At 61.7% G+C, this 56,050-nt stretch carries 56 protein-coding genes (1 of these 56 running past the window's edge); 24 read left to right on the top strand and 32 right to left on the bottom strand.

Translation table 11 applies throughout. From position 1 onward, the window contains the following. Nucleotides 1–68: 68 nt before the first annotated feature. From AC1Q67_RS11375 to olsB, 6 genes are all read left to right on the top strand, one after another. Entirely contained in the window at nucleotides 69–902 is an 834-nt protein-coding gene (locus tag AC1Q67_RS11375) for a hypothetical protein (RefSeq protein WP_492234047.1), read from the top strand. 150 nt (nucleotides 903–1,052) lie between these two features. After that, nucleotides 1,053–2,033: an MBL fold metallo-hydrolase gene (locus AC1Q67_RS11370; protein WP_492234048.1), complete on the top strand. Its 981-nt coding sequence runs from the start codon at nucleotides 1,053–1,055 to the stop codon at nucleotides 2,031–2,033. 113 nt (nucleotides 2,034–2,146) lie between these two features. Continuing rightward, complete coding sequence (locus tag AC1Q67_RS11365; RefSeq protein WP_492234049.1) at nucleotides 2,147–3,685, top strand: YifB family Mg chelatase-like AAA ATPase; 1,539 nt, start codon at nucleotides 2,147–2,149, stop codon at nucleotides 3,683–3,685. 113 nt (nucleotides 3,686–3,798) lie between these two features. After that, a complete protein-coding gene (locus AC1Q67_RS11360; RefSeq protein WP_492234050.1) occupies nucleotides 3,799–4,263 on the top strand; it encodes a hypothetical protein in 465 nt (154 codons plus the stop codon). Nucleotides 4,264–4,416: 153 nt separating this feature from the next. Continuing rightward, nucleotides 4,417–6,669: an ATP-binding protein gene (locus tag AC1Q67_RS11355; RefSeq protein WP_492234051.1), complete on the top strand. Its 2,253-nt coding sequence runs from the start codon at nucleotides 4,417–4,419 to the stop codon at nucleotides 6,667–6,669. 109 nt (nucleotides 6,670–6,778) lie between these two features. Then, a complete protein-coding gene (olsB, locus tag AC1Q67_RS11350; protein WP_492234052.1) occupies nucleotides 6,779–7,807 on the top strand; it encodes a l-ornithine N(alpha)-acyltransferase in 1,029 nt (342 codons plus the stop codon). 101 nt (nucleotides 7,808–7,908) lie between these two features. On the opposite strand, the gene coaA is transcribed toward olsB, so the two are convergent. The 7 genes from coaA to hisB form a co-directional block, all read right to left on the bottom strand. After that, nucleotides 7,909–8,865 carry a type I pantothenate kinase gene (coaA, locus tag AC1Q67_RS11345; protein ID WP_492234053.1) on the bottom strand — a complete coding sequence of 319 codons (957 nt, stop codon included), beginning with the start codon at nucleotides 8,863–8,865 and terminating at the stop codon, nucleotides 7,909–7,911. A 53-nt stretch (nucleotides 8,866–8,918) separates the two neighbouring features. Continuing rightward, nucleotides 8,919–9,242, bottom strand: coding sequence for a phosphoribosyl-ATP diphosphatase (locus AC1Q67_RS11340; protein WP_492234054.1), 324 nt, complete (start codon nucleotides 9,240–9,242; stop codon nucleotides 8,919–8,921). A gap of 99 nt (nucleotides 9,243–9,341) precedes the next feature. Continuing rightward, a complete protein-coding gene (gene hisF / locus AC1Q67_RS11335; protein WP_492234055.1) occupies nucleotides 9,342–10,106 on the bottom strand; it encodes an imidazole glycerol phosphate synthase subunit HisF in 765 nt (254 codons plus the stop codon). Nucleotides 10,107–10,118: 12 nt separating this feature from the next. Further along, entirely contained in the window at nucleotides 10,119–10,859 is a 741-nt protein-coding gene (hisA, locus tag AC1Q67_RS11330) for a 1-(5-phosphoribosyl)-5-[(5-phosphoribosylamino)methylideneamino]imidazole-4-carboxamide isomerase (RefSeq protein ID WP_492234056.1), read from the bottom strand. Continuing rightward, on the bottom strand, nucleotides 10,856–11,506 hold the full coding sequence (gene hisH, locus AC1Q67_RS11325) for an imidazole glycerol phosphate synthase subunit HisH (protein WP_492234057.1): 651 nt from the start codon (nucleotides 11,504–11,506) through the stop codon (nucleotides 10,856–10,858). Before hisH ends, hisA begins: the two co-directional genes overlap by 4 nt. Next, complete coding sequence (locus AC1Q67_RS11320; RefSeq protein ID WP_492234058.1) at nucleotides 11,503–12,003, bottom strand: DUF2628 domain-containing protein; 501 nt, start codon at nucleotides 12,001–12,003, stop codon at nucleotides 11,503–11,505. The genes hisH and AC1Q67_RS11320 overlap by 4 nt, the downstream gene beginning before the upstream one ends. Before the next feature lie 106 nt (nucleotides 12,004–12,109). After that, complete coding sequence (hisB, locus tag AC1Q67_RS11315) at nucleotides 12,110–12,703, bottom strand: imidazoleglycerol-phosphate dehydratase HisB (protein ID WP_492234059.1); 594 nt, start codon at nucleotides 12,701–12,703, stop codon at nucleotides 12,110–12,112. Nucleotides 12,704–12,885: 182 nt separating this feature from the next. Between hisB and hslV the strand changes: the two genes are divergently transcribed. Genes hslV through hslU form a run of 3 tightly spaced genes read left to right on the top strand, consistent with a single transcriptional unit; the run spans nucleotide 12,886 to nucleotide 15,395 of the window. Continuing rightward, nucleotides 12,886–13,437, top strand: a complete 552-nt coding sequence (gene hslV / locus AC1Q67_RS11310; RefSeq protein ID WP_492234060.1) for an ATP-dependent protease subunit HslV — start codon at nucleotides 12,886–12,888, stop codon at nucleotides 13,435–13,437. Further along, complete coding sequence (locus AC1Q67_RS11305) at nucleotides 13,434–14,045, top strand: DUF2585 domain-containing protein (RefSeq protein ID WP_492234061.1); 612 nt, start codon at nucleotides 13,434–13,436, stop codon at nucleotides 14,043–14,045. The genes hslV and AC1Q67_RS11305 overlap by 4 nt, the downstream gene beginning before the upstream one ends. A 48-nt stretch (nucleotides 14,046–14,093) precedes the next feature. Beyond that, a complete protein-coding gene (gene hslU / locus AC1Q67_RS11300; protein ID WP_492234062.1) occupies nucleotides 14,094–15,395 on the top strand; it encodes an ATP-dependent protease ATPase subunit HslU in 1,302 nt (433 codons plus the stop codon). 5 nt (nucleotides 15,396–15,400) lie between these two features. Here the strand turns inward: hslU and AC1Q67_RS11295 are convergent, their stop codons facing one another. Genes AC1Q67_RS11295 through AC1Q67_RS11285 form a run of 3 tightly spaced genes read right to left on the bottom strand, consistent with a single transcriptional unit; the run spans nucleotide 15,401 to nucleotide 18,364 of the window. Then, on the bottom strand, nucleotides 15,401–15,985 hold the full coding sequence (locus tag AC1Q67_RS11295) for a Smr/MutS family protein (RefSeq protein WP_492234063.1): 585 nt from the start codon (nucleotides 15,983–15,985) through the stop codon (nucleotides 15,401–15,403). Continuing rightward, nucleotides 15,982–17,688 carry a murein transglycosylase A gene (gene mltA, locus AC1Q67_RS11290; RefSeq protein ID WP_492234064.1) on the bottom strand — a complete coding sequence of 569 codons (1,707 nt, stop codon included), beginning with the start codon at nucleotides 17,686–17,688 and terminating at the stop codon, nucleotides 15,982–15,984. Before mltA ends, AC1Q67_RS11295 begins: the two co-directional genes overlap by 4 nt. Further along, complete coding sequence (locus AC1Q67_RS11285; RefSeq protein ID WP_024576784.1) at nucleotides 17,666–18,364, bottom strand: Tim44/TimA family putative adaptor protein; 699 nt, start codon at nucleotides 18,362–18,364, stop codon at nucleotides 17,666–17,668. The genes mltA and AC1Q67_RS11285 overlap by 23 nt, the downstream gene beginning before the upstream one ends. A 393-nt stretch (nucleotides 18,365–18,757) precedes the next feature. Here AC1Q67_RS11285 and secB point away from each other — a divergent pair, with 393 nt between their 5' ends. Further along, nucleotides 18,758–19,243 carry a protein-export chaperone SecB gene (gene secB, locus AC1Q67_RS11280; RefSeq protein ID WP_024576785.1) on the top strand — a complete coding sequence of 162 codons (486 nt, stop codon included), beginning with the start codon at nucleotides 18,758–18,760 and terminating at the stop codon, nucleotides 19,241–19,243. Between the two features lie 44 nt (nucleotides 19,244–19,287). Here the strand turns inward: secB and dnaQ are convergent, their stop codons facing one another. The 4 genes from dnaQ to AC1Q67_RS11260 are packed head-to-tail and all read right to left on the bottom strand — an operon-like array spanning nucleotide 19,288 to nucleotide 22,069. Then, nucleotides 19,288–19,983 (bottom strand): DNA polymerase III subunit epsilon, encoded by a 696-nt coding sequence (gene dnaQ / locus AC1Q67_RS11275; protein ID WP_492234065.1) that lies wholly within the window; start codon nucleotides 19,981–19,983, stop codon nucleotides 19,288–19,290. Between the two features lie 24 nt (nucleotides 19,984–20,007). Beyond that, entirely contained in the window at nucleotides 20,008–20,607 is a 600-nt protein-coding gene (coaE, locus tag AC1Q67_RS11270; RefSeq protein WP_492235663.1) for a dephospho-CoA kinase, read from the bottom strand. A 14-nt stretch (nucleotides 20,608–20,621) separates the two neighbouring features. After that, a complete protein-coding gene (locus tag AC1Q67_RS11265; protein WP_492234066.1) occupies nucleotides 20,622–21,230 on the bottom strand; it encodes a Maf family protein in 609 nt (202 codons plus the stop codon). Then, nucleotides 21,227–22,069 (bottom strand): pyruvate, water dikinase regulatory protein, encoded by an 843-nt coding sequence (locus AC1Q67_RS11260; RefSeq protein WP_006023305.1) that lies wholly within the window; start codon nucleotides 22,067–22,069, stop codon nucleotides 21,227–21,229. The genes AC1Q67_RS11265 and AC1Q67_RS11260 overlap by 4 nt, the downstream gene beginning before the upstream one ends. Nucleotides 22,070–22,591: 522 nt before the next feature. Here AC1Q67_RS11260 and hemJ point away from each other — a divergent pair. The 8 genes from hemJ to AC1Q67_RS11220 all read left to right on the top strand — a co-directional run bounded on the left by hemJ (nucleotide 22,592) and on the right by AC1Q67_RS11220 (nucleotide 31,481). After that, entirely contained in the window at nucleotides 22,592–23,014 is a 423-nt protein-coding gene (gene hemJ, locus AC1Q67_RS11255) for a protoporphyrinogen oxidase HemJ (RefSeq protein ID WP_492235664.1), read from the top strand. A gap of 277 nt (nucleotides 23,015–23,291) precedes the next feature. Continuing rightward, nucleotides 23,292–24,557: a transcription termination factor Rho gene (gene rho / locus AC1Q67_RS11250; RefSeq protein WP_024576790.1), complete on the top strand. Its 1,266-nt coding sequence runs from the start codon at nucleotides 23,292–23,294 to the stop codon at nucleotides 24,555–24,557. 167 nt (nucleotides 24,558–24,724) lie between these two features. Continuing rightward, complete coding sequence (locus AC1Q67_RS11245) at nucleotides 24,725–25,432, top strand: GNAT family N-acetyltransferase (RefSeq protein WP_492234067.1); 708 nt, start codon at nucleotides 24,725–24,727, stop codon at nucleotides 25,430–25,432. Between the two features lie 131 nt (nucleotides 25,433–25,563). After that, nucleotides 25,564–26,898: a tRNA uridine-5-carboxymethylaminomethyl(34) synthesis GTPase MnmE gene (mnmE, locus tag AC1Q67_RS11240; protein WP_492234068.1), complete on the top strand. Its 1,335-nt coding sequence runs from the start codon at nucleotides 25,564–25,566 to the stop codon at nucleotides 26,896–26,898. Nucleotides 26,899–27,074: 176 nt separating this feature from the next. After that, nucleotides 27,075–28,943, top strand: a complete 1,869-nt coding sequence (gene mnmG / locus AC1Q67_RS11235; protein ID WP_492234069.1) for a tRNA uridine-5-carboxymethylaminomethyl(34) synthesis enzyme MnmG — start codon at nucleotides 27,075–27,077, stop codon at nucleotides 28,941–28,943. Nucleotides 28,944–28,951: 8 nt separating this feature from the next. Next, entirely contained in the window at nucleotides 28,952–29,608 is a 657-nt protein-coding gene (gene rsmG / locus AC1Q67_RS11230; protein ID WP_492234070.1) for a 16S rRNA (guanine(527)-N(7))-methyltransferase RsmG, read from the top strand. A 36-nt stretch (nucleotides 29,609–29,644) separates the two neighbouring features. After that, a complete protein-coding gene (locus tag AC1Q67_RS11225) occupies nucleotides 29,645–30,502 on the top strand; it encodes a ParA family protein (protein WP_492234071.1) in 858 nt (285 codons plus the stop codon). A gap of 91 nt (nucleotides 30,503–30,593) precedes the next feature. Further along, nucleotides 30,594–31,481, top strand: coding sequence for a ParB/RepB/Spo0J family partition protein (locus tag AC1Q67_RS11220; protein WP_024576796.1), 888 nt, complete (start codon nucleotides 30,594–30,596; stop codon nucleotides 31,479–31,481). A gap of 189 nt (nucleotides 31,482–31,670) precedes the next feature. Here the strand turns inward: AC1Q67_RS11220 and holA are convergent, their stop codons facing one another. The 4 genes from holA to AC1Q67_RS11200 all read right to left on the bottom strand — a co-directional run bounded on the left by holA (nucleotide 31,671) and on the right by AC1Q67_RS11200 (nucleotide 37,689). After that, nucleotides 31,671–32,699 carry a DNA polymerase III subunit delta gene (gene holA / locus AC1Q67_RS11215; RefSeq protein ID WP_492234072.1) on the bottom strand — a complete coding sequence of 343 codons (1,029 nt, stop codon included), beginning with the start codon at nucleotides 32,697–32,699 and terminating at the stop codon, nucleotides 31,671–31,673. Nucleotides 32,700–32,723: 24 nt separating this feature from the next. Then, a complete protein-coding gene (locus AC1Q67_RS11210) occupies nucleotides 32,724–33,278 on the bottom strand; it encodes an LPS assembly lipoprotein LptE (RefSeq protein WP_024576798.1) in 555 nt (184 codons plus the stop codon). Then, complete coding sequence (gene leuS, locus AC1Q67_RS11205; RefSeq protein ID WP_492234073.1) at nucleotides 33,265–35,895, bottom strand: leucine--tRNA ligase; 2,631 nt, start codon at nucleotides 35,893–35,895, stop codon at nucleotides 33,265–33,267. The genes AC1Q67_RS11210 and leuS overlap by 14 nt, the downstream gene beginning before the upstream one ends. 102 nt (nucleotides 35,896–35,997) lie before the next feature. Next, nucleotides 35,998–37,689: a GGDEF domain-containing protein gene (locus AC1Q67_RS11200; protein ID WP_492234074.1), complete on the bottom strand. Its 1,692-nt coding sequence runs from the start codon at nucleotides 37,687–37,689 to the stop codon at nucleotides 35,998–36,000. 106 nt (nucleotides 37,690–37,795) lie between these two features. On the opposite strand from AC1Q67_RS11200, the gene AC1Q67_RS11195 reads away from it, so the two are divergent. Continuing rightward, a complete protein-coding gene (locus AC1Q67_RS11195) occupies nucleotides 37,796–38,485 on the top strand; it encodes a YggS family pyridoxal phosphate-dependent enzyme (RefSeq protein ID WP_492234075.1) in 690 nt (229 codons plus the stop codon). A 65-nt stretch (nucleotides 38,486–38,550) separates the two neighbouring features. On the opposite strand, the gene AC1Q67_RS11190 is transcribed toward AC1Q67_RS11195, so the two are convergent. Next, a complete protein-coding gene (locus tag AC1Q67_RS11190; protein WP_492234076.1) occupies nucleotides 38,551–39,168 on the bottom strand; it encodes a L,D-transpeptidase family protein in 618 nt (205 codons plus the stop codon). Between the two features lie 130 nt (nucleotides 39,169–39,298). On the opposite strand from AC1Q67_RS11190, the gene AC1Q67_RS11185 reads away from it, so the two are divergent. Together AC1Q67_RS11185 and AC1Q67_RS11180 are read left to right on the top strand one after the other, a co-directional pair. After that, nucleotides 39,299–39,985, top strand: coding sequence for a response regulator transcription factor (locus tag AC1Q67_RS11185; protein ID WP_006023290.1), 687 nt, complete (start codon nucleotides 39,299–39,301; stop codon nucleotides 39,983–39,985). Between the two features lie 33 nt (nucleotides 39,986–40,018). After that, a complete protein-coding gene (locus AC1Q67_RS11180) occupies nucleotides 40,019–40,459 on the top strand; it encodes a Crp/Fnr family transcriptional regulator (RefSeq protein WP_492234077.1) in 441 nt (146 codons plus the stop codon). A 24-nt stretch (nucleotides 40,460–40,483) separates the two neighbouring features. On the opposite strand, the gene AC1Q67_RS11175 is transcribed toward AC1Q67_RS11180, so the two are convergent. From AC1Q67_RS11175 to AC1Q67_RS11140, 8 genes are all read right to left on the bottom strand, one after another. Beyond that, nucleotides 40,484–41,299, bottom strand: a complete 816-nt coding sequence (locus tag AC1Q67_RS11175) for an exodeoxyribonuclease III (protein WP_492234078.1) — start codon at nucleotides 41,297–41,299, stop codon at nucleotides 40,484–40,486. A gap of 139 nt (nucleotides 41,300–41,438) precedes the next feature. Next, complete coding sequence (locus AC1Q67_RS11170) at nucleotides 41,439–42,275, bottom strand: outer membrane lipoprotein carrier protein LolA (RefSeq protein WP_492234079.1); 837 nt, start codon at nucleotides 42,273–42,275, stop codon at nucleotides 41,439–41,441. Nucleotides 42,276–42,360: 85 nt separating this feature from the next. Continuing rightward, nucleotides 42,361–44,811 (bottom strand): DNA translocase FtsK, encoded by a 2,451-nt coding sequence (locus tag AC1Q67_RS11165; protein WP_492234080.1) that lies wholly within the window; start codon nucleotides 44,809–44,811, stop codon nucleotides 42,361–42,363. 4 nt (nucleotides 44,812–44,815) lie between these two features. Then, nucleotides 44,816–46,048 (bottom strand): aminotransferase class I/II-fold pyridoxal phosphate-dependent enzyme, encoded by a 1,233-nt coding sequence (locus tag AC1Q67_RS11160; RefSeq protein WP_492234081.1) that lies wholly within the window; start codon nucleotides 46,046–46,048, stop codon nucleotides 44,816–44,818. A 334-nt stretch (nucleotides 46,049–46,382) separates the two neighbouring features. Continuing rightward, nucleotides 46,383–47,825 carry an ammonium transporter gene (locus AC1Q67_RS11155; protein WP_024576808.1) on the bottom strand — a complete coding sequence of 481 codons (1,443 nt, stop codon included), beginning with the start codon at nucleotides 47,823–47,825 and terminating at the stop codon, nucleotides 46,383–46,385. A 37-nt stretch (nucleotides 47,826–47,862) separates the two neighbouring features. Next, nucleotides 47,863–48,201, bottom strand: a complete 339-nt coding sequence (locus AC1Q67_RS11150; RefSeq protein WP_002713927.1) for a P-II family nitrogen regulator — start codon at nucleotides 48,199–48,201, stop codon at nucleotides 47,863–47,865. A gap of 327 nt (nucleotides 48,202–48,528) precedes the next feature. After that, complete coding sequence (locus tag AC1Q67_RS11145; protein WP_492234082.1) at nucleotides 48,529–49,839, bottom strand: ammonium transporter; 1,311 nt, start codon at nucleotides 49,837–49,839, stop codon at nucleotides 48,529–48,531. 86 nt (nucleotides 49,840–49,925) lie between these two features. After that, nucleotides 49,926–50,264 (bottom strand): P-II family nitrogen regulator, encoded by a 339-nt coding sequence (locus tag AC1Q67_RS11140; RefSeq protein ID WP_024576810.1) that lies wholly within the window; start codon nucleotides 50,262–50,264, stop codon nucleotides 49,926–49,928. A 248-nt stretch (nucleotides 50,265–50,512) separates the two neighbouring features. Between AC1Q67_RS11140 and AC1Q67_RS11135 the strand changes: the two genes are divergently transcribed. After that, nucleotides 50,513–51,388 (top strand): DUF4339 domain-containing protein, encoded by an 876-nt coding sequence (locus AC1Q67_RS11135; RefSeq protein WP_024576811.1) that lies wholly within the window; start codon nucleotides 50,513–50,515, stop codon nucleotides 51,386–51,388. Between the two features lie 88 nt (nucleotides 51,389–51,476). Here the strand turns inward: AC1Q67_RS11135 and tesB are convergent, their stop codons facing one another. Next, nucleotides 51,477–52,364 carry an acyl-CoA thioesterase II gene (tesB, locus tag AC1Q67_RS11130; RefSeq protein WP_492234083.1) on the bottom strand — a complete coding sequence of 296 codons (888 nt, stop codon included), beginning with the start codon at nucleotides 52,362–52,364 and terminating at the stop codon, nucleotides 51,477–51,479. A gap of 157 nt (nucleotides 52,365–52,521) precedes the next feature. Between tesB and AC1Q67_RS11125 the strand changes: the two genes are divergently transcribed. Continuing rightward, nucleotides 52,522–53,742 carry a ubiquinone biosynthesis hydroxylase gene (locus tag AC1Q67_RS11125; protein WP_492234084.1) on the top strand — a complete coding sequence of 407 codons (1,221 nt, stop codon included), beginning with the start codon at nucleotides 52,522–52,524 and terminating at the stop codon, nucleotides 53,740–53,742. A 94-nt stretch (nucleotides 53,743–53,836) separates the two neighbouring features. Here the strand turns inward: AC1Q67_RS11125 and AC1Q67_RS11120 are convergent, their stop codons facing one another. The 3 genes from AC1Q67_RS11120 to AC1Q67_RS11110 form a co-directional block, all read right to left on the bottom strand. Further along, the gene (locus tag AC1Q67_RS11120; RefSeq protein WP_492234085.1) at nucleotides 53,837–54,235 is read right to left on the bottom strand and encodes a nuclear transport factor 2 family protein; all 399 of its coding nucleotides are present in this window, start codon (nucleotides 54,233–54,235) and stop codon (nucleotides 53,837–53,839) included. Between the two features lie 68 nt (nucleotides 54,236–54,303). Continuing rightward, nucleotides 54,304–54,501, bottom strand: a complete 198-nt coding sequence (locus tag AC1Q67_RS11115) for a Trm112 family protein (RefSeq protein WP_019199222.1) — start codon at nucleotides 54,499–54,501, stop codon at nucleotides 54,304–54,306. 104 nt (nucleotides 54,502–54,605) lie between these two features. Then, entirely contained in the window at nucleotides 54,606–55,181 is a 576-nt protein-coding gene (locus tag AC1Q67_RS11110; protein ID WP_492234086.1) for a TetR/AcrR family transcriptional regulator, read from the bottom strand. Between the two features lie 86 nt (nucleotides 55,182–55,267). Between AC1Q67_RS11110 and AC1Q67_RS11105 the strand changes: the two genes are divergently transcribed. After that, on the top strand, nucleotides 55,268–55,630 hold the full coding sequence (locus AC1Q67_RS11105; RefSeq protein ID WP_492234087.1) for a hypothetical protein: 363 nt from the start codon (nucleotides 55,268–55,270) through the stop codon (nucleotides 55,628–55,630). Between the two features lie 10 nt (nucleotides 55,631–55,640). Here the strand turns inward: AC1Q67_RS11105 and AC1Q67_RS11100 are convergent, their stop codons facing one another. Then, nucleotides 55,641–56,050, bottom strand: the 3' portion of a protein-coding gene (locus AC1Q67_RS11100; RefSeq protein WP_024576818.1) for an LON peptidase substrate-binding domain-containing protein. The gene runs 265 nt beyond the window's last position; 410 of the gene's 675 nt are visible here — the last part of the coding sequence; the start codon falls outside the window, past its right edge; its stop codon occupies nucleotides 55,641–55,643.

The following is a 56,050-nucleotide window of genomic DNA, read 5'->3' as shown; positions in this document are numbered from 1 at the left end:
AATCTCGCGGCAGGGGGAGTGTGCCGCTACCGGATACGCGGTATGCGTGCACCGAAACGGGCTGGCCAATGGCAATTGAAGTCTTCAACGGCACATCGATTCCGCGCGAGTTGACCACCGCTGCGATGGAATTCCTGTGGGTTAAGTGGAAAACTCTAAACGATACCAATGACTTGACCCTGCAGCGGCTGACAGAAGAAAGCTCCTATCAGCTTCGCGCCAACTCCATTCATCTGCTCACGATCAATGACGACTTCGTCTACATGTACGTGGGCGAGGCGGTTCAGGCCAACGCCAGCGAACATCTGGCAGGCAGCCTGCTGTCGCAGCAGGTCAATCCGCTGAAGCGGGAATTCGCCGACGTCTATCGTCAGGTGGCCAAGCGCCTCACCCCCGCCTTCGTCCGCTTTACCGCAACCTGGTCGCAAACCGGCCAGCTGTGGCAGCGCCTGATTCTGCCGATCAAGGTCACCGACGGCGCCGTTATTCTTGTGGTCTATTCGGAGCTGATCAATCATCAGACCGAGATCTACGATCACCTGTTCCGCACCGCGCCAGATGCGATGATCATCGCCTGCCCCATCACCAACGATGCCGGTCACGCCATCGACGGCTGGGTGCTGATGATGAACGACCGCGCACGCCATCTGCTGAAATTCGACGGCACCATCGGCAACCTGCGCCTGACCCAGTTGCCGCAATTCGCCGGTGTCGATATCTGGGGCCGGCTCTACGCACCGAAATCCGCCGCCGCCGCAACGCCGGTGACCACCGCGGACTTCAATGTCGATATCATGCGTTTTCCGCATGTGTTCGGACTTCGCATCTCGCCGAAGGTCGACGACAGGGACGTCACGCTGGTTCCGCACAGCAGCGCCCACGCCGCAAATCAGCCCGCCTGATTTTTCGAGACATTCCAGTTCGCCAATTTTGAAGCCGGCTTGACACTGCGCATGCGTGCGCATGCCGGTCCTTGCCAGTGCATCGCAACGCGCCTCATAATCGCGACCGCGACCATAAGCGGCCAACAACAAAATTCAACGGAGGAACGCATGACGATTGATGTTTCGCGACGATCTCTCCTTGCCCTTGGTGCAGGACTCGGCGCAAGTCTTGGCGCAACCGTGATGAGCAACGGCGCGATGGCGCGTGCGCCCAAGCTTGGCACGCAGGCTCCCTACTTTCATCGCTTCACGCTCGGCGACGCCGAAGTCACGGTGGTTTCCGACGGGCCGCTGCCGCTCGGCGATCCATCCGGCACATTCCTCGGCGTGCCGAAGGAAGACGTGCAGAAGATGCTGAGCGATAACTTTCTCAGCCCCAGCAATGTCATTCTCGAACAGAACGCGCCGATCGTGAATTTCGGCGAACGCATTGTCCTGTTCGACACCGGCATGGGCACGTCGAAACTTTTTGGACCGACCACCGGGCGTTTGCAGAAGAGCATCACCGAGGCCGGTCTCAAGCCGGAGGATGTCGATGCGATCGTTTGCTCGCACGCGCATATCGATCATATCGGCGGCATTGTCGATGAAGGCGGCAAGCCGCTGTTTCCGAATGCGCAGGTCTATATCAGCCAGGCCGATCTCGAGTTCTGGACCGACGAAAAGAAACTGGACGGACCGCTCAAGGATTTCATCGCGCACGCCCGCAAGAACCTGATGCCGGTACGCGACCGCATCGTGTTCTTCAAGGACGGCCAGGAATTCCTGCCGGGCATCACCGCAATAGCCGCGCCCGGCCACACCTTCGGCCACCACATCTTCATGATCCAGTCGAATGGAAAGTCGTTCGCATTCCTCGGCGACCTCACCCACCATCAGGTGTTGCTGCTGGAGCGGCCGAAGATGGAGTTCGCCTACGACTCCGATCCGAAGATGGCCGCGGCCACCCGGGTCAAGCTGCTGGACACGATCGCGGCCAACAAGACGGCGGTGATGTCCTATCATTTCCCCTGGCCAGGCTACGGCCATGTGGTGAAGGCCGGCGAGGGCTTCCGCTACATCCCCGAGCCGATGATCATGAATCTCTGACTGCTGACCTGCGGCAGAAGGCACGTCCTCCTGCCGCAGGCCCCAGAGTGTTCCCTAAATGTTCTTGCGTCCGGAAAAGTTCCTGCTAGGGTTGTGGCGGGGGCGAGGGAGCAATGGTTCAGCGCGTTTCCACGGTGGCGTTTGAAGGCATCGAAGCCCGCGCGGTGGACGTGCAGGTTCAGGTCGCGCCTGGATTACCTGCTTTTTCAATCGTCGGCCTGCCGGACAAGGCGGTGTCGGAAGCACGCGAGCGGGTGCGCTCCGCCCTGATCGCCTCGGGCCTTGCGCTGCCGGCCCGGCGAATCACCGTCAATCTGGCGCCCGCCGACCTGCCCAAGGAAGGCAGTCACTACGATCTCCCCATTGCCCTCGGGCTGATGGCTGCCATCGGCGCAATCCCGCCCGATGCGCTGAGCGGATTTACGGTACTCGGTGAGCTGGGCCTCGATGGCTCGATCGCGCCGGTCGCCGGTGTCCTCCCAGCAGCGATTGGAGCCAATGCACGCGATGAGGGATTGATCTGCCCGGCGGCCTGCGGCGCGGAAGCGGCTTGGGCCAGCCCCGAGATTCAGATCGTTGCGGCAGCGTCGCTGATTCAGATCGCCAACCACTTCAAGGGCACACAGGTTCTGACGCGGCCCGAGCCGAAGATCACCGAACGCCAGATCGCATCGCTCGACCTGCGCGACATCAAGGGCCAGGAAAGCGCCAAGCGCGCGCTGGAGATCGCCGCCGCCGGCGGGCATCACTTGCTGATGATCGGATCACCTGGCGCGGGCAAGTCGATGCTCGCGGCGCGGCTGCCCTCGATCCTGCCCCCGCTGTCGCCGTCCGAACTGCTCGAGATTTCGATGATCGCATCTGTCGCGGGCGAAATCGAAGGCGGCGCGCTGACGGCGCGGCGGCCGTTCCGCGCGCCGCATCACTCCGCAAGCATGGCCGCGCTGACCGGCGGCGGCATGCGCGCAAAACCCGGTGAAATTTCGCTGGCGCATCACGGTGTGCTGTTTCTTGACGAACTGCCGGAGTTCGATGCACGCGTGCTGGATTCGCTGCGCCAGCCGCTGGAGAACGGCGAGGTCGCCGTGTCGCGGGCAAACCATCGCGTGACATACCCCGCGCGTTTCATGCTGGTTGCGGCGATGAATCCCTGCCGCTGCGGACATGCCTATGAGCCCGGCTATTCCTGCAAGCGCGGCCGCATCGACCGATGCACCGCAGATTATCAGGGCCGTATTTCCGGACCGCTGATGGATCGCATCGATCTGCGCATCGAAGTGCCGGCCGTGACCGCATCCGACCTGATTCTTCCGGCGCCTGCGGAAGGCTCCGCTGAAGTTGCGGCGCGTGTCGCCGCGGCCCGCGCCGTTCAGATCGCGCGCTACGCGGCCTTGGGCCTGCCGCACATCCGCACCAACGCGGAAGCCCCGGCCGCGGTGCTGGAAGAAATCGCGCAGCCCGATGCGCAGGGGCAAAAGCTGCTGCGCGACGCCGCAGAAACCATGCGGCTGTCGGCACGCGGCTATCACCGCGTGCTGCGGGTGGCGCGCACCCTCGCCGACCTCGATGGCGCGGACACCATCGGGCGGCTTCATCTCGCCGAGGCCCTGTCCTACCGCGCGCTGGCTGAAGATTTACGCCGCGCGGCGTAGCTCATATCCGCGCCCGCAAACCCTTCAGTAACGATCTCTCTTTACACTTCAAAAACCATAAACCGCCCTGTCGTGGCGGCTTTGGCGGTAACCCGTGTTGCGAGTAGCGTCCCATGTTGCGTGTCAAGATCCTGGCCTCGACCATTCCGCTCTTGCTGGCCGGCGTGGTCGCCGGCGGTGAACTGATCCCGAGCGCAAGTCCCTGCATCGCGCTGGGCCGGGCTTCGATGCAGATCGCAACCGGCCCATGGCAAAATCCGCTTCATGTCTCCTTCACCGACGATCCGGAAGTCGCCACCGTGCGGGTTCAGGTGGTCGACAACGCCGACATGGCGGACTTCGCCGTGATCGACGGCCTGCAGACCGCCGAGACAGATAGTTGCACGGTCTCCCGTCATACAACATTCGTCAGCATCGTCGATCACGCCTCAACATCCGATCCGGTGATCTATCTGTCCCAGGAAGCCGGCGCGGACTACCGGATCTTCGTGCAATCGCGGACGTTCAGCCCGCGCGACGCGGCCGCGCTCGTGGTCAGCGCCGGACACAACGTCCGCCTGGCCGAGCGGTCGATGTGACGCCGCCGCGATCGATCCCGGCGTTAACACGTCGTTAGCCACGTTTGTATCGCCGCCGACGATCCACAGGCGCTTCAAACTCTTCGAAACATCCCCAACACATTCTTGCGCGGGCTTTCCTCACGCACGATCCCAACCGCGGAGCGGACAATAATGCTGCGAGCCTTGCGCATCCGATCCCGGCTTCGCCGTTTCGCCCGCCGGCATCCCTGGATCAGCGCCACGATCCGCTCGGTGATGATTTTCTCCGCAGCTTTTGGCGGAGCCTACGGGTTCATTACCGGAAGCCGCAGCGAGACCTATGATCCGCACAGCTTCGCCCTCGGTGCGAGCTTCCTGTTCGCGCTGGCCTGTCTGGCGCTTGCCACGCTCAGCATGCGGATGCGCTGGCTGCGGAAGAAGATGCGCAAGATCGAACTGCACAATGAGGCGCTGGCCGACCGCAACTGGGAACTGAAGGGCGCCGAGGAACATGCCCGCAGCCTGTTCGAATCCCAGAGCGACCTGATCGTGCTGCGCGACAGCGACGGAATCATCACCTCAGTGAACGACGCTTACTGCGCCCTCGCACGCAAACCGCGCGAGGCTCTGATCGGGACACGGTTCACGCTTCCCGTGCTGGAACAGGGCGCCGTTGCGATCGAGCCGAACGGGACACGGGTTCACGACCAGAAGATCGACAGCGCAACGGGTCCGCGCTGGGTCGCCTGGCGCGAGGGACTGGTCCGCAGCGATGCCCATCAGCCCGCCGATCTGCAATGCGTCGGCCGAGATGTGACGGACCGCGCCGAGACCGAAAGGGCTCTTGCCGAAGCGCGCGACATCGCCAATTCCGCCAACCGGGCGAAATCGAAATTCCTCGCCATGGCGTCCCACGAGATCCGCACACCGCTGAACGGCATCATCGGCATGAGCAACCTGCTGCTCGACACAGCACTGACCGCAGAACAGGCGACCTATGCGAAGGCGGTGAAGGCATCCGGCGACGCCTTGATGGCGCTGATCGACGAGCTTCTCGATTTCTCGAAGATCGAAGCAGGCAAGATCGATCTCGAACACCGGCCGTTTGCACTCGCAGCAATGATCGAGGAGATCACCGAATTGCTCGCGCCCCGTGCGCAGGCGCGCAAGCTCGAGATTGCATCCTATGTCGACGAGCGGTTACCGGCTGAGGTGATTGGCGACGCGGCGCGGCTGCGGCAGGTCCTGCTCAATCTCGCCGGCAACGCCATCAAGTTCACGCCCGCCGGCGGCGTCGCCCTGATCGTCGAGCCCGGCATCTGGCCCGGTGAGATCTCCTTCCTTGTCCGCGACACGGGCATCGGCATCGCGCCGGAAGCGCAGCAGCGGATCTTCCGAGAGTTCGAACAGGCCTCCGAGGGTACGGCGCGCAATTACGGCGGGACGGGTCTGGGGCTCAGCATCAGCGAGCGTATCGTCCGGCGCATGGGCGGGCGGATCACGCTGGAAAGCACTGAGGGCAACGGTGCAACATTCGCGTTCTCGATTCCGCTCGCGCCGGCAGCGCACAGCGATGGCGTTGCGTCGTCCTTCCTCGCACCCGATCTGACAGACAGGTCGGTCCTGCTGGTCGGCCCGCAGTCGATCGAAGCCTCGCTGATTGCCCGGCGCCTGGGACGCTGGGGCGCGCAGACCTGCACGGTGGCGGACGCAGCCATCGCACACGCATTGCTGCCGGAGCGTTCGTGGTACGCAATCCTCGTCGATTGTACGAGCGGCGATGCGCAGTTGCAGGATTTCGCCGAGACCGCCTCCCGCCATGCCATGCATCGGATCGCGATGTTTACGCCGTCGGCGCGCCGCGATATCGCGCCCGGCATGATGGCTCTGTTCACGGGATATCTGGTGAAGCCGCTGCGCGCGACATCGCTGGCTGCACGTCTGTCGATGCCCGGCGCAGCGCTGGTGCCGGAACTTCCTGACGACACCGAAACTGCGATCGAATCCTCGACTATTGTCTCGCCGCAGATTGCGCAGCGCCCGCTCTCGATCCTTGTTGCGGAAGACAACGAGATCAACGCACTCCTGATCCGGTCGTTGCTGACGCGCATGGGCCACCGCGCGGTCATCACCACCGACGGCGAGCAGGCCCTTGAGTCATGGCTGGCCGCAGACGGCGCCGGCACGCCTTACGATGTGGTGCTGATGGACATCCAGATGCCGAAGCTGGACGGCATCGCGGCCACGAAACGAATTCGTGCGCTTGAGTCGGAGCGCAGCCCGCAACGAACGAGAATTCTTGCGCTAACGGCAAACACCCTGGTGGATGATCGCTATGCCTGCTTCGAAGCGGGCATGGATGGCTTTCTGGTCAAGCCGCTCGACCGCGACAAGCTGACGGATGCGCTGGCGGCAACTGCGTCATCACGCACGGTGACTGCCTGAACCCCACCATCGCTGCGCGGTGCGTTGTCATAAATCCGTATCACGACCATGATTATTGATGCCTCAGGGCTGCGCTTGACGAATCAATGCGCGCAGCCGCGAGGAAGCCATGAGCGGCAACAAACCGGCGCTGACGAAGCCGGATGCAAACTCTAAAACATTTCGACAGCAGGCCGTTCGAAGCCCGCTTGAAGTATTTCGCCAAAATCCGTTGGTGCAGATGCTCCGGCCCGCTCATGCAAAATCGGCCGCAACGACCGCCGCCACCTGGCTGATGCCAAACCTTCTGCACTCAAGCCTGCGCGGCGAGGCCGTGCCGGAGATGATACAACCCGCGCGCCTCGGCAAGATCGGCTCGCTGGAAGTCCGTCTTGCTCAATCCAAGAGCGACGTGAAGCGCGCGCAGAAGCTGCGCTACAAGGTGTTCTACAAGAATGGCTCCGCCATCGCCGACGCCGCGACCATGCTGGCACAGCGCGACAAGGATGCGTTCGACAAGATCTGCGATCACCTGCTCGTGGTGGATCATGCCGCCAAGCCGACAATGAGCGGCAAGCAGCCCGTGGTCGGCACCTATCGGCTGCTGCGCCAGGATGTCGCCGAAAAACACGGCGGTTTCTACACCGGTGACGAGTTCGACATTTCAGGTCTGATGCAGCGGCAGACAGGCCTGAAGTTCCTCGAGCTCGGCCGTTCGTGCGTATTGCCGCCCTATCGCACCAAGCGAACTGTTGAATTGCTGTGGCACGGCGTGTGGAGCTATGTGCGCCGGCATAATCTCGATGTGATGATCGGCTGCGCCAGCTTCGAGGGCACAGATCCCGACCGGCTCGCATTGCCGCTGTCGTTCCTGCACCACTTCGCAGCCGCGCCGGAAGGCTGGCGTGCCAGCGCTCATCCTTCGCGCCGGGTGGACATGAACCGTATCGCGAAAGAGGATATCGACACCAAGGCGGCGCTGCGGATGCTGCCGCCGCTGATCAAGGGTTATCTTCGGGTTGGCGCCTTCATTGGGGATGGCGCCGTAGTCGACCACCAGTTTGGCACCACGGATGTACTGGTTGTCATGCCGGTGTCGGCGATCTCCGGCCGTTATCTCGATCACTTCGGCGCCGACGCAACGCGTCACGCGGCATGATCCACCTGACTGTCATTGCGAGCGCAGCGAAGCAATCCACTTTTGGGAGAAGCTGGATTGCTTCGTCGCTCCGCTCCTCGCAATGACGAAGAAAACTCTGCCTACAGCCGCCGCAACTGAACGTCCTCGATGATGTGGTCGCTACCCTTCTTCAGGATCAGCGTCGCCCGCGGCCGGGTCGGCAGGATGTTCTCTTCCAGATTAACCAGGTTGATGGTGGTCCAGAGCTCAAGGGCCCTGTCGGTCGCTTCCTTGTCGGACAGCTTGGCGTAGCGATTGAAGTAGGACCGCGGATCGCGGAACGCCGTGTCGCGCAATGTGAGAAAGCGCTCGACATACCACTCGCGCAGGATCGGCTCCTCCGCATCGATATAGACCGAGAAGTCGAAGAAGTCCGACACATACGGAACGGCCTTGCCGTCGCGCGGCAGACGTCCGGTTTGCAGCACGTTGACGCCTTCAACGATCAGGATGTCGGGCCGGTCGATTTCGACGCCTTCGTTGGGAATGACGTCGTAGGTGAGATGCGAGTAGACCGGCGCGCGGACCGGCCGGCGTCCGGCCTTGATGTCGGATAGGAAGCTGAGCAGCGCCGGAAGGTCGTAGCTTTCGGGAAAGCCCTTCTTCTGCATCAGGCCTTCGCGCTCCAGAATCTCGTTCGGAAACAGAAAGCCGTCGGTGGTGACAAGATCCACCTTGGGCCGCGGCGACCAACGCGCGAGAAGCGCTTGCAGCACACGGGCCGTGGTCGACTTGCCCACCGCCACCGATCCGGCGACGCCAATAATGTAGGGCATCTTACGATCTTCGATGCCGAGGAAGTGTCGCTGCGCGACGAACAGGCGCTGGGCCGCCGCGACATAGAACGACAGCAGGCGCGACAGCGGCAGATAGATTTCCTCGACCTCCTTGATATCGAGGCGATCATGCATCGAGTGCATCCGCGCGATTTCCTCGGCGGTCAGCGTCATCGGCATGTCGTCGCGCAGGGCGGCCCACTGTGCGCGCGAGAAAACGCGGTAGGGATTGTACTGAACCTGGTCGGCTCTCACATCCATGAGCCATTCCCTCCTGCCCGGCACCCGCGTATGCCGCGTCTGCCGGAATTGAACTAATCGCGCTTGCGCGCAGCTTTCTCTTCAAGGCCCGACATCTGAGTGCGCTGCGCCAGCGCGTCTTCGACATCGGCAAGACTGATGCCGCGCGACTTCAGCAGCACCAGAAGATGGAAGACGAGATCGGCGCTCTCGGCGATCAGATGATCGCGGTTGTTCTCAACGGCGGCGATGACGGTTTCGACCGCTTCCTCGCCCAGCTTCTTGGCACAGTGATCGGCGCCCTTGTCCAGCAGCTTGCGGGTATAGGACGCATCTCCGCCCGACGCCGCGCGGGCATCGATGGTGGTTGCCAGATCGTGGATCGTAAAACGGCTCATAAAGCGCCTTCTATCACTTCCGTACCCCGGTAGGGAGCGCAAAGAATTGATCGGATTCAGGTATTTGGCATACGGCCAGTTGCCTTCCCATAACGAAGCTCATGGATCGAGCCGCATCGGCAATCCGGCGCGAACCATGTGGTCCTTCGCCTGGCGGATGGTGAACTCCCCGAAGTGGAAAATCGAAGCGGCCAGCACCGCGGTGGCGTGCCCCTCGCGGATGCCCGCGACCAGATGGTCGAGATTGCCGACACCGCCGGAGGCGATGACCGGAACCTTGACGCTGTCGGCGATGGCGCGGGTCAGGTGAATATCGAAACCCTGCCGCGTGCCGTCGCGGTCCATCGAGGTCAGCAGGATTTCTCCGGCGCCCAGCGAAACCACCTCCTGCGCGTATTCGATGGCGTCGATGCCGGTCGACTTGCGGCCGCCGTGGGTAAAAATCTCCCAGCGGTCGGAGCCGGTGCGCTTGGCGTCGATGGCGACAACGATGCACTGGTCGCCGAACTTCTCCGCGGCTTCCTTGACGAATTCACGCCGTGCAACCGCCGCCGAATTGATCGACACCTTGTCGGCGCCATACGTCAGGAGCGTGCGGATATCGTCCACGGTGCGCACGCCGCCGCCAACCGTCAGCGGCATGAAGCAGGCTTCCGCCGTCCGCCGCACCACATCGAGAATGGTGCCGCGGTTCTCGTGGGTTGCGGTGATGTCGAGAAAGCAAAGTTCGTCCGCGCCTGCTGCGTCATAGGCAATCGCAGCTTCGACCGGATCGCCCGCGTCACGCAGATCGACGAAGTTGACGCCCTTGACGACACGGCCGTCTTTCACGTCGAGACAGGGAATCACGCGAACCTTGAACATCGTTGCCTGCCCTTAAGCCGCCGCCCGCGCGTTGCGGATCAGCGTCAATGCCTCGGCCGGATCGAGGCGGCCGTCGTACAGCGCGCGGCCGGAGATCGCGCCTTCCAGCTTTTTGGCGCGAGGCTCAAGCAGCGCCTTCACATCCGCGATGGAGGCGAAACCGCCGGAGGCAATCACCGGAATTGAGATCGCGTCGGCCAGCGCGATTGTCGCGTCGAGGTTGAGACCCTTGAGCAGACCGTCGCGCGCAATGTCAGTGAAGATGATCGCAGCGACACCGGCGTCCTCAAAACGCTGCGCGATATCGAGTGCCGTTACAGTCGACGTCTCAGCCCAGCCTTCAACGGCGACCCTGCCGTCGCGCGCATCGAGACCCACCGCAACCCGGCCCGGAAATTTTTTCGCGGCCTCTTTCACCAGCGCGGGATCGCGCACCGCGGCAGTGCCTATGATGACCCGGCGAATGCCCTTGGCGAGCCACGCCTCGATGGTCGCGAGATCGCGAATGCCGCCGCCGAGCTGCACCGGAAATTTCACCACCTTGAGCATGGCTTCCACAGCCTGCGCATTCATCGGCTTGCCGGCAAACGCGCCGTCGAGATCGACAACGTGAAGATATTCGAACCCCTGCGTCTCGAAGGTTTTGGCCTGCGCGGCGGGATCGAGGTTGAACACGGTCGCGCGCGCCATGTCGCCCTGCTCGAGGCGCACGCACTCACCGTTCTTGAGATCGATCGCGGGAAAAAGAATCACGGTTTCCACTTCAGAAAATTTGAGATCAGGGCGAGACCAAAACGCTGGCTCTTCTCGGGGTGAAACTGCGTGCCGATCGCGGTGTCCCTGGCGACGATCGCCGTCACCGGCCCGCCGTAGTCGGCGCGCGCGACAACGTCGGCCTCATTCGCCGCATTCAGGTGATAGGAGTGCACGAAATAGGCATGGCGGCCTTTGTCACCGAGCGGCAGCCGCTCCAGCACCGGATGCTCACGCACCAGATCGAGCGTGTTCCAGCCCATGTGCGGAATTTTCAGATCTTCCTCGCGCGGCGTGATCTTCACGACGTCACCCGAAATCCAGTCGAGTCCCGGCGTTGTGACGTATTCCTTGCCCTGGGTCGCCATCAACTGCATGCCGACACAGATGCCGAAGAACGGCCGTGCCTTGTCGCGCACGGCCTCGGTCATCGCGTCGACCATACCGTCCAGTCCATCGAGGCCTTTGCGGCAGTCGGCGAAGGCGCCGACGCCGGGCAAGACAATGCGATCTGCACGGAACACCGTGTCGGGATCGCGGGTCACGACAATCTTCGCCGGCTGCTCCATGCTGCGCGCCGCACGCTCGAAAGCCTTTGCCGCCGAGTGCAGATTGCCAGAGCCGTAATCGATGATGGCAACGCTCAACGCGACGCTCCGGATTCAGGAAACAAGCCGATAATGCCTTGCGGCTGCGAAATGGATGCGCGCGGCAGCGGAGGCGGAGACGACGCTCCTGTGCGCTCACTGCCTTGCGCGACCTTTGCATTCCAGCGCTCGAAGAAGCGGCGCTCGGCATCTTCCTCAGAGTCCGCCACGACAACGTCGAGCTGACGCCATTTGCGGCCCGACAGCTTCCAGCGGCGCAGCGATCCGGCCTCAAGCCCGACCAGCACCGCGATGACAGCCATCACAAGCAACCGCGCGCCCGACCCGACGCCCGCGGCCGACATGGCGATTTCAGCCACGATCATCAGCGCGATGTAGCCGAGCAGCGCCAGCCACAGCCGGTGCCAGATCAGCCAGAAGATCGCAGCAACGAAAGCCCAGACATAAAACCCGTCGCGTACGAACACGAGCTTTTCCGGCGCCGTGCGGACATCGACGCCGTAGCTCGCCGGAGCGTGAACCGTATAAACCGCCATGATCGTTCTCCGGAACCTCGTTCGGCACGATCCGGCAAAGATCGTGCGTCACTCACTGGTCCAAAAGTGAATTCCAGCGCATGACCGGCATGCGCTTGCGCTCAAATCAGCCGCCTAGCGTGCCCTTGGTCGAGGGAATTTCGCCTGCGGCACGCGGATCGATGGCAACCGCTGCGCGGAGCGCGCGCGCCAGACCCTTGAAGCACGACTCGGCGATATGATGGTTGTTCTCGCCGTACAGCGTCTCGACATGCAGCGTCACGCCGGCGTTGATCGCGAAGGCGTTAAACCATTCGCGCACCAGTTCGGTGTCGAACTCGCCGATCTTGTCGCGCGGGAACTCGGCCTTGAACACCAGCACCGGTCGTCCCGAAATGTCGATCACGACACGCGACAGCGTTTCGTCCATCGGCATGTGGATATTGGCGTAACGGGTGATACCCTTCATGTCGCCGAGCGCCTGCTTCACAGCCTGCCCGAGCGCGATGCCGACATCTTCCGTGGTGTGGTGGTAATCGACATGGAGATCACCGTCGGCCTGCACGGTGATGTCGATGCGCGAATGCCGCGCCAGGAGATCCAGCATATGATCAAAGAATCCGATGCCGGTCGCGACATTGGATATGCCGGTCCCGTCCAGATTGACCGACACCATGATGTCGGTTTCCTTGGTTTTGCGCTTGATGGTAGCCGTGCGCATGAAAAGTGCTCTCCAGAAGCCGGAAGTCGCGCCCTTTTAACAGGCACATGACGCCTTCGCTACTGCGGGATGACGCGATTTTTGCCTGAGTTTTCAGATATGGTGACCGGAATTCGCCGCCCGGCGGGTCGATTGCAACCGGCGGCGCCAGTGCCTAGATGAGGGCCCTCAACGAGGTTTTTATGCAGGCATCACAAGCTGAAATCTGGCACGGCACGACGATTCTCACAGTCCGCAAGGGCGGCAAGGTGGTCATTGGCGGCGATGGGCAGGTCTCCATCGGCCAGACCGTCATCAAATCCAACGCCAAGAAGGTCCGAAAGCTCGGCAAGGGCGACGTCATCGGCGGCTTCGCCGGGGCCACTGCGGACGCCTTCACGCTGTTCGAGCGGCTCGAGGCCAAGCTGGAGCAGTATCCCGGCCAGCTCACCCGTGCGGCGGTCGAACTGGCGAAGGACTGGCGCACGGACCGCTATCTGCGCCGCCTTGAGGCCATGATGATCGTCGCCGACAAGGACGTGTCGCTGGTGCTGACCGGAACCGGCGACGTGCTCGAGCCGGAGCACGGCGTGATGGCGATCGGCTCCGGCGGCAACTATGCCCTCGCCGCGGCACGCGCGCTGGCCGATTCCGACCAGGACGCCGAGACCATCGTGCGCCGCTCGCTGGATATCGCGGCCGATATCTGCGTCTACACCAACCGCAACGTCACCATCGAAACGCTGACCACATGAGCGCGGCATCGGACCAGGCAGCCTTGTCTGCAAGGTCGGGGCTGTCGCCGCGTCAGGGATTCATCATCGCAGCCGCGCTGCTCGCGCTTCAGGCCGCGATCCTCTATGCCATGGGGCGCGTGCCGATCTGCACCTGCGGATATGTCAAGCTCTGGCATGGCGTGGTGCTCAGCTCGGAAAACTCGCAGCACATCGCCGACTGGTACACGTTCTCGCATATCATCCATGGCTTCCTGTTCTATGGCCTGACATGGCTGCTGCTGCCGCGCGTGTCGTGGATCGCGCGTCTTCTGATTGCGATGCTGATCGAGGGCGGCTGGGAACTCCTGGAAAATTCGCCGCTCATCATCGAGCGCTATCGCGCCGGCACCATCTCGCTGGATTATTACGGCGACAGCATCGTCAACTCGATATCCGACACGCTGGCGATGATCGCGGGCTTCATTGCCGCGCGGAAACTGCCGGTGATTGCGACGGTAATCATCGCCATTGTGTTCGAGATCGCCGTCGGTCTTCACATCCGCGACAACCTGACGCTGAACATCATCATGCTGATCCATCCGTTCGATGCGATACGGCAATGGCAAGGCGGGCCGCCGATTATCTAGTGATCCGCCACGCTTGCGATCCATCTCCTTCAACAATAGCTAAGAGCCATGACAGACTTCTCTCCCCGCGAAATCGTTTCCGAACTCGACCGCTTCATCGTCGGACAGGGCGACGCCAAGCGCGCGGTGTCCATCGCGCTGCGCAACCGCTGGCGGCGTCAGCAACTCACCGGTTCATTGCGCGAAGAGGTGCTGCCGAAAAACATTCTCATGATCGGGCCGACCGGCGTCGGCAAGACCGAGATAGCGCGGCGGCTCGCGCGGCTGGCCAATGCTCCGTTCATCAAGGTGGAGGCCACGAAGTTTACCGAAGTCGGCTATGTCGGCCGCGATGTTGAGCAGATTGTGCGCGACCTTGTCGAAGTCGGCATCCTGCAAACCCGCGAACGCAAGCGAAAGGACGTGCAGGCGCGCGCGCAGCAAGCCGCCGAAGAGCGCGTGCTCGATGCGCTGGTCGGCGCCAATGCCGGTGCCGCCACGCGCGATTCGTTCCGCAGGAAATTGCGCGCAGGCGAACTCAACGACAAGGAAATCGAAATCGAGACCCAGTCGTCCGGCGGCGCACCGATGTTCGAGATTCCCGGCATGCCGGGCGCACAGGTCGGCGCGATCTCGATCGGCGACATCTTCGGCAAGATGGGCGGCCGCACCAAAACGCGCCGGCTTAGCGTCGCGGACTCCCACGAAATTCTTGTCAACGAGGAAAGCGACAAGCTGCTCGATAACGAACAGGTGGTGCAGGAATCCATCCAGGCCGTCGAGAACAACGGCATCGTCTTCCTCGACGAGATAGACAAGATCTGCGTCCGCGATGGCGTACGCGCCGGCGATGTCTCCCGCGAAGGCGTGCAGCGCGACCTGCTGCCGCTGATCGAAGGCACCACCGTGTCCACCAAGCACGGCGCGGTGAAGACCGATCATATCCTGTTCATTGCGTCGGGAGCCTTCCACATCGCCAAACCGTCGGACCTGCTGCCAGAGTTGCAGGGCCGCCTGCCGATCCGCGTCGAGCTGCAGGCACTGACCCGGGACGACATGCGCCGTATTCTCACCGAGCCCGAAGCGTCGCTGCTCAAACAGTATGTCGCGCTGATGCAGACCGAAGGCGTGACCCTCGACATCACCGACGATGCGATCGACGCGCTTGCCGATATCGCCGTTGCGGTGAACTCAACCATAGAGAATATCGGTGCGCGGCGTTTGCAGACGGTGATGGAGCGCGTGCTCGACGAGACATCGTTCCACGCTCCGGACATGAACGGTCAGACCATCACGATCAACGCCGATTATGTGAAAAAGCATATCGGCGATCTGGCCAAGAACACCGATCTCAGCCGGTTCATCCTGTAATCGGCCTACCGCGCCCGGCGGACGCGCACATAAAGCGCGCCCTCGCCGCCGTGGCCGATGTGCGCTTCCTCAAAGCCGATCACGAAGCTGCGGAATTCCGGCAGCCCAAGCCAGTGCGGGACCTGACGGCGGAGCACGCCGCGCTCCGACTCCGGTCCCACCGTGCGGCCCTTGCCGGTGATGATCAGAACGAAGGCCATACCATTCTCGTGCGCGTGATGCAGGAAGTTCAACAGCACACGATGCGCTTTGCTCTGCGTCATCCCATGCAGGTCGAGCCGCGCGTCGATCTCCTTCCGACCGCGTGAAAGCTGCGAGCGCTCACGCCGCCCGAGCGGCGCAAGCGGCGGCGGCGCGGGCGGAGCGGCCGGAATCTTTCGATGCATCGCTGGCGATTTCGGTGCCGGTGCCAGCTTCGGAGCGACCGGTGATTCGTCCAGCGCTTCTGCGGAAACCTTCAGCGAACGCGGTCTCTTGCGCAGCGGCTTCGCCTGCTTCGCCACGCTTTCCCATAGTTCGACTTCTTCGCGGCTGAGCGCGCGCTTTCGTCGGGACACAGGCGGTGGATCGAGATTACGCGGACGTTTCATTGGCGATGACGAGTGCGCCGGTAGTGCCGCTTGCGGCGCGGCTGTTCAGGTTTCGCGGTCGCGGTTGATGCCACATCGGGCGCAGCTTTCGGGCGCGCCTCCGGCAGCGGCACAGCTTGCGCAACCGGCGCGGTTACCGCGGGTGCTGCCGGTGCGACGGCTGGCGTCTGGGCTGCCGCGGGCTGATCCTTGGACTGGCTTTTGGGTGATTCCTTTGATTGCTCTTTGGGCTGCTCTTTCGGCACGTCCTTGGCTGTTTCTTTTGGAGCTTCTTTCACAACTTCTTTCGGCGTCTCCTTGACCGGCTCCTTTGCGGGCTCCTTGGACAGATCTTTTTGCGGAAACAGCTTTGCGATCGTGGCCGACGGCCGGTCTTCCGGCAGCGGCATAGTCTTGCCGCGCTGCACCGGATCGAGACTGTTCGGCAGCAGCATGACGAAGCGCGCAGGATTTTTCAGGCGACCGGCGACGCGGCCTGCATCGGCCCCCGCGCCGAAGTAAATGTCCGCGCGCGCCGGACCGATGATCGCCGAGCCGGTGTCCTGCGCGATCATCAACCGGCGGAACGGCGTGTTCGATGTGTCTGACTCAATCGGCAGGTTGCCTTCGATAAAGAATGGCGTGCCATAGACGTGCAGCGACTTGTCGACAGCGATCGAGCGTCCCGCCGTCAGAGGCACGCCCTGCGCGCCGACCGCCTCGTCATCCGCCCCGAGCTTCACCTCGCGGAAGAACACATAGGAGCGATTCTGCCGGCGCAGTTCTTTCGCGGCATCCGGGCTCTGCTCCATGTACTCCCTGATCTTCTGCATCGACATCTGATCTTTGGGAATGATGTTGCGTTCGATCAGGATTCGGCCGACGGGCATATAGGGAAAGCCGTTATGTGCGTCGTAATTGATGCGAACGATCGAACCATCCTCAAGCTTGATTCGTGCCGAGCCTTGAATCTGGATGAACAGCAAATCGGTCTGGCTCTTGAGCCACACCACCTCCAACCCCCGTCCCGCAATCGCACCGTCCTCAATCTCGGCGCGGTCGTAATACGGCACCAGCTTGCGCCGCCCGATCTTGCGGAACACCTGGCCTTTGTTCGGCATGCTGGAATTGGCCTGCGAGTATCCGCGCACGAACAGGTTCGACGGCCGCCGATAGACCGGCACGTTATACACATCGGTCTGGACCCGCGAGCCGTCGACGATCGGCTCGTAATAGCCGGTGACAAAGCCGGCATCCTCACCGATTCGCGAAATCAGCAACGGCGTGAAATTCTTCTCGAAGAATTCGCGTGCCTTGGCGCTGTCGGAAATATCCTGGGCGCGCGCCGCGATGCAGGAATCATGCAGCGACGTGCCGAGCGCCTTGCTCTCGGCGAGCGGAGCCTTCTGCGCGGCAATCGGCTTGCAGCTTGCGCGAAACGTCTTGAACGCGGGGAGCGGATCGTCGTCGGTCCAACCGGCGACCTCGCTCCATTTCAGCGGCGCGTACTGAGCGCCGGGAAATTCCAGCGGCCAGACAACCGGTCGGCGCCTTTGATGTTCATGATGTTCGTGGGAGGTGTGGCGGCTCGCTCTCGCCTGGGCGTCCGCGATGACAAGGCCGGCGACACAAAGTCCGGCCGCTCCCGCTTTCAGCCACGCGCCACAACGCCCGGCTCGTGCACCGGGCGCAGCAACGTCGTTACTGTCCGCTTTCCGTCCCAACCAGCTTCCAGTTCGGATCGCGCGACGCGATGTCACGGGCGAATGTCCAGACATCTGTGACATCGGTGAGCTTTTCCGCATTGCCATCGACGACGGTGCCGGCCTTGTCGCGCGTGACCGAAATCATCTGGGAGACAAACCGGACGGTGATCTGGGCGGACCGATCGCGCGTTTCCGCGTTGACGATCTCCGCCTTGTCGATCGAAGCGAACCGGGTCTCGACCTTTTCGCCGCGCTGCTCGCGTTCCTTGATCGCAGCCTCGAAACCTTCATAGACCTCAGACGACAGCAGATCCTTCAAGGTCCGCCGGTCGCCATTGGCGAACGCGAGCACGATCATCTCATACGCGCTCTTGGCGCCGCTGATGAAATGCTGCGCGTCGAAGGACGGATCGGAAACGGCGATCTGATCGAGACCGCGCGCGAGCGCCGAACCAGATTCGGCAATTCCCTTCCACCGGTCAACCACGACCGCAGGTTCGGCCGATGGCGCCAGCGGGGCCTGATCGATGGTTTTGCCGGGCAACGGCACGACATTGTCGGACATGCGCGCATTGCCCCGCGCCGGCAGGTCGAACGGCGGACGTTCGTCACCGGTGCGCTGTCCCAATACGTTGCGCAGCCGCAGGAAGATGAAGACGGCCAGAGCCAGAAAAATGATAGTGTAAATATCCACGTCGCATTCACTTTCTGATCGGTGCTTCACGCAACCCGAAAAACAACCCGGATGGGCCACCCACGAATTTGCCTGTCACATGTAGGCACGAAACCCGATCCAGCCAACACCGCCATATGCCGCGCTTTGAAGTGCCCAAAAGACAGGGTTTGGGGCATTCACGGCGCCTGTTTCGCTTAATTCTACCCGATCCAGCGGTCAGAGCCAGCCGAAACGCAACAGAATGAGGCCTATCGTCCTTGTCGAATGAGGCAAGGCTATGATAGCCACTCGCCCCGACAAGGGCCCTTCCGGAGCGGATGTTTTGCCGCCAAGGCCTTTTTCGCAGGCAGTTCCCGGACCGGATTGCTCCCCTGGGCGATTCAGTTTCCACATTCTCGGAGAGATCTACTCATGACCAACGGCAACGGTGCACCTTCCGAGAACGCGGCCCCGCCCCAGTTCAACGTCCTGGCGCAGTACATCAAGGACTTCTCGTTCGAGAATCCGAACTCTCCGGCTTCGCTGGCGGCCCAGGACAAGCAGCCCACCATCAACATTCAGATCAATGTCACCGCGAACGCGGTTGCCGAGCACGACTTTGAGGTCGCGCTATCGATCGAGGGCAAGGCCGAGAACGACAATCTTGTGCTGTTCGCCTTTGAACTGATCTATGCCGGCGTGTTCCGCATTCAGAACGTTCCGCAGGACAGCATGCATCCGTTTATCATGATCGAATGCCCGAGGCTGCTGTTCCCCTTCGCCCGGGAAATCATTGCGACGTCGGTGCGCTCCGGCGGCTTCCCGCCGCTGATGCTCGACCCGGTGGACTTCGTCGGCCTCTACCGCCAGAACATGGCGCGCCAGGCGGAGCAGCAACAGCAGGTCAAGCCGAGCTAAGGCTTGAACCGGGCTAAGGCTCAGCGGCGTACATTCGCGCCGCTTCAGGTTTCCTTGGAAAATTCGTTCCAGACCGGCGTGCCGCCCAGGGTCGCGACAAAGGCTGTGTGCGCGGCGACATCCGCTTCGGTAATGCGCGGTGCAAGCGGCACCTCGCGCTGCCGGCGCGGTGCATCCGTCTGTCCCGTGCTGAACGACTGACGCGTCTCCGACAGAATAAGCTGAGACTGCCGCGCACCGATCAGATCTATGTAGACTTCCGCCAACAGTTCCGCGTCGAGCAACGCGCCGTGCTTGGTGCGGCGGGAATTATCGATGGCATAGCGCGAACACAGGTCGTCGAGCCGGTTCGACACACCGGGATGCTTGCGGCGCGCCAGCGTCAGCGTGTCGACCAGACGGTCGCGCGGAATCGCCGCGCGCGAGACCTTGGTCAGTTCGGCATTGATAAAGCCGATATCGAACGACGCATTGTGAATGACCAGCGGCGCGTCCCCGATGAAGGTCAGGAAATCCTCAGCCACCGCCGCGAACAACGGCTTGTCGGCGAGAAACTCGCTCGACAGCCCGTGCACCGCGAAGGCTTCCTGCGGCATGTCGCGCTCGGGATTGAGATAGACGTGAAACGTCTGCCCCGTCGGCATGCGGTTGATCATCTCGACACAGCCGATCTCGACCAGCCGATCGCCGCGCAGCGGATCGAGGCCTGTGGTTTCGGTATCGAGAACGATTTCGCGCATGAGAATGCCGGTTGGTTTAGCGAATCAGCTTCGCCGTCTCGGCATTTTAACGACTTCGCGGAGAATTTCACCGATCTGCTGCCGCACCGGGTCCAGGCCGTGGGATGTGTCCACCACAAAATCCGCTCGCTTGCGCTTTTCGGCATCGGGCAGCTGCCGCGCCAGAATGGCATCCAGCTTCTCGGGCGTCATGTTGTCCCGCGCCAGAATGCGTTCGCGCTGGATCTCCGGCGCGGTGGTGACAACCACCACCGCATCGACGCGGTTCTCGCCGCCGGTCTCATACAACAACGGCACATCGAGCACGGCCACCGGTGCGCCGGACTTTTCTGCATCGCTGAGGAATTTGAGCTGATGACTGCGCAGCATCGGGTGCACGATGGTCTCGAGCTTCTTCATGGCATCGGCGTTGTTCACAACCATGGCCGACAGTTTTTGCCGGTCGACCCTGCCGTTCACCGTACTCCCCGGAAACGCCGCTTCCACCGCCGGCGCAGCCTCGCCCTCATAGACCTTATGGACCGTGGCGTCGGCGTCATAGACCGGCACCCCGGCCTCCTCGAACAGTTTCGCGGTGGTCGATTTCCCCATCCCGATCGAACCGGTCAAACCCAGCAGCAGCATCGTCACTTCTTTCATCAAACGGCCAGCAGATTGCGGCTGCGCAGGAAACCAAGCAACGGCAGCAGCGGCAATCCCAGAATCGTAAAATGATCACCCTCGATGCGCTCGAACAGGTGCACGCCGGTGCGCTCCAACTGATAGGCGCCGACACTTGCGGTGACCGCGTCGCCAGCCTCATCGATATAAGCGGTAATCTCACGCTCAGTCAGAGCCCGCATCGTCATGCGCGCCACGCTGACATGGGAAAACAGCGGCGCACCGTCTTTTGTCACGCTGACCGCACTGTGCAATTCGTGGGTCTGTCCGGACAGCGTTGCGATCTGCGCCGAAGCCGCGGCCCGATTTGCGGGCTTGCTGAAAAGCCGTCCGCCCAGCGCCAGCGTCTGATCCGCCCCGACCACATACCGGCCCGGATGCCTGAGAGAAATAAACTTTGCCTTCTCACCGGCAAGCAGCGCCGCGATCTCACCCGGATTTTTCAGACCTGATTTGTCCTGGATGGCACGTTCATCAATGTCAGCCGGGATGGTCTCAACGGCGATACCCGCATTCGCAAGCAGACTTTTTCGCACAGCACTCTGCGACGCCAGAATCAACGGTTGCCGTTCACGCCAGACAGTCACGTTTGCGATGCCTTCTGGCGCTGGCGATCGGCAAAGAGCTTCATGATGGCCGCAGCGGTTTCCTCAATGGAGCGCCGTGTCACATCGAGAAGCGCCCAGTCGAACTTCGCGCTGAGTTTCCGGGCGAACGCAACTTCCTCGGTCACCGCCTGACGATCGATATAGGTATCGTCGCCGGTCTTGCCGATGCCGAGCAGGCGATTTTGCCGCACCTGTATCAATCGCTCCGGCGTTGCATGAAGGCTGACCACAAGCGGATTCTTCAGCGTTTCAAGCTGATGCGGGATTGGAATTCCCGGCACCAGCGGAACGTTGGCGGTGCGAACGCCGCGGTTGGCAAGGTAGATCGAGGTCGGGGTCTTCGATGTGCGGGAGACGCCGACAAGAACCACATCGGCCTCCTCCAGCCCTTCGACGTGCTGGCCGTCGTCATGCATCATCGTGTAGTTCAGCGCGTCGATCCGCTTGAAATACTCGGCGTTGAGGGTGTGCTGTGCACCGACCCGGCGCGAGGTTTCGGTGCCGAGATAGGCCTGAAACAACTGCATCACTGGACCGATGATCGACAAGCTCGGAATATTGATTTCCTGGCATTTGGCTTCCAGCCGCTCGACCAGATCCTTTTCCAGCAACGTGAACAGTACAATTCCCGGCGCTTCCTCGATCTCCGCAAGGACGCGATCGAGCTGCTTCTGACTGCGGACCAGGGGATAGACATGCTCCACCGGCGAGACGTTGGAGTACTGCGCAGCCACCGCACGCGCGACGGTGATCAGCGTTTCGCCGGTCGAATCGGAAATCATGTGGAGGTGAAAATAACTGCCGGTAGTAGGCGCCATGGCGTGTCGAACCCGTTTCCGCTCAATCCGGCGACTGTGAATCTCTGTGAATCCCTGTGGGCATATTGGCCTCGCTCTGGCGCCCGTCGGCACCAGCCGGGATAACTCGCCTATTCATTCACAGCGCTGATTTCGGGATGAAATCTAACCTTCACTTCGATGGTAGCGGGGTTGTGTGGATTTGTCTTGGGATAATGGCGGGCCAACAGCAGGCAAATACTTGAAACCATCGGCGTATTTTCCACGGCTCTCATAGAGACCAGCAGCGGGTACAAACCGGCGCCTTGTGGACGAACACTGGATAAACACTGGAGAGAAATGCGCGAGCGCTAATCACGGCTACACTTAATCAAACTTAAGAATCTAAAAGGATTCTTTAAGGAAGTGGTGCTTGCGGACAGACCCCTTCTCGCGTCATCTACCGATGCTGCTCAACCCACCGGGCAGAAATTGGTTCCTGCATATCGAAACTGGAAAGACCGGTTTCGATGCAGAAATAAGCTCAGCAGAGAAGAAGACGCGATGTACGAATGGATCAAGGCGCTGCATGTGATCGCCGTGATTTCCTGGATGGCAGGCATGCTCTATCTGCCGCGTCTGTTTGTTTATCACTGCGAAGCTGAAATCGGATCGAAACAGTCCGAAACTTTCAAGGTCATGGAGAGGCGGCTTCTCAGGGCGATCATCGATCCGGCGATGATCGTGACCTGGCTGGCCGGTTTATGGCTGGTCTGGCAGGGTGGCTGGTATGTTTCAGGCTGGTTTCACGCAAAATTCCTGCTGGTGCTGATCCTGTCGGGCGTTCATGGATTTTTCGCAGCCCGGGTGCGGGATTTCGCCAATGACCGGAATACCCGAAGTCAGAAATTCTACCGTATTATCAACGAAGTACCGACTGTCCTCATGATCGGAATCGTCATTCTGGTGATCGTCAAACCGTTTTAGGACAACGCGTTGCCGATTGAAGCGGCAACGACCTGCTTGCGAAGACCCGGACGATTTTCTATATTCTTGTCATCCCACCGAACGCAGGCGGATGTGGTTGAGTCCCGGTCTCATTGTTGGACCGGCCGCCACATCAGGTTCGAAGCCTCCCGGCACCTTCCTCGCTCAAGACCTGCGGACTTCTGATCGCGTTTGTAGTCCGTATGTCGTCAGCAGGCTGAAACCTTTCGCTCCCCTCCCCTCTCTTTTTCTCCACATGCTCCACAGGACAACCCCAATGCGGGAAATCAAACTACAGGACCTCAAAACCAAAACTCCGGCGGAGCTTGTCTCGTTCGCCGAAGAGCTTGGGGTCGAAAATGCCAGCACCATGCGCAAGCAGGAGCTGATGTTCGCCATTCTCAAACAGCTTGCGATCCAGGAGACCGACATCATCGGTGAAGGCGTCGTCGAAGTTCTCTCCGACGGCTTTGGATTCTTGCGCTCATGGGACGCCAACTACCTGCCCGGCCCCGATGACATCTATGTTTCGCCATCGCAGATCCGCCGCTTCGGATTGCGCACCGGCGACACCATCGAGGGCCATATCCGCAGCCCGAAGGAAGGTGAACGCTACTTCGCGCTGCTCAAGGTCAACACGTTGAACTTCGAGGACCCCGAGAAGTCCAAGCACAAGGTCAACTTCGATAACCTGACGCCGCTGTTTCCGGACGAGCGTTTCCGTCTCGAACTCGATGATCCGACACGCAAGGATCTTTCGGCCCGCGTCATCGACATCGTGGCTCCGATCGGCAAGGGCCAGCGCGCGCTGATCGTCGCGCCTCCCCGCACCGGCAAGACGGTGCTGATGCAGAACATCGCCCACTCAATCACAGCCAATCATCCGGAATGCTATCTGATCGTTCTTCTGATCGATGAGCGTCCGGAAGAAGTCACCGACATGCAGCGTTCGGTGAAGGGCGAGGTTGTGTCGTCGACCTTCGACGAACCGGCGGTGCGTCACGTGCAGGTCGCCGAGATGGTGATCGAGAAGGCCAAGCGCCTGGTCGAACATGGCCGCGATGTTGTCATTCTGCTCGACTCGATCACCCGCCTCGGCCGCGCCTATAACACCGTGGTGCCGTCATCCGGCAAGGTGCTGACCGGTGGTGTCGACGCAAATGCACTGCAGCGTCCCAAGCGTTTCTTCGGCGCCGCGCGTAATATCGAGGAAGGCGGTTCGCTGACGATCATCGCGACGGCGCTTGTCGATACCGGCAGCCGCATGGACGAAGTGATTTTCGAAGAGTTCAAGGGTACCGGTAACTCCGAACTCATTCTCGACCGCAAGGTTTCGGACAAGCGCACCTTCCCGGCGATCGACATCTCGCGCTCCGGTACGCGCAAGGAAGAGCTCATCACTGATCCGCAGCTGCTCAAGAAGATGTACGTCCTTCGCCGCATCCTCAATCCGATGGGCACCATGGACGCGATCGACTTCCTGCTCGACAAGCTCCGCAACACCAAGAACAACGCCGAGTTCTTCGACTCGATGAATACCTAAGAACTTCTGACCGCCAGCAGCGGTCAGCTTGTTTACGATGCCCGGCCCATCAGTGCGAAGCATGCCTTCGTATCGATGTGCCGGGCATTTGCATTTTCGGTATACCACGTCAGGATGATTGCGCTGCTCGCATCGGCACAAGCTGCGCCAGCAAGGGAGGTTGTGTCTTGTCGTCAAATCCCAGTCTTCCGCTCGGCGCTGCCCTGCCCGGCTGGACGCGCCGTGCGTTGCCGCAACCGGTCACGATCGATGGCCGCACCTGCCGTATCGAACCGCTCGATGTGGCGCGTCACGGTGACGACTTGCTCGCGGCATTCAGAGATACCGATGAAGCATCGTGGGTGTATCTGTTCATCGGTCCCTTTGCGGATGACGCCGTCATTCTGACCTGGCTGACCGAAGCTGCGAACAGCAAGGACTACATTTACAGCGCCATCATCGACCGCGCGTCGGGACGCGCCGGCGGTGTTTGTGCGTTCATGCGGCCTGATCCTGCCAACGGCGTCGTGGAAATCGGCAGCATCCACTACGCCGACACACTCAAGCGCACATCGGTGACCACCGAGGCGATGTATCTTTTGATGCGCTATGTATTCGATGAGCTCGGCTACCGGCGTTACGAATGGAAGTGCAACTCATTCAACGCGCCGTCGCGCCGCGCTGCGCTGCGGCTCGGATTTCGCTTTGAGGGAATTTTCCGCAATCACCTGGTGGTCAAGGGCCACAACCGGGACACCGCCTGGTTTTCGATTCTCGACAGCGAGTGGCCAGCGCTGAAAGGCGCTTACGAAAATTGGCTCGCGCCAGAAAATTTTGACCGCGGCGGACAGCAGCGCAGGTCGCTTTCGGAGATAATTACCGCTGCGCGAGGGTGATGTTGTTGTGCAGTGCAATATTAGATTTGCTGCATCTGTCCTTGCAACATATTGCGATGCAGCAATTATAACACCGGGCTCCTCCTTAGGGATTTTTCATTGCCTGTCGGCTGGTCATTCGACAAATAGGCATGCCTTCCCCCGATCAGACCATTTTCGCCTTGTCGACCGGCCGCGCGCCGTCGGCGATTGCCATCATCCGCGTATCGGGCCCGCAGGCCAGCGCGGCGGTGGAGCGGTTATGTGGAAAATTGCCCGCGCCTCGTCTGGCCCATGTTGCGACTTTGCGCGACCTCGACGGCAGCGCCATCGACGAATCAGTGGCGCTCTGGTTCCCGGGCCCGCACAGCGCGACCGGCGAAGACGTCGCAGAATTTCATGTCCATGGTGGACGCGCCGTCATTGCGGCGATTTTCGATGCGCTTGGATCTATCGACGGCTTGCGTCCCGCGGAGCCGGGCGAGTTCACGCGCCGCGCGTTCGAGAACGGCAAGCTTGATCTGACCGAAGCCGAAGGTCTCGACGATCTGATCCACGCCGACACCGATCGTCAGCGCCGTCAGGCTTTGCGGCACCTGAAAGGTTTGCTTGGCGCGAAGGCGGAGAGGTGGCGGCAGCAGATCATCGAAGCGTCGGCACTGATCGAAGCGGGAATCGATTTCTCGGACGAGGGCGATGTGTCAGCAGAGCTTGTCGCGCCGGCTTTGAAGAAAATCGCGGCGCTTAAATCCGAAATCGAAGAAACGCTTGCGGCATCGGCACAAAGTGAACGTCTGCGCGAAGGTCTCACAGTTGCAATCGCCGGTCCGCCGAACGCCGGAAAATCGACGCTGCTCAATCGTCTTGCGCGGCGCGAAGCTGCAATCGTTTCTCCACATGCCGGCACCACGCGCGATGTGATCGAGGTTCATCTCGATCTCGACGGCTATCCGGTGACGCTGATCGATACCGCGGGCGTCCGTGACACCCATGATCCGGTCGAGCAGGAGGGCGTGCGCCGCGCGCGCGATCGCGCCCGCACATCGGATCTGGTTCTGTGGCTTGTCGATGCGAATGACAAGACCGCGCCGTTGCCGCAGAACGAAGACGGCCATGCGCCGGTGTGGATCGTGCGCAACAAGGTTGATCTGATCGGCGGCAAAGGCGAGGGCGGGGCTGGGGCGCAGTTCGATATTTCCGCCGCGCAGGGCGATGGCGTCCCGGAGTTGATCGCGGCGCTGGTGGCCTACGCCCAGGATTACTTCGGGGCGGGCGAAATGGCTTTGGTCAGCCGCGCCCGGCACCGGACATTGCTGCGCGAGACTGTGGAGGCACTGGACCGGGCAGGGCGCTCGGCTGGCAGCGGCGACGAGCTTCTGGCGGAAGAGCTACGAATCGCGATTCATTCATTGGGCCGTTTGATCGGACGAGTGGATGTCGAGGACATCTTGGATGTGATCTTCCGGGAGTTCTGTATTGGCAAGTAGGCCAATGGCCGACTGGGGTTCCAGGTCGGCCATTGGGCCTGTTTCACGTGAAACAGGCGGAACCCCTTCACTGTTTCACGTGAAACACCCGTTGGAACCCTCCCTAGGTTTCACGTGAAACATCTCTGATCGATTCCGTCTTTCAGCTTTCGCACCAAAGCGATAGAAGTCTGCTCATGCAGATATTCGACGTCATTGTGATCGGTGGAGGCCACGCCGGCTGTGAGGCTGCGGCGGCATCCGCGCGCGCGGGCGCCAAAACCGCGCTTGTCACCCATCAGTTCGCGACGATTGGCGCGATGTCCTGCAATCCTGCCATCGGAGGCCTTGGAAAGGGCCATCTGGTCCGGGAAATCGACGCCTTGGATGGCCTGATGGGTCGCATGGCCGATCAGGGTGGCATCCAGTTCCGGGTTCTGAATCGCCGGAAAGGACCCGCTGTGCGTGGTCCCCGTGCCCAGATCGACCGTAAGCTTTATGCGACGGCGATGCAGGCGGAAATCCGGGGCACGCCCAACCTGACCGTGATTGAGGGCGAAGCCGACGAGCTTTTGCTGTCCGAGGGTCGAATCTCCGGGATTCGTCTGGGCGATGGCCGGGGATTTGCCGTTGGCGCGGTGGTCGTGACCACCGGGACCTTCCTGCGGGGTCTGATCCATCTCGGTGAGAGGAACTGGCCCGCCGGACGGGTCGGCGAAGCTCCGGCGATGGGTCTTTCCAAATCCTTTGAGCGAGCCGGATTTATCCTGGGCCGTCTCAAGACCGGAACGCCGCCGCGGCTCGACGGATCGACGATCAACTGGTCGGCGGTGGAAATGCAGCCCGGAGACGATCCGATCGAGCCGTTTTCGGTGCTGACCGACCGGATCATGACCCCGCAGATCGAATGCGGGATCACCCGGACCACCAACGCGACCCATGAGATCATCCGGGCCAATGTCCATCGCTCACCGATGTATTCCGGCCAGATCAAGAGCTCCGGGCCCCGCTACTGCCCCTCCATCGAGGACAAGATCGTCCGGTTCGGCGATCGCGACGGCCACCAGATCTTCCTGGAGCCGGAAGGGCTGGACGACACCACGGTTTATCCCAACGGCATCTCGACCTCGCTGCCGGAAGAGGTCCAGCAGGCAATTCTGGCGACCATTCCGGGCCTCGAGCACGTGAAAATGGTCCGGCCGGGCTATGCCATCGAATACGATCATGTCGATCCACGTGAACTCGATCCAACCCTCCAGACCAAGCGCGTGCCGGGCCTGTTCTTGGCCGGACAGATCAACGGCACCACCGGCTATGAAGAAGCCGGTGCGCAGGGTCTCGTGGCCGGATTGAATGCCGCCTTGCTGGCCGGTGGCGCTGAACCGGTCGTGTTCGACCGCGCCGACGGTTATCTCGGCGTGATGATCGATGACCTGACATCGCGCGGTATCACCGAGCCGTACCGGATGTTCACCTCCCGGGCCGAGTATCGCCTGACGCTGCGGGCGGACAACGCCGATCAGCGCCTGACCGATCGGGGCATTGCCCTGGGATGTGTCGGAAGCGAACGGGCAGGGCGTCACGCCGCCAAGATCGCTGCGCTTAACCTCGCGAAATCATTGGCGAAATCCCTTTCGGTGACCCCGAACGAAGCCGCAAAACACGGTCTCATGCTCAATCATGACGGCCAGCGCCGGACCGCATTCGAGCTGCTGGCTTATCCCGAGGTTGAGTGGACCACCGTCACGTCGATCTGGCCGCAACTCAATAGCATCGACCCGAAGATTGCCGTCCATCTTGAGATCGACGCCAAGTATGATGTCTATCTGGCTCGCCAGGCTGCTGATGTGCAGGCATTTCGCCGCGACGAAGGTCTGGTTCTGGCGGATATCGATTACAGCGCCGTTCCAGGACTCTCGAACGAAGCGCGGCAGAAGCTCGAGAAGGTTCGGCCTCGGACCATCGGGCAGGCGGGCCGGATCGAAGCCATGACTCCGGCAGCGCTGGCAATTCTCGCGGCCTATCTGCGCCGCGAGGCTCGCCGATCATCCGCCGCATCGGCCTGAGGCATCCCATGGCCAAGGCGGCCCCGATTTCCATCCCGGCTTCGGACAAGGCGGCGGCGTTGGCGCTCACGCCTGTTTCACGTGAAACAGAGGCGCGGCTCGATCGCTATGTCGGTTTGTTGGTGGCGTGGCAGGCCAAGACCAATCTCGTTGCACCGTCGACGTTGCCGCAGCTCTGGACCCGGCACATTTCCGATTCACTCCAGGTTCTGGATCTCGCGCCGTCGGCAAGACGTTGGCTCGACTTCGGCAGCGGCGGTGGTTTTCCCGGGGTGGTTCTGGCCTGCGCGATGGCGGAGCATGAAGGCGCGTCCGTCCAGCTTGTCGAACGAATCGCCAAGAAGGCGGCATTTCTGCGCGAAGCGCTGCGGGTCACCGGCGGGGCCGGCTCGGTTATCCTCGCCGACATCGGGGATTATGTGGATAGCTCAAAGGCGCCGATAGATTGCGTCACAGCGCGCGCGGTCGCTCCACTACATATGTTGCTGGGCTATGCAGAACCTTTGGTGAGCCGGGGCGCGAAAGCACTCTTTCTAAAGGGACAAGATGTAGAGTCTGAATTGACGGAAGCTACTAAATACTGGAATATCGAGCCCATTTTGCATCCCAGCCGCACAGGCGGACACGGCTGGATCGTCGAGCTCAACAAGATCGAGCGGCGATAATCGTCCGGCAGTAACAGGTACAAGGCGGCCAGGCACATGGTTGGCATCGGCGGAATTTTTGAGGACGAAAACGGCGCGGCGACGGGCGAACGGGGCCATCCCCGGATCCTGGCGCTGGCCAATCAGAAGGGCGGCGTCGGCAAGACCACGACCGCGATCAATCTCGGGACCGCGCTGGCTGCCATCGGCGAGCGGGTGCTGATCGTCGATCTCGATCCGCAGGGCAACGCCTCGACCGGTCTCGGCATCGACCGCCGCAACCGCAGCTGCTCGACCTACGACGTGCTGGTCGGCGAAGCCAAGCTGCGCGAGGCGATTATTCCGACTGCGGTGCCTCGCTTGCACATCGCGGCTTCGACCATGGATCTTTCGGGTCTCGAACTCGAACTCGGCACCACACGCGACCGCGCGTTCCGTCTGCGCGACGCCATTGCCGAGCTCAACGTCAATGTCGCGCCGGACACCGACTACACCTATGTGCTGGTTGATTGCCCGCCGTCACTCAACCTCATCACCGTCAATGCGATGGCGGCATCGCACGCCATTCTCGTTCCGTTGCAATGTGAGTTCTTCGCGCTCGAAGGTCTGTCGCAGTTGTTGCAGACGGTGGAGCAGGTGCGCTCGACGCTCAATCCGACGCTGTCGATCCACGGCATCGTGCTGACGATGTTCGACTCGCGCAACAACCTGTCGAACCAGGTCGTTGCCGATGTGCGCCAGTTCATGGGCAAGAAAGTTTACGACACCATGATCCCGCGCAACGTGCGCATCTCGGAAGCACCGTCCTACGGCAAGCCGGTTCTGGTCTACGATCTCAAGTGTGTCGGCAGCGAAGCGTATCTGAAACTCGCGACGGAAGTCATCCAGCGCGAGCGTGAGTTGCGCGCGCACTGATCCTGCGACGTTAAAGCTTGCGGCGATGATGCTCGCCGCTGTGAAAATTTGTGAAGCAGGAGTGCGTGAGTTGAGTGCGAGGGAAGCGGCAATGGCCGAAGAGCGTTCGCGACTGGGTCGCGGTCTTGCAAGTCTGATTGGCGATGTCGGCGGCGAGGCGGCGCATGTTGATCGTCCCGCGCGCACGCCGCGCCGCGTTCCCATCGAATTTCTCAAGGCCAACCCGCGCAATCCGCGGCGGACTTTTTCCGACGAAGAACTCAACGAGCTGTCGGCGTCGATCAAGCAGCATGGCGTGATTCAGCCGATCGTGGTGCGGCCGGTGAGGGGCGCGCAGGATCGTTTCGAAATCATCGCCGGCGAACGGCGCTGGCGTGCGTCGCAGCGCGCGGGTCTGCACGATGTGCCGATTGTCACCGTTGAGGTGAACGACAGCGATGCGCTCGAGATTGCGATCATCGAGAACGTGCAGCGCTCCGACCTGAACGCGATGGAAGAGGCGCAGGGCTATCACGCGCTCGCCGCGGAATTCAAACGCAGCCAGGAAGACATCGCCAAGATCGTCGGCAAGAGCCGCAGCCATGTCGCGAACATGATGCGCCTGACCAAGCTGCCCGATCAGGTTCAGGCCTATATAGCCGAAGGCAAACTGTCGGCCGGTCATGCGCGCGCGCTGATCGGCGTGCCCGACGCGGCAGCCGCGGCGAAGCGGATTGTCGAGGAAGGTCTGAACGTGCGTCAGACTGAAGCGCTGGCGCATGAAGAAGGCGTGCCGGAGCGCGGCGCCCAGAAGGCGCGCGGTGGCGGTTCTGCCAAAGTAAAAGATCCCGACACCATCGCACTCGAAAAGCGCGTCAGCGATGTACTCGGATTGAAGGTCAGTGTGGATCACCGCAATCCCGGTGGCACGGTGCAGATCAAGTACACCGATCTCGATCAGCTCGACGAGATCCTGCGGCGGCTGGAAGCAGGCAAGTAAGCCAGAAAGAGATCGCCGCTCTATCTTCCGGTCATCCCCGCGAAAGCGGGGATCCATAACCACTGAATGTTGTGGTGAAGGAAGAAAGCCAGTCCCAGCATATTCTATGAATCGAAAGTTCAGGGAGTATGGGTCCCCGCTTTCGCGGGGACGACATCGCATGTGACGCTAAGCCGCGTCTCGGATCGTCTAGCCCCGCCGCCGGGCATTCACCGCGATTGCAAGCAGCGCACGCTGTGCAATGACTTCCGCCAGCGACGACTGTTTGCGCATGTCGAATGCCGCATCCGCCAGTTGTGCCATGACACGCGCCATGCGCTCGGAACTGGTATTGCGCAACGCCGTTTCGACCAGCGTCTTGCGCGAAAAATGCAGCCGCGGAAATCCGCTGTCGAGCGCCTCGAGTTCGCTGCGCCCTTCTTCGATCGAGAGCCGCGCCTTGTGCAGCAGCGCCGCGTGGCGCTGCGCCGACATGATGATCAGGCCGGGATAGGTTCCGGCGGCCATTGCCTTGGCGAACGCGGGTTCGACGTCGGCGGCGCGTCCCGCAAAGGCATTGTCGACGATCGGATCGAGCGCCAATCCCGATGCGTCGGTGACGATAGCAACCACGTCATCGAGTGTGACCTCGCGCTGACCGTGTGCGTAAAGCGCGACCTTGCGGATTTCGTTGCGTGACGCCTGCCGGTCGCCGCCAAGTAGTGAGGTGAGTGCCGCGCGCGCGTCCCGTGCAATTTTCAGATTCGACAGGCGCAGTTCGTCGTCGATCAGTCTGGCAAGATCGCGCTCGGTGTCGGCATAGCAGGCGATGGCGACTGCGGTCTTTGCTTTCTCGCAGGCTTTCCGCAGCGGTGCATCCGGGCGCAGTTCGCCGGCCTCGATGACGATGCGGCAATCCTTCGGCTGCATCTCGGCCAGCGTATCGATGCCGCTTGCGAAGCTGCGCGAGCCGGCGCGAATCCGGATCGCGCGGCGGCCGCCGAACAGCGGCACGGTCATGGCTTCATCGACAAGGCGCGACGGCTCGGCAGCGAGCTCGTCGCCGTCCATTCTGACCAGAGAGAACGGATCGTTCGGATCGTCGACAGCAGAGGCCATCAAGGCATCGGCGCGCTCGCGTACGAGGCCTGCGTCCGGGCCATAGAGCAGGATGATCGGCCGCGACGGATCGGGCCGGGCCAGAAACGCGTCGATTTCTTTCCCTCGAAGCGCGACCACACTTATCTCAAGGCTTATTGTCGATCAGGTGCCAGCGATGAAGAACGAGGCGAGGCGCTGGCTGATATTGTCGGCGATGACCTTGGCGGCGCGGTCTTCGGCGTCACGCAGTCCGCGCGAGCGGGCGAAACGCTGCGCCTGTCCCGGAATATCGTAGGACACACGCGAGAAGGTCGTACCGGTCAGCACCGTCTTGTCGGTGGCGTTGTCCTTCAGTTCATACGTCGCATCGATACCGTAGTTCTCGATATCGGGCCGGGCGGTTGTCGGGTCGACGATGACCGACAGCCGGGATGTACTCAGCCGCATTACCAGCCGGTGGGTTGGCGGGCCGCCGACTGCGCTGCCGTACATGCTGAACATCAGATGGTTGCGAATCTCGACACCGAGCCGTGCTTCGCGCGAGCCGTTCGGCAGGTTGAGCGGAGGAACCTCGACGCCCTGCAGCTTTTCGCGCAAAGCCGATCCGCCGGTCGCGCTGCGTTCGCCGTACATCGGCTGGAAGCACCCGGCCGTCAGGGCCGCAACGGCGGCCACGGCAATGAGCCGGACAGCGATGCGCTTATCAAACCACGACATTCACGATCCTCTGCGGAACGACGATGACTTTTCGGGGAGGTTTCCCGTCCAGAGCCGATTTTACTGCATCGAGTGTCAAAACGGCAGCCTCAATTTCCCCGTTTGAAGCATTTCGGGCGACCGTGACATCCGCGCGCTTCTTGCCATTAACCTGCACTGGCAGCGTAATTGTGTCATCGACCAGCAGTTTGGCCTCGGTTTCAGGCCAATTTGCCTCCGAAACCAGTTCCTGATGCCCCAGAGCCTGCCAGCATTGCTCGGCCAGATGCGGCATCATCGGGGAGATCAGCCGGACCAGGATGTCGAATGCCTCTCGCGCCGCCGCTGCGACGGCGGGGTCGGTCTGCAGGGATTTCGCCGGCCCGTCGACGACGTCGCCCAGCGCGCCGACGAAGGTATAGAGCTTTGCGATCGCGGTGTTGAACCGCAGCCGTTCGATCGCGGTCGAGACATCCGCAAGGGTGCGGTGCGCGATGCGCCGGAGCGCCATCGCGGCGTCGTTGTTTTCCGGGATGGCCGTCCCCGGCTTCGGCAGAAGCGGAGCGGCGGTATTCACCAGCCGCCAGATGCGCTGGACGAAACGGCCGGCGCCCTGCACGCCTTCCTCGCTCCAGATCACGTCGCGGTCGGGTGGCGAGTCGGAAAGCATGAACCAGCGGGCGGTGTCGGCGCCGTAGGTGCCGATGATGTCGTCGGGGTCGACGGTGTTGCGCTTCGACTTCGACATCTTTTCGATCGGGCCGATCTCGATCGGCTCTTTCGTCGTCAGCAGTTTCGCGATGCGCTTGTCGCCGACGGTCTCGATGCTGATCTCGGCCGGCGAGGCAAAGGTGCCGTCCTGCTTCTTGTAGGTTTCGTGCACCACCATGCCTTGCGTGAACATGCCGGCGAACGGTTCGTCCATGCCGATGTGCCCCGTTGCCTTCATCGCGCGAACGAAGAAGCGGCTGTACAGCAGATGCAGGATCGCATGCTCCACGCCGCCGATATACTGGTCGACCGGCATCATGCGATCGACGACATTGCGAGTCGTCGGCGCGTTCTCGTTCCACGGATCGGTGAAGCGCGCGAAATACCACGACGAGTCGACGAACGTGTCCATCGTGTCGGTTTCGCGCGTGGCCTTGCCGCCGCACTGCGGACAGGTGACGTGCTTCCAGGTGGGATGATGATCGAGGGCATTGCCCGGCTTGTCGAAGGTCACATCCTCCGGCAGCACGACCGGCAAATCCTTGTCCGGCACCGGCACCACATCGCACTTCGGGCAATGAATCACGGGGATCGGACAGCCCCAGTAGCGCTGGCGCGAAATACCCCAGTCGCGCAGGCGGAAGTTCACCTGCCGCTCGGCGACCGGCGTATTGCCGCGCGTTGCGCTCTCGAGGCGCCTGGCGACGTCTTCCTTCGCCTCCTCGATGGTCATGCCATCGAGGAAACGCGAGTTGATCATGCGGCCTTCGCCGTCATAGGCGGTGTCCGTAATGACGAACGATTTGGGATCGACGTCCGGCGGACAGACCACCGGCGTATTTCCGAGGCCGTATTTGTTGACGAAGTCGAGGTCGCGCTGGTCGTGCGCGGGGCAGCCGAAGATGGCGCCGGTGCCGTATTCCATCAGCACGAAGTTGGCGACATAGACCGGCAGCTTCCAGTCGGGATCGAACGGATGCACGGCCTTGATGCCGGTGTCGAAGCCCTGCTTCTCGGCGGTGTCGATGATTTCCTGCGCGGTGCCCTGACGTTTGGTCTCGGCAATGAATTCAGCGAGCTTCGGATTCTTCGCCGCCGCCGCCTGCGCAAGCGGATGATCCGCCGCGATCGCCATGAACTTCGCGCCGAACAGCGTATCCGGCCGCGTCGTGAAAACCTTGAGTTCGTTCTCGCCGCCTGGCGCCGTCGCCGGGTCAAGCGCGAAACGGATCAGCAATCCTTCCGAGCGGCCGATCCAGTTGCGCTGCATCAGCCGCACCTTGTCCGGCCAGCGATCGAGCGTGTCGAGCGCGTCAAGCAAATCCTGCGAGTACTTCGTGATCTTGAAGACCCACTGGTTCATCTCGCGCTGTTCGACAACGGCGCCGGAGCGCCAGCCGCGGCCGTCGATCACCTGCTCGTTGGCGAGCACGGTCATGTCGACCGGGTCCCAGTTGATCTTGCGCTTTTCGCGCTCGGCGAGCCCCGCCTTCATGAAATCCAGAAACATCTTTTGCTGATGTTTGTAGTAGCTCGGATCGCAGGTCGCGAATTCGCGCGACCAGTCGAGTGACAGCCCCATGGTCTGGAGCTGCTTCTTCATCGCGGCGATGTTCTCATAGGTCCATGCCTTCGGCGCCACCTTACGCTCGATGGCGGCATTCTCGGCAGGCAAACCGAAGGCGTCCCAGCCCATCGGATGCAGCACGTTGTGGCCCTTGGCGCGCATGTAGCGAGCGACCACGTCGCCCATGGTGTAGTTGCGGACATGACCCATGTGTATGCGCCCCGACGGATAGGGGAACATCTCGAGCACGTAATATTTCGGCCGGGGATCGTCATTGCGGGTGGCGAAAATCGCCCGCTCGTCCCAGAGCTTTTGCCAGCGTGGCTCGGATTCGCGGGCGTTATAGCGTTCGGTGCTCATCGGATGGGTCGTCTGCCAAAGGGGGATTCAGGAGGCGGCAGACTAGCCACAAAAGACCGCGAGGGGTCAACGCTTTAGGCGCAAATATGGCCTGCGCGGCCCTTAGCCGGCCAGGGAAACCGGCCGATCGGCAGGCAGGATCAGGCCGTGTTCGACCACCGTGTTCCGGCCCCGGCGTTTGGCTGCATACAGCGCCGCGTCCGCGGCCTCGATCAGATCGTCTTGGGGCTGGGCGCTGCCCGGCGTGACCGTCGCGATGCCCACGCTGACGGTGACGTGCCTGAAGTCGCTGGTGACGTGGGGAATCGTCAGTTCTTCGATTGTTGTGCGAACTTTTTCAGCCACCTGCAGCGAGCGGGCGGCACTGCTATTCGGCAGCAACAAACAGAATTCCTCGCCGCCATAACGGGCTGCGAAGCCGGCATAGGCGTCCGCGATTGTCGACAACGCCTCGCCGATGCGGCTGAGGCAGGCGTCGCCTTCGGGATGGCCGTAGGTGTCGTTGAAAAGCTTGAAATGATCGACGTCGATCATCAGCAGCGAAAGCCGGGTGTCGGATTGCAGTGCCTTCATCCACTCGAATTCGAGCCGGCTCTGGAAGCCCCGGCGGTTGGCCAGCCCGGACACCAGATCGAGCGATGCGATGACGGTGAGGCGGTCGTTGGCGGCGGCCATTTCGCGCTCACGCTCGGAGAGTTGTGACGCCATGGTATCGAACGCCCGGGCGAGCGGAATAAACTCAATTGGCAGCGAGGCATTCGATGCCCTCGCCGAAAATTCGCCGCGGCCAAAACGATTGGCGGTGTCTGTCATCGCGCGGAGCGGCCGGATGATGAGGCGCTCGCCGGCGAACCAGGCGCCGAGCAGCGTCGCGAGAACCACGATTGCAAGCTGGATGTACGCAGTCCGGATGTCATGGTTGATGTCGCCCAGCATCAGGGACTGATTGACGCTGACAATCATACGGGCCTTGGTGCCGGTAACCCGCGCGAACGATACGGCCTTCTTCTCGCCATCGGCCGATTCGAAGGAGATCGATCCATATTCGCGATCGAGATTGATTTCACGCAGCGTGACCGCTTCCAGCAGCGATGTGTCCTTGAGCTTCTGCCCGATCAGATTCATGCTTTCGGGTGGGGACGCCAGGATCGTGCCCGCGCCATCGACAAGGACAACCGATACGCCCGAACGTCCGCCGCGATTCACCAGCAGCTGCGACATCCATTTCAGATCGATCGCAGCGATGACCACCGATTCCTGATTGCCGTCCACCGCCGAAACCGGATACGCGGCAATCAGCGTCGGCAGGCTGGTAATGCGGCTCGGGATGAAGTCGCTGAGAACGAAATCGTGAAGCTCGCGCGCCTTGAGGACATAATCGCGGTCGTGGAGATCAAAGCCGACGATGCTTTGCTTTGTGGAGCAGTCGATCTTGCCTTCCGGGCCAATGATCGAAAGGTTTCTGATCCAGGGCAGATCGACCCGCAGGCTTGCGCGCATCACCGCGCAGCCGCGTCCCTGCTGGGAGGCTGCGGCGTAGATGTAGGCGGAGGATTTCACAACGGCCTGGACCGTCGAGATGATTTCGCGCTGCGCGTCGGCGGTATGCTTTGCAAGCTCCGATAGTTCGTTTGCAGCCTGGATCATCTGCCTGGAGCGCGAGTCTTCCAGCAGACGGACGCGGTCGAGCATCAATGGCACGACCAGAATCAACGCCAGAAGCACAAGGCGCGCGCGAATCCCGAATAGCGCCTTGAGTTTTGACGTGTTGCGGCCGAAGCTGGCGATTGACATCGGTATTCCCTTGCCCCACGCCAACACTACAAAAAAGGGTTCAAGGACCCTTTTTTGAATTCGCTAAAATTCGAATGATCCTTAATTTGAAGGCAAGTTTACATCGATGGCTGTGGATAATGTGCCGCCGGTAACATCCGATTCACCAAACGGTCTCGACGCCGTGGAGCGGGAAATTTCGCGTGCGTGCAGGGATGCCCGCCGTGAGCGCTCCTCGGTGACGCTGGTTGCCGTATCGAAGACATTCGACGGCGACGCCATCGTGCCGGTGATCCGTGCAGGTCAGCGCGTGTTCGGCGAAAACCGCGTGCAGGAAGCGAAAGCCAAGTGGCCGCCGTTGATGGCGGCGCATCCTGGCCTCGCGCTTCATCTGATTGGACCGTTGCAGTCGAACAAGGCCAAGGAAGCCGTCGCGCTGTTCGACGCCATTCATTCGGTGGACCGCGCCAGTCTCTGCGAGGCGCTGGCGAAAGAAATCGTTAAGCAAGACCGCCATCCGCAACTGTTCGTTCAGCTCAACACCGGCGAGGAGCCGCAGAAGGCGGGTATCGCGCCGGCGGATGCCGATGCATTCATTGCGAGTTGCCGCGACGTCTACGGTCTGCAAATTTCCGGACTGATGTGCATTCCGCCGGCCGCGGATCCGCCTGCGGCGCATTTCGCGCTGACCGCCAAGATCGCGGAGCGCAATGGACTGAAATTATTGTCGATGGGAATGAGCGCGGACTTCGCCACTGCGATCCAGCTCGGCGCAACCCATGTGCGTGTCGGGTCCGCGATTTTCGGAAGGCGGTAGATTCCGCACGAAGAACTCCATCGTCATTGCGAGGAGCGCCAGCGACGAAGCAATCCAGCTTTTTGCTAGAGTGGATTGCTTCGCTTCGCTCGCAATGACGAGTAGCTTGCAACGTCACCGATCACGATCTTCGTCTGCGGTCCGATCCGTTCCAGCAAGCGCAGCATCCCACCGCGCGTCAGCCCGACGCAGCCCGCCGTTGGCGAAAATTTCTCGCGGGCGAGATGCAGGAAAACCGCGCTGCCCCGCCGTGCGATGCGCGGACGGGTGTTGTGGTCGATCTCGATGATGAAATCATAGAGATGATCTTCACGGGTTAACCGGTCACCGCCTTCGCCAGGCGCGCGCTGGATCGCGCGGTTGTAGTGCCGCTCGGCGGGATCTTCCGACCAGGCGTCCGCAGGGCGGATCGCCCGGACCGGAAGATAGGTTCGCGGCCGGGGGTGCCGGTCGGCGCGCCACCAAAGCCGCACCGGCCGGAAGATGCCGCGGGGTGTTCCGCCGTCGCCTTCGAACTTGTTGGCCTTGATTCCGCCGCGTCCAAGCGCGACCGGTAGGATATGGGTGCCCGCCACCAGCCAACCCTGGTTCGGCCGGCCGGCGGCAGCACGGACCCTGACAGCGGAAAGCGGCCGATCACGCAACGGTGTTCGATAAGCCCTTGGAAAGCCTAGATTTCCCATAATTGGTTCCCGTGACTGCGTACAACTCCGGCTTGCGCTTTCGCCTGCAAATGCTCTATTTCGCCGAGGTTCTTCGAGATCGCTCTTAGGACCTTCTATATACAAGCCGAATTTTAAAGGACTGGATGCAATGGCCAACGCCCGCAAGATCCTGATCGTGGACGACGACACCGATCTGCGCGATGCCCTGGTGGAGCAGTTGTCGCTTCACGAGGAGTTCGAGGCATCCGCCGTCGATACCGGCGCGAAAGGCGCGCTGGCGGCGAAAAGCAACTCGCCCGACCTCGTGCTGATGGATGTCGGTCTGCCCGACACCGACGGCCGCGAGGTGGTCCGCAGCCTGCGCAAGGGCGGCTTCAAGTCGCCGATCATCATGCTGACCGGCCACGACACCGATTCGGACACGGTTCTCGGGCTCGAATCGGGCGCGAACGACTATGTCGCGAAGCCTTTCCGATTCGCCGTGCTGCTGGCCCGCATCCGCGCGCAGCTGCGCCAGCACGAGGCCAGCGAAGACGCGGTGTTTTCGGTGGGTCCGTACAGCTTCCGCCCGGGCTCCAAGATGCTGACCGGCGCTAATGCCAAGAAGGTCCGGCTCACCGAGAAGGAAACCGCGATCCTCCGTTTCCTCTACCGCGCCGGGCAGATGCCGGTGTCGCGCGAGACCCTGCTGCAGGAGGTCTGGGGCTATAACTCAGGCGTCACCACTCACACGCTGGAAACGCATATCTATCGCCTGCGCCAGAAGGTGGAGAAGGATGCCGCCAACCCCGAAATTCTTGTGACTGAATCCGGCGGCTATAAGCTGGTGCCATGAGGCGAATCAATCGCCGATCCCTTTCGGCGCCCTATGGCTATTGAAGACGACATCGCCCTGTTTTCGCGCGTCCCGACACTGAATTTGTTGGGTGCGGCGGCATTGCAGGTGCTTGCGATCGGCGCCGAGCAGCGCGATTACGGATTCGGCGAGCGGCTGTTCGAACAGGGCGATCCTGCGGATTCCGGTTTCATTGTTCGGCACGGCGCGTTTCGCGTGGCTTCGGACGATGGTCATGAAGCCATTGCGGGCCAGAACGTTCTGATCGGCGAGCTCGCGCTGGTGGTTCCGATGGCGCGGCCGGCGACGGCGACGGCTCTCGAACCGTCGTCGGTGCTGCGCATCTCGCGCAGCTTGTTCCAGCGTGTGCTCGAAAGTCATCCCGAAGCGGCAAGGCGCCTGCGCGACGATTTTGCCGCGCGCACCAACGCGGCGGCGGGTGCAATGGTCCGGGCGACCGAAACGCTGCGATAGTTTCCGCCGCCGCCTTATCTGAAATCACACATCGAGTACCGCCGTGACCGGCACATGGTCTGACGGACGCTCCCAGCCGCGCGCGTCCCTGGTGATTTTGAAATCACGAACGCTGTCGCCGAGCGACTGTGAGACCCAGATGTGGTCAAGGCGGCGGCCCTTATTCGCCGCGCTCCAGTCCGCGGAGCGGTAGCTCCACCAGGAATAGACTTTCTCGGATAGCGGAATTCGCTGCCGCGCGACGTCAATCCAGTTGCCCTGCGCCTGTACGCCGAGCAGCTTCTCGCATTCGATCGGTGTATGCGACACGATCTTCAAGAGCTGCTTGTGCGACCACACGTCATGCTCGTGCGGGGCGACGTTGAGATCGCCGACGAGAATGTGCCTGTCATTGGCTTTCGGATGCAGCGGCTCGCAATCGCGCATCTCGTCAAGGAACGACAGCTTGTGCTCGAACTTCGGATTGAGTGCGGGATCGGGAATGTCGCCGCCGGCAGGCACGTAGAAATTATGCACGACCAGCGGCTTGGCGATTTGTGCCTTCTGTCCGAAGGACACCGAGATATGACGTGAATCGACCTTGCCGCAGAACGTTTGCACATCGCTGCTCTCGAAGGGAATTTTCGAGACGATGGCGACGCCGTGATAGCCCTTCTGGCCGTTGAGCGCGACGTGCTCATAGCCGAGCCGCTTGAAACGCTTCAGCGGAAACGCGTCATCGATGCATTTGGTTTCCTGAAGACACAGCACATCGGGCCGCACCGATTTGATGAATTTCGCGACCAGATCGATGCGCAGCCGCACCGAATTGATGTTCCAGGTTGTCAGGGTGAAGCGCATGGGGGAGGCGGGATTCCGGATCGTCACACCCTGTCGATTCAGGGCGGATCGCCGGGCGCAGGCTAATGGAAGCGGCACCGTTCTTCAAATGGCTGCGCTTGCCCAGACGGTGGGCAGCCGCAACTTGCGAAGGACGCGGTCAGTTGTTCGAATTCTGATAGTTGGTGAAGTCGATCTTGAACATCGACGGATCGAGCTTCTTGGTGGTGTCGAGATTGTAGACCGCGACGGTGGTGTCGTATCCCTGCGGATCGGTGACGGTCCATTGCTTGAGCTGATTGTCCTTGGCCCCGATCATCAGCATCAGGCGGCTGGTCCCGACCAGCGCCTGCTTTTCTTCGATCGTCACGCTGATAAACATGTTGTCCGATGACACGCCCACCACATTGGTGTCGCGCAAGAGATCGATGCGGTCGGACAGGAGATAGCGCAACGGGGTTTGCGACAGCGGGTAGACGTCCTGGGTTGCGAGCCTGCGGTCAAGCACGACCACCGACGTGCCGTCGGCCACAAGCGCGATCGGCGACGGATCGTCATACTCGAAACGGATCTTGCCGGGCTTCTGGATGTAGAAATCGCCGGTCGTGCGTTTGCCGTCCGGACCGACCTGTACGAAATTGCCCGAGACGTTCTGCAAGGACGAGAGATAGGTGCTGACCTTGCCGGCCAGCGCCTTTTGATTGGCGTCGAAATTCTGGCTCGGCGTCCCGCCGCCGAACAGGCTGCGCAGATCCGGAATGATCGGTGTCGGAGGCGTCGAGGTGTTCGGAGCCTGCGCCTGCGGTGCCGGGATGTCCCCGGGGCGTGCTTTCGGCGCGGGCTTGGGAACCGGAACAGCCTGCGCCAGTGCCGACGGCATCATAAGCGATGCTGCAATCGTCGCCGCGAGCGCCAGTGTCGGCACCTTCGCGACAGAAAAAACGCGGGCTGGCCGCCGGGGCTGGCAGGACGGCTGATTGCGATGGGGTTTTTTCAACGGTCCGTCCTGTCGGGAATGCCTTGTGATCTTTCCGCCGGGGCTAGCCCCAAGCTATGGCGTTTTCGCGGCTGCGAACAGGGTCTCAGCCAAATCGGTCCTCTTCCTCGGCGACGAGAATCTCGCGTTTTCCGGCGTGATTTGCCTGTCCGACGATGCCTTCCAGCTCCATCCGCTCCATCAGGGTGGCGGCGCGGTTGTAACCGATCTGAAGCCGCCGCTGGATGTAGCTGGTCGATGCCTTGCGGTCGCGTTTCACGATGGCGACGGCCTGCTGGAACAGGTCGCCTTCGCCGCCGTTGGCACCCATGCTGGTGCCGTCGAACACGGCGTTGCCGTCCTCGTCGGTTTCCTCTTCCGCAGTGACCGCCTCGAGATATTCCGGCTGTCCCTGCGACTTGAGATGACGGACGATCTTTTCGACTTCCTCGTCCGACACGAACGGGCCGTGGACGCGGCTGATGCGCCCGCCGCCCGCCATATACAACATATCGCCCTGGCCGAGCAGTTGCTCTGCGCCCATTTCGCCAAGAAGCACGCGGCTGTCGATCTTCGAGGTGACCTGGAAGGAGATACGCGTCGGGAAGTTCGCCTTGATGGTGCCCGTGATGACGTCCACCGAGGGGCGCTGCGTGGCGAGAATCACATGGAGACCTGCGGCGCGTGCCATCTGTGCGAGGCGCTGCACCGCGCCCTCGATGTCCTTGCCGGCGACCATCATCAGGTCGGCCATTTCATCCACAATGATGACGATATAGGGCAACGGTTCGAGTTCGAGTCTCTCTTCCTCGTAGATCGCCTTGCCGGTTTCCTTGTCAAAGCCGGTCTGGACGGTGCGGGTCAGTTCCTCACCCTTTGCCTTCGCCTCGGCGACGCGCGTGTTGTAGCCGTCGATGTTGCGGACGCCGAGTTTCGCCATGTTCTTGTAGCGTTGCTCCATCTCGCGCACGGCCCATTTCAGCGCGACGACCGCCTTCTTCGGATCGGTCACCACCGGCGTCAGCAGATGTGGAATGCCGTCATAGACCGACAGTTCGAGCATCTTCGGATCGACCATGATGAGGCGGCACTGGTCCGGGCGCAGGCGATAGAGCAGCGACAGGATCATGGTATTGATGCCGACCGACTTGCCCGAGCCGGTGGTGCCCGCGATCAGAAGATGCGGCATGCGTGCCAGATCCACGATCACAGGCTCGCCGCCGATGGTCTTGCCGAGGCACAGCGGCAGCTTCGCGGTGCTCCCGGTTGCTTCCTTCGCGTTGAGCAGTTCGCGCAGGTAAACTGTCTCGCGCTTGACGTTTGGCAATTCGATGCCAATGGCGTTGCGCCCGGAGACGACCGCGACACGCGCCGAAACTGCGCTCATTGAGCGTGCAATGTCGTCGGCAAGGCCGATCACGCGCGACGACTTGATGCCCGGTGCGGGTTCGAGCTCGTAAAGCGTCACGACAGGTCCGGGGCTGGCTTTCACGATTTCGCCGCGCACGCCGAAATCCTGCAACACACCTTCCAGGGCGCGCGAATTCGTCTCAAGCTCGTCCTTGCTCAACGTGAAGCGATCCGATGCTTTCGGAGCGGCGAGAACGGAGATCGGCGGCAGCACGAACACGCCCTTGCGTCCGGAAGATTTCGGTTCGGCACGCTTGCGGGCACGCGGCGCGGGCTCTTCGTCTTCTTCCTCCTCCTCGTCCTCTTCTTCCTCTTCGTATTCGTCCTGTGGTACCAGCGACGGAGCGCGGCGTTCCCCGCCGAGATTTGGCTCCATGCGCTCGAACGATCGCGTGCGTTGTGATTCGGATCGTCCGACCATCATGGCGAAAAGCGCGGAGCCCATGCGGACGATGCGCGCCTTTGCACTCATCGCCGCATGGACGAGCCATCCCAGCGAGATCGATCTGCGATCGTCTTCCTCGAAATCCTCTTCGTCTTCGATCATCGGCGGCCGTGTGCGCTCCACGATCTTTTCCTGCGCGCCCGCGCCGCATGCAAAGACGAAGCTCCCGATCATCGCGGCGAACAGGATGATGCCGAGCACGATACGATAGATCAGGCCGGGCGGGCCGAACACGACGGCCGGGAAACGCACCAGCGCATCGCCGACGACGCCGCCAAGTCCGGTCGGTAACGGCCATGCGCCGCTGCGCGGCAGGCAGCTTGCAAATCCTGCCGCGATCACCGCGCACAGAATCCAGCACGCGATCCGAAGCGCTTCGCGGTCGAAGTGACGATGCGTCACCAGTCGCCATCCCCAGACCGCCACGGGGAGAATCAGCATGATCGCTCCGAGTCCGAGAATCTGCATCAGCATGTCGGCGCCGATTGCGCCCGGACGGCCCATGAGGTTGCGGATCGGACCTGAGGTCGCGTGGCTGAGGCTCGGGTCCTGCACAGACCAGGTCATCAGAGCCGCGGCGACGACACAGGAGAGGGCGATGACGCCGAGGCCGGCGAGTTCGCGCAGGCGCCGCGCCAGCATCTCGCGTAATGGATCGGAAATCTGGCCGACGATGGGAATAACGCGTTCGATCGCTGGCATTGTTTTACGAGCCCCGAGCTTCGTTCAGGACGTCGACCATACGGTGCAACGCCTCAGCCGTTGTTTCACTGTCCTGTTGCACCAAGGCGACTCGGATGTATCCGGCGCCGGGGTTGCTGCCATCTGCCTGCGGCCGCGCCAGATAACTTCCGGGGATAACGCGCACGCCGCCTTCCTTGAAAAGCTTCACCGTCGCCGCTTCGTCGCCGCCATGCGCGGAGACATCCAGCCAGATGCAGAAGCCGCCCGCGGGCCGCCGGTAACCGAAGCGGTTGCCGAGAATCTGGTCCGCGAGGTCGAACTTGATCCGGTAGAGCCTGCGGTTCGCATCGACATGAGTCTCGTCGCCATAGGCGGCGACGGCGACATGCTGCAGCGGGACCGGCACCTGAGGCGCCGCGACGTTGCGCAGTTCATGGAAGCGCGCGAGAAAATTCCTGTCGCCGGCAACGAAGCCGACGCGGAGGCCCGGCAGGTTCGATCGCTTCGACAGCGACTGGAACGCGACCACGTTGGCGAAGTCGTTTCCGGCGGAGGCGAGCATGCTGCCCGGCGCTTCGCCGGTGTAGATTTCGGAATAGCATTCGTCGCTGAGCACGATGAAGCCGTGACGGTCGGCGAGCTGCTTCACGCGGTCGAAGTAGGCGCGCGATGGCACCGAGCCTTGCGGGTTTGCGGGCGAGGCAAGATAGAAGGCGACGGTGCGGTCGAGCGTTTCCGCGCTCAGCGACTCGAGATCGGGCAGAAAGCCGTTCTCGCGCGTGGTCGGCAAGAAGATCGCTTCACATCCGGCGGCCCGCGCACCGGCCGCATAGGCGGGATAGAACGGGTTGGGCATCAGGATCGCGGGCGTGCCCTTGCGGGGGCTGACATAGCGCGCGGCGGCGATTGCTGCGAAAAACAGCCCCTCCCGGCTGCCGTTGAGCACCAGAATTTCGGTGTCGGGATCGATGGCCTTGGCCAGGGCGAATCGCCGGGAAACCCAAGCGGCGGCGGCCTGCCGGAACGGCTCGATGCCTTTGGCAATCGGGTAGCGGCCGAAGTCGTTGATATGGCTGGCCAGCACCGGTCCGACAAAACCCGGCACCGGATGCTGTGGCTCCCCAATCGACATATTTATCAATGGCTTACCGGGGGAATAGGCGGTTAGCAGCTCGGTCAGCCGGGCAAACGGCGAGCGCTCGCCGTCTTGGGCGCCGGCGGCGGAAGCCGAGCGGGAAGAAGCGGTCATGGCCATTCGAAAAACGCCAGCACTAGTAAGGTCCGTCGATCCTGCGGGTCGGTCAGGGGGCCACGCAGGATGTGATCACGTCACCATAGGTGCGGCGAGGTTAAGACGCGATTAACCATCGCGGCGCGGGCATGGTTTACCGCGCTCCCCGAGAGATGAACCTGTCTGAAAAAGTAAGGGCCCCAGCTTGCGCTGGGGCCCTCCGACGGACGGGGCATTGCCGGGTTTGTGCCCCAACCGTTGTTCAGAAGCATGATCCGGAAAAGTGGAAACCGGTTTTCCGATAAGATCATGCTCACCAGAGAAGTCGCCGCGACCCGTAAGGATCGCGGCAGGTCGCTTACATGTTGTAGGCGCGCTCGGTGTGGTCGGTGAGATCCAGACCTTCGCGCTCCTGCTCGACCGGAACGCGCAGACCGACGATCACGTCGACGACCTTGTAGATGATCGCCGAACCGATGCCCGAGAACAGCAGCGTGGTGCCCACGCCCCAGCTCTGCGAGATCATCTGAGCGACCATGTCGTAGTCGCCGATCTTGCCGGTGACGTAGTCCATGACGCCGGTGCCGCCGAGGGCAGGGTTGACCAGGATGCCGGTGCCGAGAGCGCCGACGATGCCGCCGATGCAGTGGACGCCGAACACGTCGAGCGAGTCGTCATAGCCGAGCGCGTTCTTCACAACCGTACAGAAGAACAGGCAGACGACGCCGACGACGAGACCGAGCACGATCGCGCCCATCGGACCTGCGAAGCCGCAAGCAGGAGTGACGGCAACCAGACCCGCGACCGCACCCGACAACGCGCCGAGCACTGACGGATGGCCCTTGATCATCCACTCCGCGAACATCCAGGACAGGGCCGCAGCAGCGGTTGCCAGGAAGGAGTTGGTCATCGCGAGAGCAGCGCCGCCCGAAGCTTCGAGGTTCGATCCGGCGTTGAAGCCGAACCAGCCCACCCAGAGCAGCGAAGCGCCGATCATGGTCATGGTCAGCGAGTGCGGAGCCATCAGCTCCTTGCCGTAGCCGGTGCGTTTGCCGATCAGGAGCGCGCCGACGAGACCTGCGATGCCGGCGTTGATGTGCACCACCGTGCCGCCTGCGAAGTCGAGGGCACCCTTCTTGAACAGGAAGCCGCCGTCAGCCATCACCTCGTCGAGTTTCGCCTGTGCTGCAGTCTTTGCAGCGCCGTCAGCCGCGGCTGCCAGGGCCTTGGCTGCATCGCTGATCGCGTCCGGTCCGGCCCAGTACCAAACCATGTGGGCCATCGGGAAGTAGATCAGCGTCACCCAGAGCGGGATGAACAGCGCGATAGCTGCGAACTTCATACGTTCGGCAAAGGCGCCGACGATGAGGGCCGGCGTGATCGCGGCGAAGGTCATCTGGAAGCAGAAATAGATCATTTCCGAGATGTTGGCATCGACCGAGAACGTCGCCGCCATCGAGTCGGTCGTGATGCCGGACATAAAGGCTTTGGAGAAGCCGCCGATGAAATCCGAACCGCCGGTGAATGCGAGGCTGTAGCCGTAGAGGGCCCAGATCACGCAGACGATGCAGACGGTGTAGAAAACCTGCATCAGCACGGACAGCATGTTCTTGGAGCGGACGAGGCCGCCGTAGAACAGCGCGAGGCCCGGGATAGTCATCAACAGCACGAGAACTGTTGCTGTCATCATCCAGGCATTATCGCCCTTGTTGACGGTTGGCGCGGCGTAGGCGGCTGTCGTAGCGAAGAGGCCGACGGCGAGAGCTGCCAATCCCGCGCTGGTGGGACGCTTGAACGTCATTTGTTTGTACTCCTGATAAGATGAGGTTTGCGCGAAATCAGAGCGCCGCGTCATCGGCCTCGCCCGTGCGGATGCGAACCGCATGGTCGAGATTGATGACGAAGATTTTGCCGTCGCCGATCTGGCCGGTCTTTGCAGCGCCGGTGATCGCTTCGATGGTCTTGTCGACTTGGGACGAGGCGACAGCGACCTCGATCTTGATCTTGGGCAGGAAACTGACGGCGTATTCAGCGCCGCGGTAGATTTCCGTGTGGCCTTTCTGGCGGCCATATCCCTTGACTTCCGTCACCGTGAGACCGTGAACGCCGATGGCGGTCAGGGCATCACGGACCTCTTCCAGCTTGAATGGCTTGATGATGGCCATAACAATTTTCATGGGTACTTCCCCGCTTGGGCCCGGTCGTACGGACCGGGCGTTCTCGACTGAGGGTCACCGCGCGAAGACAGATCACTCCACGGGCACCAGCCGGGTCCCATAGAATCAAATGCCGTGCCAACACCGCCAAATTCCCTAACGATTTATGAATCCAACGGTTTTTGGCTTTGGCGGGGGCGCGGAGAAATTGGGCTATTTTGTCGCGCCTAAAAGAGCGACAGGGGTGCCAAAAACATAGGCACACCAGACCGCCGACACATTCGTGCCCATCAGACAAGCAAAAGGTATCTAAGCCCCGACAGTCGAGACCAAATCCAAATGGGGCGATTATTGGAGCGCTTCGCCGTGCTGGGTGATGTCGAGCCCTTCGACCTCATGCTCGTGCGGAACCCGCAGGCCCGCCAGCATGTCGACCATTTTGAGCAAGACGAACGTCATCCCGCCCGTCCAAACGAACACAACGGCCACGCCATAGGCCTGGGTCAGCAGCAGCCTGGGATTGCCCTCGATCAGCCCAGCGGTCCCGCCAATGGCGGCGGTGGCGAAGATGCCGGTCATCAGGGTGCCCAGCAGCCCGCCGATGCCGTGGATGCCGAACACGTCGAGCGTGTCGTCATAGTTGAAGCGGTGCTTGAGGCTGGTGCAGGCCCAGAAACAAACCACGCCGGCCACCACACCGATCACGATGCCATGCCAGGGCTCCACGAAGCCCGAGGCGGGCGTAATGGTGCCGAGTCCGGCAACGGCGCCGGAGATCATGCCGAGCACCGAGGGCTTGCGCCGCATCAGCCATTCGATCGCGGTCCATGTCAGTGCGCCGGCGCAGGCGGCCAGATGGGTTGCGAGGATCGCCATCACGGCGCGCGAGTTGGCCTGCAAGGCCGAGCCGCCGTTGAAGCCGAACCAGCCGACCCACAACAGGCCGGTGCCGATCACGGCGAGCGACAGATCGTAGGGCGCAAGGTTCTCGGTGCCGTAGCCGCGGCGGCGTCCCATCACGACTGCGGCGACGAGGCCTGCGGTGCCGGCGCTGAGATGGACCACGAGACCGCCGGCAAAATCGAGAACGCCAGCCTGCGCGAGAAAGCCGCCGCCCCACACCCAGTGCGCGAGCGGAATGTACACGACCGTAAACCAGCCGATGCAAAACAGGACGTAGGATGAAAAGCGCATGCGGTCCGCAACCGATCCCGCCACCAGCGCGACAGTGATGATTGCGAAGGTCATCTGGTAGATCACGAACAGCGCTTCCGGAATGGTCTTCGCGGCACTATTGACGCCGTCCATCGTCATGCCGGCCAGCAGGAAGCGTTCCAGCGTGCCGAGCCAGGCGCCGTCGCCGACGAACACCAGGCTGTAACCGTAGATCACCCACAGAATGGAAATCAGCGCCACTGCGATCAGGCTTTGCGCCATGGTCGCCAGCACGTTTTTCTTGCGCACCATACCAGCATAGAACAGCGCAAGACCCGGTATCGTCATCATCAGCACGAGCGCGGTCGCCGTGATCATCCACGCCGTATCGGCGGCATCGATCTTGACGGTTTCAGCGAGGGCCGGCGTTGCAGATGCAAGGGCGAAGCCCGCAGCAGAAACCGCCGTCGCAAAATGTGCGACCGCACGCGGCAATCTCAACATGGTAATCCCCCCGGCTAGGAAGACCTTGCGGCGTCTCGCGTGCGCCGCTGCAGTCGCTTGGTGATGCTGACTCTAGAAAATAAAAATCAAAGTGCGTCGTTATCGGTCTCGCCGGTCCGGATGCGGACGGCATTTTCAATCGGCGTGACGAAAACCTTGCCGTCACCGATCTGGCCGGTGCGCGCACCGGCGGTGATGACCTGCACAGCCTTGTCGGCGAGGTCGGACCCGACCGCGATCTCGATCCGCAGCTTGGGTAGGAAGTTCACGATGTACTCTGCGCCTCGGTAGATTTCGGTGTGGCCCTTCTGGCGGCCGAAACCCTTCACCTCGGTCACGGTCATGCCGTGCACGCCGATTTCGGTCAGGGCCAGACGAACCTCCTCAAGCTTGAAGGGCTTGATGATGGCGGTGATCAGCTTCATGGAGCGCTTCATCCCTTAAAATCAGTGCGGCAGCGTCACGAGTCTTTACTCGGGCCCGCGCGAAACCGCTACCTTTTTGGGCAATCGGGCAGAAAAATATGCAGGTTCGATTGAAAACCGTTGCGGCAAAGCGCGGTCCGTTTGTAGCATCCGCCGTCTCGGGGGGCTGAGACCGATTGCCATTGATGCCGCAGGATTTCCTCGCGGCTGGTCCGGCGCTCCGTTGTCCCACAAACAAAGGAAATATCATGCCGGGCCGATCTTGGTTTGTTGCTGCCGGGGATAAGCAGGAAGGCCCGTATTCCGAAGACGAATTTCGAGATCTGATCGCGCGGGGAAGCATCAAGCCGGACACTTATGTGTGGGCCGACGGCATGCAGGACTGGAAATATGCCGGCGATATTCCGGGGCTGCTTTCTGGCGGAGTTGCGCCGCCGGCAATTCCGCGCCCCGGCGCATCGGTCCCCTCCGCCAATGGCGATCCGTCCGGCGGATCGTTTTCGATCGACATCGGCATCTGGGAGATGCTTGGCCGCGCACTGGTTTTCGTGATCGGATTCCTGCTGGTCGTTCCGGCGCCATGGGTGGCGGCGAGCTTCTACGGCTGGATCGTCTCGCGCATTCATGTGCCGCAGCGAGGTTATCTCGGCTTCACCGGCAAGCCGCTCGACATCTGGTATGTGTTTGTCGGGCTGGCGCTGATGACGTATGTCGGGCTCCTTGGCATTCCCTATCTTGAATACCTGTTATTCCCGGTTCAGGCGTATCTGTCGTGGATGACGGTGCGCTGGGTGATGGCGAACATCACATCGGAGGGCCGTCCGCTCCAGATCAGTTTCGACGGCAGCCCTTGGGTCTATATCGGCTGGTATCTTCTGATGGCGCTGTCTTTCATCACCATCATCGGCTGGGCCTGGGTTGTCGTCTACTGGATGCGGTGGATCTGCGCCAACATCGGCGGCACGCGGCGCGCCATTTCGTTCAACGCGACAGGACTTGAGGTGCTGTGGCGAACGCTGGTGTTCTCAATCGGCTGCGTGCTGATCATTCCGATTCCATGGGTGATGAGCTGGTACACCCGCTGGTACGTTTCGCAGTTTTCTGCGGAAGAACGGCTGGCGTAACACAACGCGATGATGCGAAAGTTAGCCAGCGTCGGTTTCTTTTACTCGGGCATGATCTGATCCGAAAACCGGTTCCCACTTTTCGGGATCATGCCTGAACCGGCTTTTCCTTGCGCTCGCGCACCGAGCCTTCCTGCGCGACGGAGGCGACCAGTGTTCCGTCCTGCTTGAAGATCAGCCCGCGCGTCAGGCCGCGGCCGCCCTGCGCGCTCGGAGAGTCTTGGCTGTAGAGCAGCCATTCGTCGGCGCGGAACGGGCGGTGAAACCACATCGCGTGATCGAGGCTCGCAGGCATCATGCGCTGATCGAACAGCGTGCGACCGTAACGCGCCATCACCGCATCCAGCAGCGAGAAGTCCGACGCGTAGGCCAGCGCGCACATGTGCAGCGCCGGATCGTCGGGCAGTTTGGCAACGGTGCGAATCCAGATATGGATGCGGCCGTCGTCGATCTTGTGGCCGAAGTAGCGGCCGAGTTCGACCGGGCGCAATTCAATCGGCCGGTCTGATTCATAGTAGCGCCGGATGAACTCCGGCATCTCCTTGAACATCGGCTGCTTGGAGACTTCCTCCGCTGTGAGTTTTTCCGGCGGCGGAACGTCGGGCATCTTGTCCTGATGATTGAACGAGCCTTCTTCCTCGGCGTGGAACGACACCATGATCGAGAAGATCGCGTTGCCGTGCTGGATCGCGGTGACGCGCCGCGTCGAATAGCTTTTGCCGTCGCGCAGCCGCTCGACCTCGTAGACGATCGGAATCTGCGGGTCGCCGGGCAGGATGAAATAGCAGTGCAGCGAATGCGGCAGCCGCTTCTCGACATTCTCGACGGTGCGGCAGGCCGCTACCATCGCCTGACCGATCACCTGCCCGCCGAACACACGCTGCCAGCGCGTCTTGGGACTGACGCCGCGGAACATGTTCACTTCGAGTTGCTCGATATCGAGGATCGACAACAGATCAATCAGGCTTTTCGACATTCACGATGTTCCGATCTTCGGCCTACAGGTAAGGCGAGCGGGTTTCCGGTGACCCGCAAACCCTGATAAACCCATTCACGGGGCATATTTCCCCCATGGCCGGGCCTGAGGCAAGGGCGGCCATGAAACGAAATGCACCTATGAAAGTTCGGACTTTATGTCGTCACAACGAAGTATCGTGATCGGTGGAGGCGCATTCGCCGGGCTGGGGCTGGCGCTGGCGCTGCGGCAGGGTCTTGGCCCCGACGTTCCGATCGTTGTTGCAGATCCCGCCTTTGCCATGCGGCCGAGCCGCGATCCGCGCGCATCCGCGATCGTGGCCGCCTGCCGCCGCCTGTTTGAAGTGGTCGGCGTCTGGGATCAGGTGGCCGAGAGCGCCCAGCCGATCCTCGACATGGTGGTGACAGATTCGAATCTCGGCGACGCGACCCGGCCTGTCTTCCTGACATTCGCCGGCGAGGTCGAGCCCGGCGAGCCGTTCGCGCACATGGTCGAGAACCGGCATCTGATCAATGCACTGGTGACGCGCGCGGAAGCGGAAGGCGTTGAGCTCAACGCCGTCGCAGTTTCTGCCTATGAATCGAATGCCGAAGGCACGCGCGTCACATTGAGCGATGGCCGCGTCATCGATGCTTCGCTTCTGGTTGCTGCCGACGGTGCAAAGTCGAAACTGCGCGAGCGCGCCGGCATTGCGACCCATGGATGGGACTACGATCAATCCGGCATTGTCGTCACCGTCGGACACGAGCGCGATCATCAGGGCCGCGCCGAAGAACATTTCCTGCCTGCGGGCCCGTTCGCGATTCTGCCGCTGAAGAATAATCGCTCATCGCTGGTCTGGACCGAAAGCCGCCGCGAGGCTGCGCGGATCGTTGAACTGCCCGACAATGAATTCCAGGCCGAACTCGAGCGGCGGTTCGGTCTGCATCTCGGCGAGGTGAAGGCGCTCGACAAACCGCGCGCCTTTCCGCTCGGCTATTTCGTGGCGCGGTCGTTCATCGCGGAGCGCCTCGCGCTGGTCGGCGACGCCGCCCATGTGATCCATCCGATCGCAGGGCAGGGGCTCAACATGGGCCTGAAGGATGCGGCGGCGCTGGCGGAAGTGATCGTCGATGCGGCGCGGCTCGGCATCGATCACGGACAGGCCGATGTGCTGGAGCGCTATCAGCGCTGGCGGCGGTTCGACACGGTGGCGATGGGCGTCGCCACCAACTCGCTGAACATGCTGTTCTCGAACAAGTCGGCGCTGCTGCGCACGGTGCGCGACATCGGTCTCGGGCTGGTGGATCGCGTGCCGCCGCTGAAAAGCGCCTTCATCCGTCAGGCCGCGGGCCTGTCCGGTGAAGTGCCGCGGCTGCTGCGCGGCGAGGCGCTGTAGTTGCGTCATTGCGAGGAGCACTTGCGACGAAGCAATCCAGTTTTCTTTCTGGTTCAAACGTGGATTGCTTCGCTTCGCTCGCAATGACGAAGAATCATCCGGCGGCCGCCTTCGCCAGTTGTTCGCCCATCAGGCGATGCAGCAGGTTGATCGCCTTCAGCGGGCGGACCATCACCTTGAAATGCGTGATCTGGCGCCCGTCATCGCTGAAGGTGATGATGTCGACGCCATTGATCTTGATGCCTTCGACTTCGTTCTCGAATTCGAGCACCGCGCCGTTCTCGTTGCGCCACTCGTTCAGATATTTGAAGCCGGGGCCGCCGAGCACCGTTCCGGCGCTGGCCAGATATTTAAATGTGATGTCACGTCCGCGCTGCGGCGTATGGACGACCGGACTTTCAAACACGGCGTCAGGGTGCAGCAGGTCCCACAGCGCCTTCTCGTCATGAGCCTTGATGAAGTCGTGCCAGCGTTCGAGGGCGAAGGGTCGCATCGGGCGTCTCCGGTGTTATGGGCAAGGCATCGCTTCGGCGGCGATGTTCTGGGTCGCGCGGTCCGCTCTTAATCGATCCGGCGCGCTTCTTCCGGCAGCATGATCGGGATGCCATCGCGGATCGGATAGGCGAGCTTGGCCGAGCGCGAGATCAGTTCCTGCCGCGCGCTGTCGAACTCCAGCGGCCCCTTGGTCTGCGGGCACACCAGAATTTCCAGCAATTTGGGATCGACGCCGCTTTCGGGCCGCTCAGACGGCGAGGTCATAGGTCAACTCCACATCCATACTTTGGCAACGCATTGCCTCGGTCTTTGTATCACACCCAACACGGCCCGGATCAACTGGCCGGCCGGTTCCGTTGTCGCAGTCCTTATTCCGGTGTGTTGGCGATCCTGATCAGATCCTCGAGAATTTCATCTTGCCGCGCTTTCGGCAGCGGTCTGTCCGACAGGGTAAAGCCCAGAAACGTCCAGTAAAGAATCTGAGCACGGGCACGTGCGAGCGCCGGTGAGTACCCTCTCATCGCGAACTGGTTTTCCATGTAGGACAGCCGCCGCCTGTCGATGGCATGAACCGCCGCGCGAGCCGCCGGATCGACAGTCGCCCATGTGCGGACCGCAATCTCCAGCGGAAGCCTGCCGCCGCCGAACGCGCGGCGCAGCAGCACGCTGATGGGATTTTCACCCTCCGGCAAACGTTCGAGCCTGGCGATGATCTGCTCGGTCATGATGTCGCGCCAGCGTTTGAGCAGGGCGGTGTGGAACGCTGCGACATCTGCGAAGTGCCAATAGAAGCTGCCGCGCGAGACACCCATCGCCTTCGCGAGCGGCTCGGCCTTCAGCGCGGTAAAGCCGCTCCGGGTCAGCGTTATCAGGCCCTGATCGAGCCAGTCGGTGGCGGAGAGCTGATCAGCTTTGGGGCTGTTCTTTGCGGATGACGTTCTCATCGAGAGCACCATACATAACTGTATTGACATGCGCCAGCGTCAGGATATGTTCGCCATACAGTTATGTATGGCGAGAGGAGAGAGCGATGCGCGATCTGTTGCTGCAAATCTCGGGATGTCTCGCGATCGTCGTGGCGCTGATTCACGGAACGCTTGGCGAAACCAGAATATTCGCCTCGGGCAATGGCCGGATTATCATTGAGCCTCCGCAGCTTCGAACCTTGCTGCGCCTTGTTTGGCAGACCGGAACGGTGGCGTGGATCGGCGGCGGAGTGCTGTTGCTGACGGCCCCGCTGACGGGATCGGATGCCGCGCGCCACTGGATCGTTGTCACAATGGCCGTGGTGTTCGCCTTCGCGGCTGCGGCCAATGCCTGGGCCAAGCGCGGACGGCATTTCGGATGGATTTTGCTGAGCGCGGTGGTCGCGACGGCGATCGCGGGATACTAGATTCGAAAAATTACTGCAGCGGTGGATCGCCAGTGGTCTGCTTCTTGGCGAGATCCATTTCGGTCACCGCGATCAGAATCTCGGCGCGGGTTTTGAGATCCGGCGCTTCAAGCAGTGCCTGCTTCTCCGCAGGCCCATAGGGTGACATCATCGCCAGCGCATTGACGAGCGCTTCATTGGGCGCGCTTTCGATGCCTTCCCAATCGACCTTGAGCTGGTTGGCTTTCAGGAATTGCGTAAGCGCCTGGAGCAGGGCCTGACGATCAACATTTTCCTCGCCTTTGCGTGCGATGAAATCGTCGACGAATTCGGAAAAGTCCACGCGGCACTGGCGATAGGGCGTGAGAACCGTCTTCTCCTCCATCACCTTGAAGCGTGCAATGCCGGTCAGCTCGAGAATGTAGCGGCCGTCGCCCGACT

Source organism: Afipia sp. GW823-FHT06G09 (assembly GCF_058794875.1).
This window is presented reverse-complemented; position numbering and strand designations above follow the sequence as displayed.

Bases quoted from the DNA above. Each gene is read 5' to 3' on its own strand.
- AC1Q67_RS11375 (WP_492234047.1), top strand. From the start codon at position 69: ATGGCAATTGAAGTCTTCAACGGCACATCGATTCCGCGCGAGTTGACC.
- AC1Q67_RS11370 (WP_492234048.1), top strand. From the start codon at position 1,053: ATGACGATTGATGTTTCGCGACGATCTCTCCTTGCCCTTGGTGCAGGA.
- AC1Q67_RS11365 (WP_492234049.1), top strand. From the start codon at position 2,147: ATGGTTCAGCGCGTTTCCACGGTGGCGTTTGAAGGCATCGAAGCCCGC.
- AC1Q67_RS11360 (WP_492234050.1), top strand. From the start codon at position 3,799: ATGTTGCGTGTCAAGATCCTGGCCTCGACCATTCCGCTCTTGCTGGCC.
- AC1Q67_RS11355 (WP_492234051.1), top strand. From the start codon at position 4,417: ATGCTGCGAGCCTTGCGCATCCGATCCCGGCTTCGCCGTTTCGCCCGC.
- olsB (WP_492234052.1), top strand. From the start codon at position 6,779: ATGAGCGGCAACAAACCGGCGCTGACGAAGCCGGATGCAAACTCTAAA.
- coaA (WP_492234053.1), bottom strand. From the start codon at position 8,865: ATGGATGTGAGAGCCGACCAGGTTCAGTACAATCCCTACCGCGTTTTC.
- AC1Q67_RS11340 (WP_492234054.1), bottom strand. From the start codon at position 9,242: ATGAGCCGTTTTACGATCCACGATCTGGCAACCACCATCGATGCCCGC.
- hisF (WP_492234055.1), bottom strand. From the start codon at position 10,106: ATGTTCAAGGTTCGCGTGATTCCCTGTCTCGACGTGAAAGACGGCCGT.
- AC1Q67_RS11320 (WP_492234058.1), bottom strand. From the start codon at position 12,003: ATGGCGGTTTATACGGTTCACGCTCCGGCGAGCTACGGCGTCGATGTC.
- hisB (WP_492234059.1), bottom strand. From the start codon at position 12,703: ATGCGCACGGCTACCATCAAGCGCAAAACCAAGGAAACCGACATCATG.
- hslV (WP_492234060.1), top strand. From the start codon at position 12,886: ATGCAGGCATCACAAGCTGAAATCTGGCACGGCACGACGATTCTCACA.
- AC1Q67_RS11305 (WP_492234061.1), top strand. From the start codon at position 13,434: ATGAGCGCGGCATCGGACCAGGCAGCCTTGTCTGCAAGGTCGGGGCTG.
- hslU (WP_492234062.1), top strand. From the start codon at position 14,094: ATGACAGACTTCTCTCCCCGCGAAATCGTTTCCGAACTCGACCGCTTC.
- AC1Q67_RS11295 (WP_492234063.1), bottom strand. From the start codon at position 15,985: ATGAAACGTCCGCGTAATCTCGATCCACCGCCTGTGTCCCGACGAAAG.
- secB (WP_024576785.1), top strand. From the start codon at position 18,758: ATGACCAACGGCAACGGTGCACCTTCCGAGAACGCGGCCCCGCCCCAG.
- dnaQ (WP_492234065.1), bottom strand. From the start codon at position 19,983: ATGCGCGAAATCGTTCTCGATACCGAAACCACAGGCCTCGATCCGCTG.
- coaE (WP_492235663.1), bottom strand. From the start codon at position 20,607: ATGCTGCTGCTGGGTTTGACCGGTTCGATCGGGATGGGGAAATCGACC.
- AC1Q67_RS11260 (WP_006023305.1), bottom strand. From the start codon at position 22,069: ATGGCGCCTACTACCGGCAGTTATTTTCACCTCCACATGATTTCCGAT.
- hemJ (WP_492235664.1), top strand. From the start codon at position 22,592: ATGTACGAATGGATCAAGGCGCTGCATGTGATCGCCGTGATTTCCTGG.
- rho (WP_024576790.1), top strand. From the start codon at position 23,292: ATGCGGGAAATCAAACTACAGGACCTCAAAACCAAAACTCCGGCGGAG.
- mnmE (WP_492234068.1), top strand. From the start codon at position 25,564: ATGCCTTCCCCCGATCAGACCATTTTCGCCTTGTCGACCGGCCGCGCG.
- mnmG (WP_492234069.1), top strand. From the start codon at position 27,075: ATGCAGATATTCGACGTCATTGTGATCGGTGGAGGCCACGCCGGCTGT.
- rsmG (WP_492234070.1), top strand. From the start codon at position 28,952: ATGGCCAAGGCGGCCCCGATTTCCATCCCGGCTTCGGACAAGGCGGCG.
- AC1Q67_RS11225 (WP_492234071.1), top strand. From the start codon at position 29,645: ATGGTTGGCATCGGCGGAATTTTTGAGGACGAAAACGGCGCGGCGACG.
- AC1Q67_RS11220 (WP_024576796.1), top strand. From the start codon at position 30,594: ATGGCCGAAGAGCGTTCGCGACTGGGTCGCGGTCTTGCAAGTCTGATT.
- AC1Q67_RS11210 (WP_024576798.1), bottom strand. From the start codon at position 33,278: ATGTCGTGGTTTGATAAGCGCATCGCTGTCCGGCTCATTGCCGTGGCC.
- leuS (WP_492234073.1), bottom strand. From the start codon at position 35,895: ATGAGCACCGAACGCTATAACGCCCGCGAATCCGAGCCACGCTGGCAA.
- AC1Q67_RS11200 (WP_492234074.1), bottom strand. From the start codon at position 37,689: ATGTCAATCGCCAGCTTCGGCCGCAACACGTCAAAACTCAAGGCGCTA.
- AC1Q67_RS11195 (WP_492234075.1), top strand. From the start codon at position 37,796: ATGGCTGTGGATAATGTGCCGCCGGTAACATCCGATTCACCAAACGGT.
- AC1Q67_RS11190 (WP_492234076.1), bottom strand. From the start codon at position 39,168: ATGGGAAATCTAGGCTTTCCAAGGGCTTATCGAACACCGTTGCGTGAT.
- AC1Q67_RS11185 (WP_006023290.1), top strand. From the start codon at position 39,299: ATGGCCAACGCCCGCAAGATCCTGATCGTGGACGACGACACCGATCTG.
- AC1Q67_RS11180 (WP_492234077.1), top strand. From the start codon at position 40,019: ATGGCTATTGAAGACGACATCGCCCTGTTTTCGCGCGTCCCGACACTG.
- AC1Q67_RS11175 (WP_492234078.1), bottom strand. From the start codon at position 41,299: ATGCGCTTCACCCTGACAACCTGGAACATCAATTCGGTGCGGCTGCGC.
- AC1Q67_RS11165 (WP_492234080.1), bottom strand. From the start codon at position 44,811: ATGCCAGCGATCGAACGCGTTATTCCCATCGTCGGCCAGATTTCCGAT.
- AC1Q67_RS11160 (WP_492234081.1), bottom strand. From the start codon at position 46,048: ATGGCCATGACCGCTTCTTCCCGCTCGGCTTCCGCCGCCGGCGCCCAA.
- AC1Q67_RS11155 (WP_024576808.1), bottom strand. From the start codon at position 47,825: ATGACGTTCAAGCGTCCCACCAGCGCGGGATTGGCAGCTCTCGCCGTC.
- AC1Q67_RS11150 (WP_002713927.1), bottom strand. From the start codon at position 48,201: ATGAAAATTGTTATGGCCATCATCAAGCCATTCAAGCTGGAAGAGGTC.
- AC1Q67_RS11145 (WP_492234082.1), bottom strand. From the start codon at position 49,839: ATGTTGAGATTGCCGCGTGCGGTCGCACATTTTGCGACGGCGGTTTCT.
- AC1Q67_RS11140 (WP_024576810.1), bottom strand. From the start codon at position 50,264: ATGAAGCTGATCACCGCCATCATCAAGCCCTTCAAGCTTGAGGAGGTT.
- AC1Q67_RS11135 (WP_024576811.1), top strand. From the start codon at position 50,513: ATGCCGGGCCGATCTTGGTTTGTTGCTGCCGGGGATAAGCAGGAAGGC.
- tesB (WP_492234083.1), bottom strand. From the start codon at position 52,364: ATGTCGAAAAGCCTGATTGATCTGTTGTCGATCCTCGATATCGAGCAA.
- AC1Q67_RS11125 (WP_492234084.1), top strand. From the start codon at position 52,522: ATGTCGTCACAACGAAGTATCGTGATCGGTGGAGGCGCATTCGCCGGG.
- AC1Q67_RS11120 (WP_492234085.1), bottom strand. From the start codon at position 54,235: ATGCGACCCTTCGCCCTCGAACGCTGGCACGACTTCATCAAGGCTCAT.
- AC1Q67_RS11115 (WP_019199222.1), bottom strand. From the start codon at position 54,501: ATGACCTCGCCGTCTGAGCGGCCCGAAAGCGGCGTCGATCCCAAATTG.
- AC1Q67_RS11110 (WP_492234086.1), bottom strand. From the start codon at position 55,181: ATGAGAACGTCATCCGCAAAGAACAGCCCCAAAGCTGATCAGCTCTCC.
- AC1Q67_RS11105 (WP_492234087.1), top strand. From the start codon at position 55,268: ATGCGCGATCTGTTGCTGCAAATCTCGGGATGTCTCGCGATCGTCGTG.